This window comes from Mycoplasmopsis fermentans PG18 (assembly GCF_000209735.1).
Taxonomy (GTDB): domain Bacteria; phylum Bacillota_I; class Bacilli_A; order Mycoplasmatales; family Metamycoplasmataceae; genus Mycoplasmopsis; species Mycoplasmopsis fermentans.
Genome location: NC_021002.1, coordinates 125179 through 166745, shown reverse-complemented (window position 1 = coordinate 166745; position 41567 = coordinate 125179). Strand labels below are relative to the sequence as shown.

Below are 41567 nucleotides of genomic sequence, written 5' to 3'. Positions count from 1 at the left end.
AATAATGACTCTAGCAAACCATATTCATTATCTGTTATTCTACAATTTCTTCTAGCTCCTGATATTCAAAAAAATATAACATAAAACATACCTTGAATTCATGNATACTAATTCATCAAAAATTCTTTTTGATATTGTATTTTCATTTTGAATAGAGTAGATAAAAAAATCAATGCCTTATCAGCAAAATTTAAATACTTTTTACTCTTTCACATTTTTTCAAATAAAGATTTTGAACTAATCTTTTTGAACAAAGATTCAGTTTTAGTTTCAGAAATTTTAGAATTTGCCGTTTTCTCTGGTAATAATTTTTTATTAATTATTATTTGTTTTTTTTCTGATTCTAACTTGTCATAATTTAATCCATAGTTTTGAAAGAATGTTGAAAAAGTATCAAAATTTCCTGTATAAGACATAATTTCACCTCCTTTCTATATTTAGTTTGATAGAAAGAAGAAAAAAACAAGCTTTATGCTTGTTCTCTCATTTAAATTCATTCCCACAATTAGTTTACAGCACCAGGAATTTTTACCAAAAACCCATATCTAGAGACTCTTTCGGTAAAACTAAGTAAATGACAATGTGTGCCTTTACTCTTGCCTATAATAAGGTCTATTTCCCAATGGCCGAATTCTTTTCTTTCGTTTATGTTTGCTGGTCTAGATCAAAAAGGTCTTACATAACGTGCGCCAACCAATCTTCTAGCAGCGCTTTGTTTCTCTCTTTTTCCACCTTTTTTGTAGACTTTTCTTAATAAACCTTTTCAGTTCAAAATTCAATAACCACTTTTTATTCAATTGTAGACTGTTTTAAAAGAAGGAACATCAATATTAGGATAAAGATTTTTTATTTTTTCAATTGTTAATTTGACAGTTCACAATTTGCCATCATATTCTTTTTTAAATAAAGAAGAAAATTCTTTATATTTATTTAAATTGTTTAAAAATTTAAAATGATTTTTTCACTTTTCTCTTGTAATTGTTTTTTCAATTGCATCTAAAGCAAAATAACCCCAAAAAGTAGAATTATTTTTTATTTCATTATTAATAGTTGTTCTTGAATAACCTAATATTTTTGCTATTTTTGTTATACTATAATTAGTTGCTCAAAGTAAGTATTCAAGAACAGTGCGTTCATTTCATGATAATTTTTTTTGCATTTCTTCATGACAGTCGCCAAATACTCTTTGGGTGATTTTTTTTATAAAAAAACTTCACCCATTATAGATTTTATCTAAAATGTGTAAAGTTTCAGATTACAATGTAGCAGTGAGATCTCTAAAACCTAGGGGTCTCACTTTTGGAATTAACACCGAGATCTAACTAAAATGTTTTGGTTTCTTATTGAAAGATTTTTATATATAATTACATTTATGATAAAAATAGTTAATTTATCAAAAAAAGATAAAAAAAATCGATTGATTTTAAACAACTTAAATTTCAATATTCATGAAAATGAATTGCATGTTTTTTTGGGCAAAAATGGTGCTGGAAAAACAGTTACTTTAGGAATAATTTGTGGATTAGATTCAGAATTTTCTGGAAAAATTTTAAAAGATAATGTAGATATTTACAAATCAAATAAAACTAATAATTATTTGTTTGTTCCAACAGATATTAGATTTCCAAATCATTTAAAAGTTATTGATTTAATTAAATTTTATGTGAATGAAATTTTTGAATTAGAAACAAATGAATTATTTATAAATGAAACATTAAAAGAATTCCATTTAGATGAAAGAAAGGACTATCTTCCTAAAAAATTATCTTCTGGAGAAAAAAGAAAATTAATGCTATTAATATCTAAATTAGTAAAACCAAAATATTTATTCTTAGATGAACCAGAAGCTAATCTAGATCCTTATTCAAGAAATGAATTATTTAAACTTTTGAATATGTTAAAAAAAGAAGGAACTTCAATTTTCGCATCATCTCACTTAATATCTGAAGAATTGCAAGATATAGATAGAATAACAATTTTGCATAACAAAACTATCGTTCTAAGTGAAAAAGTAAAATCAGCAAAAAATTTAAAAATTATTTTTGATAATTTTAAGAGAGGTGGTTATGACTAAAAAAATACTATCTCTAACTTTTAAGTTTAATAAGAAAAACAAATGAGTATATATTGGTTTATCACTTTCTTTTATAATCAGTTTTATATTTTGTTCTTTGTTCTTATTTGATAATTATCTTTTTTATAATTATTTTTGAATGATTTTTCTATTGGATTTTATTATAGTTTGTGTGTCAACATTATTTATTCTGCATTTAACATTTGTATCAAACCAAAAATCGATATATGAAAACACATTAAATTGTAGATATTTTAATAAACCTAAAATTGTTTTAGCTTGGTCAATATATTCATTTATTTTATTATCCGCATTTTCATTATTAAAGTCTTTTGCAATAAGTTCATTGCATTTATATAGAGACACGAATATAAAAAGTTTTCTACTTTATTTTATAGGCTATTTTCTAAGTAATTTATTGATAATCATTTTTATTATTTTAGTTTTTGCAAGTTTTATATTTATAACAAAATCTTATAAAAAGTCTCTCGTCATTGCAACTTGTATATTACCTTTTTTTACTGTTGTGTCTTTATCATCAAAAACAATAGAAGCGCGAGCAAATAAAAAGGTAGAAATAAACAAGGATATAATAGTTTCTGGTGACAAGTATTACTTTTTATCAGATGATGAGATTAAAAGTAAATATAATTTGAACTTAATTTCATCTATATATTTTTTACCCAAAAATACTATAAATAAGTACTTTGATGAGAATTTCTTGACTTATAAAAATAATTCAGATACAAAAAATTATATATTCTCAACATTCAATTTGTCTATTCTAAAAAATAATAAAAAATTTGACAAAGATAAATTTAGAATTTATCATAACGATGGTGAGTTTTTTATAAAAATGAGTACAAATGAATTGGCTAATTATTTATATAGCAAATTAAAAAAATATTTTGAATCAGGTGGAGTTAATTTAGATAAATTACTTAAAAAAATAAAATCTAATATATGAATAAAAAACAACTTTACTGGAAATGAATACAATTTAGTAATGCATTTACTTGGCAAAGATGATTTTAATTTTCAATACTTGCAAAGAGACTGAAATGATAATTTATGAAATGCTGCAAAATTAAAGTCAAATTTAAACAGTATGTTCAAAATTAATTTCTTTGATTTTTTAAATCATTTATACAGATCAAATCAAACAAAATTTAACACCACAATTAACATGGCTGAATTTTATATTGTTAAAGATAATAATTTAATAAAATACTTAGATTCAAATAGTAAAATAACTGATTCAGATTTAAATTTTATTAGCGAAAAAATGGTGAATTTTGTTGGTGATAAAGTTATTATTGATTTTAATAAATATGCACAAAGTGAACTTGAAAATTCAATAACAACAACAATTACTAAATTCAATTTATATTTTCCTGAAATAGATTCAAAAGAAAAATGAAAAAATCTTGTTTATAGTTCTTCAAATCATTTGTTCATTATTAAACAAACAATTGATAAAATGAATGAACTTGTATCTAATTTAGGAAATTATCAAGCGTTTAAATTTGAAGAAAACGTAAATCCCAAAAACTTTTATGACAATACAAAAATAATAAAACTAAATAATTTGACATATGACCTGATAAACTTATTTTTAATAACATTTGTTATTTTAACACTCAGCATTTTGCCAATAATATTTACTTTTAAAAGGAGAAAACATGAATAGAAATTAAAAATTAATTTACTATCTATTTCAACAATAATGATGGGGGCATCATTTGTTGTCGCATCATCTTGTGGTTCTAAAGAACAAGAGCAAGAAAAAGTTTTAAGTGATAATGAATATGTTGAGAAACACTCTATAACAAGAGACACAAATATTAAGGAAACAAGATATATTAGTCAAAATGTAAACAAAGTTTTTGACAACCACATACAATTAGAAAATTTTGTTAAAAATAATATAAAATCTGTTGATTTGAAATTTTTAAAAAACTCAAAAAAATTTGATGATATAAATAAAAATAATCCACAATTTATGTCCAATTAAGAGCTTTCATATTTTGATTTTAGCAAGTCAACAAGTAACGAAAAAATGCCGATATTTTTAGGACGAAACGGGAAAGTTTTTACTTCATTAGAAAAAGCAAGAGATTCATATTTTAATATAAATCAAGTTTACAAATTAGGCAATATTTATGCAAACAGTAAAGAGGAACTTTACAATTTCATTTTAAATAAATCAGTAAATAATAAAGATTTTTTGATAGAAGTATTAAATGAAATAAAAAGCAAATTGAATTTTAATTCACCTAACGCAACTATTACAGAATTTTTCAAAAGTCCAAGCGGACAAATTACAAGTTTTAAAAAAGAAGACCTTAAAGATGCAGACAAAAAAAGCAGAATTGAAGATTACATTAAAAATGTTGCAAAGAAATATGTAATCTATTATGATGAAGAAAATAATCCTCACTTAAAAGCGGTTGAAGATTATATATTTGATAGAATATCAAACTCTGAATTTATTAAGAGTAAAATCACTAGAATTAATTCTAATAAAGGATATAACAAATATTATGTAGACAATTCCAAAGATGATGAATTTACTTTGTATGGGCCAAGAATTTTAGAGACTCCTTTTGAAAATATTGAAGAAATAACTGATACAACTAAATGAAGTTCAACAAATAATCATTCTAAAGAAGAAATATTTAATTGATTAAAAATACAAAAGATGAACAGTATTGTCACATCACTTTTCAAAATTGTGTATTTTAATGAAAACATAAAGAAAAATGTTGAAATTACACCATTTACACCTATAACAATAAATGTTGAAAAAGATCATTTAAACAATTTCAAAAAATGTACCAAAAACTTTTGTTTTGAAGGCACTAACCTATACGATTATTTATATAACAAATATGATCTTTTAGCAAAAGGAAAGAATCTAATTTTCTTTCTAGTTTTATATATTATATGTTGCGGGTTTAACAAAATTATAGAATATAAAGCAAATCAAAAAGTGGTTGATGAATATAAAACATATTTTAAAATGATCATAAATGACATTAGCAAAATTTTTGCATCATTATTACCAAAATATTTCATTCATGAAGGAATTAGTGAATCAGAAAACTCAGATAATCAAGTAAATATATCAAAAATTTGAGATATAACAAACGGGGAATTTGACTTAAATTCAGATTCAAATATATTGATTGCTAAATTATTGAAATATAAAATAGCATGCAATTTTTTGGATGTAATTGCAAGTGGCATATTTAATGCAGTATATAGATTTTCAAGTGAAGATTATGATCCAGAATCTCTCATTTTTCCTGAATATGCAATATATGATAATTATGAACATTATTTTGAAATTTATAGTTTAAAGCGATTTAAAAAACCAGTTTTTTCAAAAAATTATGACAAATTTACTAAACAATCATATGATACTAACAACAGCTTACAAGAATGATTTTTAGAAAAGTTAATGTCGACAGTAAAAAACAACTTTGATAATGTGAATGAATTAGTAAAAGATATTCTTCTAAATAATGAAGATTTATTAAACAAAGATAAAAGTTTTTGATTATTAAACTATTATAATAATGAAAAGCTTCAAAATGAAAATTTATTTACTTTTATATGTAGAAAATTTATCACTATTCATCAAAAATATGAACAAATGAAAAAAGATTTGTTGCCAGTAGAAAAAAAATCATTTGCTAAATATTTATTATATGCTTTCATAGAAATAGATAATATAGTTAAAAAAGGTAGTTGGTCAAGCAAAGTTAATCTTTTAGTAGAAACTACAAAATATATTCATTCAATAATAGATGCAAAAGCAGCAGCATTAGAAATAGCTTTAAATGTTGTCGGAGGTCCAGTTTCTGCTTTTGGTGGTTTATTGTCTAACTTTTATGTTAAATTTTACAAAGCATTATTTGGTGAATTTAGCCAATTTAACTATAAATACGTTGTCAATGCAGGAGATAAAGGTAATGTCGATTATATATGGAATGGTGGATTGCGTTATGTTGGTTTATTTCATTGAATAAATGTTGAGTCTGGAATACAACATGCTAAAATATTACCACCTGTAAAAATAATGGACGGTTATACTGAAAGTTTTTATTACTTCAATGGTAAAAAATATAACTTTGTTGATATAGATTTATTAAAAAGAGATGTTGTAAATTACTATTTAAAAGGAAACAACAAAATTATAAACAACTTATTAGAAAAAGATGAAGCTGAAAAGAACATAAAAATTATTTACTCATGAGACAAACAATTAGAACAAAAAATTTCATTTAATGATTATAATAACCCAAAATTTTTAAGAAAATATAATTCTTGAGCTAAAAATGATGGGTTTAATATAATTGAAGCAAATTTTGGTGAACATGAAGATTCTTGATTTTCGTCATTAGTTAATTATAAAAACGGCACACCATTTAGCTTAGCAAAAGAAACAGACGATATAAAAGACATTTTAAATTCAATTAAACAAGCGATCGACATTTTGAATCCTATTTATTATTCAAAAAAACCAATAGAAACAGAAGATGGTTACACCGACAAGCTATTTCCTATTGATCAATTTGATCCAACAAAAAAAGCTTTTGAAGACAAAAAAATACTAGCAAATATTTATAATGAAGATCCATTAAAAAATTGCTTTTTATATTCAGAAATAGGAAACTTTAATATTCAAAGCGATTTGTTAAAAAATAATAGAAACAAATTTATTCCATTTTTAAATTCATTGAATATAAGAACAAAAGAAGTTTCAAATATATCATTTTTTAATAATTCAAATTATCAAGATATGGAATTGTTGCAAACAAAAACACTTTATTATTTTGATTATAAAAACAATAAATACTTCTTTACAAATTTAGACAAAGCGAGAAATTATTTTATCAATGTTATTATTAACCCAAAAATGGAATTATATAATTTAACCAAAAGAACCAAAATTATATTTATGAATAAAGAGTTCTGTACATTGAATGAAGCAGTATCTTGATACAAAAAGAATAATAAAAGAGGCGAAAATGAAAATTAAAAAATTATTTTTATCTTTAATTCCAACAGTTGTTTTGATTCCATCATGCAATAATTCAGCCTCTATGAATTATTATATGCAAAACAATAATTTAAAAAACGCAAGCAAATATGAAATTAATTTAGAAGGACAAAAATACCAATATACTGATATTGAATCATTTATGTCTAATTTAATAAATAGTAATAAAATAAAAGTTGAAAACAAATTAGTAATAGGCAAAAAGAAAAACAATAGTTCAAATAAAATTCTAGATTCTACTATTTTTTATAATTTCGACCCAAATAAACTTAAAAAAGTTTATCAAAATAAATTCCAAAAAACGGTTTATTCAGTTGATGAAGTAATAGAATCGTTTAGAGAAGAAAGCTCATATATTAAAAAATATCTTTTTGCCAATAAAGAATTTGATTCAGAAGAAAAAGTAAAACAGTATATAAAAACTCAACTTAAAAACGGTTTTAATAAATATGTTTATTATTCTAATAATGGGAAAAAATATAATGCTATGAATTGGCAAGATTCATTAGAATTGCTAAAAGATAAATATAATAAAGATAACAATGTGTTTTATCCTATTTTTGATAACAACAATAATGTAATTTATAATAATTTACTTAATTATGAAACAATGAATTCTATTAGTAAAAAAATTCTTGAAAAGTTAATGAAGTTTAAAGTAGAAATAAAATTTGGTTTAGATCTCAATGATGAAAAGTCTTATGACTACAATGAAAAGGATTTAGGTTTTAAAGTAAATGTAAAAAATAATAAATGAAATGTTTATGATGGCAATAAATTGCGCAGAACATTCAATTTAAATGAATTTTACAAATTTTATAAAAATGGAATGAAAAATCATAACGGTTTTTGAGATGCAACTTCAAAAAATGTTGAAAATTATTATGACCACGAAAAAGGAAGATTTGAAGATTGAACTTGGATTGTAAAAGCCAACATATTAAATTTATTTGATACAGAAAATGTCGAATTAATTTTCAATGATATAGCGATGAATAAACCGTATGTAGGCACTATTTGATTAATTGATGCAAATTATACGATTCATAAAAAATTAAAAGTCAAAACATTTGTTGGATATGAAAAAGAGCACTATTATTCAAGACCAGTTAATTCATTTGGGCCAAGAATTAAGGCTTATTATGACCAAAAGAGCACATTTGAAGAATTAAACAACATTGACATTAACAATTTCTTTTCTACTTATCAAATTTCAAATAATAATTTTGATTCGTTATCAATTGAAGAAAAAGAGCAAATTGTTACAGTTTATAAAAAATATATAGAATATATTCTTAAAAATGATGAATGTTTAAATCAAATAAAAAATTATAATGTCATAACTTTTGATAGTTATATGAATAAAAATTTGATAATAAATGGTAATGACTATTCAAAAAAAATTGATTTAGACAAAATAGATTGAGATGATTATAAACCAATTAATTTGAATAAAATATGAGAAGAATTTGATTTTAGTTTTTCAAAAATAAATGATATTAAATTAAATAACAAATATATTTATGATAAATTTTATGCAATTACAGGAAATATTGGATTAATAAATGATGATAAAAGTCAAATTTTAACTGCCAACAACCGAAATTGTTCTTTATATGAAAAAAATAAAAATTCTAATATTTCAAATTTGATTTTTCAAAGAAAAACATGTATAGAATTTTTAAACAAAATAATTTCTTCTAAATCATTTCCAAGTGCTTCTGAACCCGAAGACAAACAAAAACTTTTAAAAGAAATTATTGAAGAACATAAGAATAAAAACAAATTAAATAATAGCTTTTTTGAAAATAATTTGCCCTTACTTATTAATGATAAAAACATTGAATTATTTTCTTTCTATTCAAATAATAATGTTGACATCTTATCAAAAAGATATTCAATACCTTCTAACATACTACTTGAGTTTCCAACTTTTTATTCTAAAGATGATTATGAAAATAACATAGCTCTTTATTTTGACGAAAATTGACACCCTGCATATATTTATCGTTTATCTTCATATACCTTAGAAAATAATGAAGAATTTCCAACAAAGGAAATACTTGATGGGAATTTGAGATATTTACTTAGTAATCAATTAGGGTATAAAGAAGATTTAGTTGCATATGATAATAAAGGTGTAGTAGAAATAATTAACAATGACATTTTCAATGTGTTTGTATTGAAATTTGAAGGCAATGAGTTTTCATTCCTGAGTTATAATGATGCAATTTCATTTTTAAAAGATTACATAATAACAAGATCAAAATTAATATAAATTTAAGATGGCAACATCTTATTTTTATATACAGTATATAACACTTTGTTTTTAAAATAACCAAAATAATATAAAATTAAAACACTATGGGATTTTTTGGATATTTAAAAGAAAAACTTTTTGGTTGAAAAAAGAAAAAAGAAGAAAAGAAAGCAGAAAAAGTTGTTGCTAAGCAAAAAGAATTAGAAGAAAAAGCACAATTAGAATTAATAACTTCAAAGAAGCTTGATAAATATGCTACAGGTCTCTCTAAATCTTCTTCTCTAGGTAAACAAATTTTCAACCTTCAAAATAAACATAAAGAAATAAATGAAGAATTCTTCGATGAACTCGAAGAGATTTTAATCATGAGTGATATTAATGCTAAATTAGTTTATGCAATTATCACACACATTAAAAACGAAGTTAGAGCTAGAGGTTTAAAAGATACTAAAGATATAGGTGAATTAGTTGCTGATCAAATGTTTGTTGTTTATACAAACAAAAGTATTGTTGATACAACTTTAAATTATCAAGACGGGAGATTAAATATCTTTATTTTTGTTGGAGTTAATGGTAGTGGTAAAACAACTTCAATTGCTAAAATAGCCTATAAATATATAAAAGAAGGAAAAAAAGTTTTAATTGCTGCAGGCGATACTTTTAGAGCTGGTGCAGTAGATCAATTAGGTGTGTGAGCAGAAAGAGTAGGCGCTCCTATTGTTAAACCTGTTAAAGAAGGAGTTGATCCTTCATCAGTAGTTTATGAAGCTCTTGAAAAAGCACAAAATGAAAAATATGACTTATTATTAATAGATACAGCTGGTAGATTACAAAATAAAGTCAACTTGATGAAAGAACTTGAAAAAATGTATGGCATTATTGCTAGATTTCAAGATAAAGCGCCACATGAATGCTTATTAGTTTTAGATGCAACAACTGGTCAAAATGGAGTTAGCCAAGCTAGAAGTTTTAAAGAAGTTGCGGCTCCAACTGGAATTATATTAACTAAAATGGATGGAACTTCTAAAGGTGGAATTGTACTTTTAATTAAAGACGAATTTGATTTGAATGTTAAATATATTGGACTTGGCGAAGGGCTAGATGATCTTCAAGAATTTGATTTAGATAACTTCATTTATGAAATGACAAAGGACTTAATTGTAAATGAATAAAGATATTAAAGATATAGAAAATAGAGAGCACTTATTAGAACTATTTGATAAATTTAATTCATTTTTAACTCAAACACAAAAACAAGCTTTTCAATTATATTTCATTGAAGATCTTTCTTATTCTGAAGTTGCCAACATTACAGCAACCACCCGTTCTGGAGCTTATGATAGTGTGAATAAAGCAATTAAAAAATTACTAGATATTGAAGCAAAAATGCAATAAATTAATACCATAAAACTGGTATTTTTTTATTATAAAATATGGAATTGTGTGAAATTTTACCAAAAAAAATATGGAATTGTGTGAAAAAACACATTTTTTATATATAATAAACATGAGGCAAATATGGCTTTATTAAAAAGAAAAATTGATAAATTTTTACAAGATTGAAAATTAAATAAAGAACGAAAACCTCTTATTATAAAAGGAGCTCGTCAAATTGGCAAAACGACATCTATTTTAGATTTTGCAAAAAATAATTATGAAAATGTTGTTTATATAAACTTTATAAGTGATTTAAGATATCAAGGTTGTTTTCAAAAAGGCTTTGATGTTGAGACAATTGTTAAAGAGCTTAGTTTTGTAAATCCAAATTTTCAATTTGTAAAGAATAAAACAATAATAATTTTAGATGAAATACAAGCATATCCGGATGCTTCAACATGTCTAAAATTTTTCGCGTTAGATAAAAAATTTGATGTTATATGTTCAGGATCTTTATTAGGTATTCAATATCAATACATTACCAGCAATAGTGCTGGATACAAAAATGAATATACAATGCAATCTTTAGATTTTGAAGAATTCTTATGAGCAAATGGATATAATGAAAAACAAATAAAGCAAATTTTTAACAATATGAAAGAACTTAAACCTTTCAGCGAAAATGAATTAAAAGTGTTATTTGAAAAATTTAATGACTATATTATTGTTGGAGGAATGCCAGAGATTGTTAAAAATTTCATAAAGCAAAAAAATTTTTCAAATATTTTAAATCAACAAAAAGAATTACTTGAAGTTTATAAGCAAGACATTGGTAAATATGCAGAAAGTTTGGATAGATACAAAATTTTAAAAGTTTATGAAAGTATTTCTCCATTTTTAGGTAAAGAAAACAAAAGATTTATGTTTTCAAAAGTTGAACATAATGCAAGGTTTAGAGATTATTTTTCAACAATGGAATGATTAAAAGATAGTGGCTTAATTAATATTTCATACTTATTAAATAATGTAGAATTTCCATTTTTAGCTAATTATGATTCAAACCAATTTAAAATTTATCACCATGACACTTCTTTATTAATAGCTTCTTTAGATAAAGAAACACAAGATGATTTAAGAATTAAAAAAAATTTAAATACTTATAAAGGCGCTATTTATGAAAACATAGTAGCTGAATCATTAAAAAAACAAGAATATGATCTTTTCTATTGAAAGAATCCAAAAAGCACTATTGAAATTAATTTTATAGTTAGAGATATTGATTATATAGTCCCTTTAGAAATTAAATCTAATAATAAAAAAGCAACAAGTCTTAAAAACTTTTTAGAATTATTCAAAAATAAAAATGTTAAATATGGAATTAAATTTGCTAACAGCAACATCGGATTTAAAAATAATATTTATACCTTTCCATACTTTTGTATTTTTATGCTAAGAGATTTTTTAAAAGATTTAGCTTTAAAAAGAAAATAAAAAAGCCATTTAAGGTTTCCAATTTAATTGAGGGTGAGAAATCGCTCTTTTTTATCTTTTTTCAATTATTAACATTTTATGAAAGTTTAGTTCATCGCCTTTATTTGCTCTATAAAGCGTTTCACTGATGCAATCAAAAACTAAACATTTTCTTTTTACGATATATTCTTTATTATCATTAAATAATGTAATTCTAGTTTTTTTATTGTAAAAAACAATACAATCTTCCTTATAATATCTATTCATTGATGTAGATGAATTTTCATTGTTAATTTTATTTAAATCTTTAAAATTTTTTACTTCAGTTTTTTTAGTATTAACTGATATTTCTAATAATCTTAATTCATCGTCTGAAGTATAAGCAGAGTGTACAAAGTCATTATTAAAATTAATAAAAGATCTATTTTTTAAATTTATTTTTTTAAAACAATTTTTTTCCAAAACATCTGTTTTATAGTTTTTTAAGCCAAAAAGACCATAAGATGAATTGTTTGTTGTTAAAACATACCAAGCTTTAGATGATTTTTCATTTTGTTCATTTTTTAAATAACTTATTTTCATTAATTCATTCTTTTTATTTAAGGTATGCAAAACTATTTGAGGTTCATATTTATCTAATTCAAAAATTTTACTGTTACCAAAATTTGTTAAGTGTTCATTGTAAGAAATTTTGTTATTAGCTTCAAAATTTTTCTCATCTTTAATGTCATAAAGAATTCTATCAATTGATAAACATTTTTTGCTTACTTCATCAATGTAAAAATGTAATTCTGGAACTTTTCTTCAATTTAAACTTTTAGCCAAAATTGTTCTAATGTATCCAGAAGCATTTTGTAAAGCTTCTAATCCTCTCTTTTCATTTTCGCTAAATGACATATAGATTTTTACATGTGATAAATCACCTGATAATTCGCAATCAACCAATGTAGGATTAATAATATTTGTATTTGTTAAATCATTTGTTATTATTTCTGCTAATAATGTTCTAATTTGTGATTCTCTTCTTAATGTGTTTATACTTTTAGGCATAATATCTCCTTTATTCGCTATGAGCTTTATCTATTAATGATCAATTTTTAATAAGTATTCTTGCTTTTTTAAGTTTACTTGTATTTTCCTTATTATGCTCTAAAACAGCTTCAAATAATAAATCGGTAATTAACATTTGAGCTATTTTTGAACTTGAAGGAACTAACATAGTTGAACTTTGAATTTTGTGATATCTTAATTTAACTGCAATTAATTTATCTTCTTCTTGGCTAGAAGTTAAAACAATAATTGGCGCTTTTTGTTTTTTAGCTTGCTCGATAACAAAGTGAGCTTCCATTGTTTGTAAATTATTTGAGTAAACAATTACAACATCATTTTCAGTAACATGAGCTAAGGATGGAAAGAAAATATGAAAGTCACTATGAGCTATAACAGGTTTACCAATTTTTAATAAATTAGAAACTAAATTCATTGATATTCTTTGACTTGAACCACAACCGTGAATATAAATGTTTTTTGATTTATTAATTATTTCAGCTGCTTTGTTAATATCTTTTAATAGATCTTCATCATAAACATTATCTATTGCATATCTATGACTGGCTGCAATAAATTTATAGTCATTATCTACTTCATTGTCATTTCAAATAGTAGGATAAGTTTTTTCAAATTCTGTTAATTTGTTATTTATTGAAGCAATAAAAGTGCGATAGTCTTTAAAACCATATTTACGAATAAATCTAGAAACTCCCGCATCACTTGATTCAGTATTTTTAGCTAACTTATTTTGTGAAAAGTTAAAATAATTACCTTCAAAATTATTAATAAAATCTCGAATTCTTTTTTCACTTTTAGTTAATTCAACTGTATCATCCATTAATGGACGGCTTATTATTCTTTTGTCATTATTTTTCATAATTGTAATTATATTAAATTTTTTTAAAACTTATATTAAGCGTGGTTATAATAAAAAATTTATTTTTTAATTATGCTTACATTTATTAGTTTTGATAGTATCTAAAACATTTTATTTTTTTGTTTTGTATTTTTATATTTTATATTAAAATAATAAAGCAATAAGCTTGGGTGTCAAGTATTTGCACTTGACAGCAAGTTAAGTTATTGATAAAAAGAAAAATAAGGAGAAAAACCACAATGGTTAAAATTAGATTAAAGAGATTAGGAAGCAAATTTAATGCTTGCTACAAAATTGTGGCTGCTGACTCACACGCTCCTAGAGATGGGAAATATATTGAAGCATTAGGCCAATATAATCCACACTCAAAGGAATTTGTTTTAAATGAAGAAGCAACACAAAGATGAATTGACAATGGTGCTCAATTAACTCAAACCGTTTTCAATTTATTTAGACAACACAAATTAAATGTTAAATTCATGAACAACGCACACAAAGAAGCTACAAAAGCACAAGAAGTTAAAAAACTTGCAGCTAAACCAGCTACAAAACCTGCTTCAAAATCAACTGCTCCTAAAAAAGTAGTTGCTGACAAAAAAGTTGCAACAAAAGCAGCAACAACTAAAACTACAAAAGCTGCTGCTAAACCTTCAGCTAAAACTGTTCGTAAAACTACAAAAAAATAGTTATATCTAGATTATGAAAATAAATTTTTTAACTCTTTTTTCAAATTACTACAAACCATTTGTAGAAGAATCAATTATTTCAAAAGCTATTGAAAAGAAATTGATTGAAATTAATGTAGTTGATTTTAGACTTTTCAGCAAAGATAAACATCACAAAGTTGATGATGAAATTTTTGGTGGAGGTCATGGAATGCTCCTGCAAATAGAACCTATTGATTTAGCACTTGATTCTCTTAAAGAAAGAGGAGGTTACAAAATTCTTGTAACTCCTCAAGGAAAGAAATTTGATCAACAAATTGCTAATGAATTAGCTAAGAAAAAAGAAATAACTTTTATTTCTGGTCGCTATGAAGGCTTTGATGAAAGAATAGTAGACCTTGTTGATGAAGAAATTTCAATTGGTGATTATGTTTTAACCGGAGGCGAATTACCTTCAATGGTAATGGCAGACAGTATCATAAGATTAGTTCCTGGCGTAATAAGAGAAGAAAGTTATGCTAATGATTCATTTCAAAATGAAGGTTTGTTAGATTATCCTCAATACACTAGACCAAGAGTGTACAAGAGCAAAGCTAAAAAAGAAGCTTTAATAGTGCCTGAAGTTTTAGTTAATGGAAATCATGCAGAAATTGAAAAATGGAAAAAAGAAGCTCAATTAAAAAAGACAAAGAAAAATCGTCCAGATATAATCGAAAGGATTAAAAATGAGAAATAAATTAATCGAATTAGTAGAATCAAACCAATTACGTACAGACTTCCCAGAATTCAGAGTTGGAGATAATGTTAAAGTTCACGTTCGTATTCGTGAAGGTGAAAAAGAACGTATCCAAATTTTTGAAGGTTTAGTTATTAGCAAAAAAGAATCAGGTACACGTGAAACATTTACAGTTAGAAAAATTTCTTTTGGTATAGGTGTTAATAGAACATTTCCATTACACTCACCTATGATCGCTTCAATTGAAGTTGTTCGTTCAAATAAAGTACGTCGTGCAAAACTTTACTACATGAAAAACAGAAGTGGTAAAAGTGCTCGTCTTAAGGAAATTAAACGTACAAAATAATTTAACTTTTATTAATAATCAAGTAGCTCAGAAGGCTACTTTTTTTGCTGTTTTATAAGCTTTTTAGTAAAAAAAGCAAAATAAAATTTGTGCCTTTAACACAAATAATATTGATGTTTATAACAATTCATTATTTATTTTTATATTTACTTGATAAAAAACTCAGCCATCAATTCTAACATGAATTAGGTCGCCATCTAAATTATGACTTAATGAAGCATTTCTTTTCTTAAAAACATTTAATTTATCTACAGTTTTACCATCAACTAAAAGTTCAATATATGAAACTCCAACCAATACTTCAATAGTTTTATCTTTATAGTTAACAACTTTATAATTAGTTCCAATACTAAAATTAATAAATCAAATTGTTATTATGAAAAAAACAGCTGATATGATAATGGCTATTATTGAACCAATTGAATTTTTAGTTGTAACAACTATATGAATTATTGGAAATAATGCTCCAGCTAATCCAATACTTATAAAAAGAAATATTAAACTAGCAATTATCATTCCTGTACGTTTCTTTTTAAATTTTTTTCCTTTTTCAGACATATGTCCTTTCTTTATTAAATAATGTTTTTTGTAATTATTTATGATACTTTTTATTATTAATGATCATAAATGAACGATAGATTTGTTCAGCTAACATAACTCTAAACAATTGATGTGGCCAAGTTAATTTTGAAGAATTAATTTTCATATTGCATTTAATTAATTCTTCATTAACTCCATCACTGCCGCCAATTATAAAGGTTAAATTAACATTGTTATTAACTATTTCGCTTAATTCAACTGAATCTAAACTTTTTCCTTTTAATGAAGCATAAATAACAAAACTATTATTATCAACATAAGAATTAATTAATTTTGTTTCCTTGTCTTTCTTGACTTCGATATTTTTTTCCTCACTCAATTCTTTTACTTCAACAACATTTAATTCAGCAAAATGACTTATGTTTTTAGCATATTGATTAAATAAAACTTTAAATTCTGGACTAAGTGAACCAACTGCAATTATTTTAATCTTATGCATTATTCTTTTTTCTTGTAGTTTCTAAATAAAACATAAGCATTTGAATATCAGCTGGATTAATGCCACTGATTCTACTTGCTTGGCCGATTGTTGTTGGTTTAACTTTGATTAATTTTTGTTTAGCTTCTGTAGCAATATTATTAATTTTGTTGTAGTCCAAGTCTTCTGGTATTTTGTAATTTTCTAGTCTTACAGCTTTATTAGCATCACTTTTTTGTTTTTCAATATAACCATGAAGTCTAACCATTGTTGTTAATTCTTCTAGGTATGGAAAATCAGGAATGATATCATAAGGATCAACTGCAGGACGAGCTAAAGTTTGTAATAATGAGATACCTGTTGTGATTCCATATTTTATAGCCACAGGATCTTTTGAAGAAAGATAAGTAGTATGAAGTCTTTGAATTTCTTGGTCAATTAATTCATATTTTTTAATAACCTTTTGATATTGATGTTTGTCAATTAAGCCTATTTTATAGCCATATTCGGCTAAACGAATATCAGCATTATCATTTCTTAAAAGTAATCTATATTCAGCTCTTGAAGTTAGCATTCTATAAGGTTCTTTAGTTCCTTTAGTAACCAAATCATCAATTAAAACTCCTATATAAGCATGGTTTCTTAAAATAACTATACCATCTTTTTTTTCTAAGTTTAAGGCTGCATTAATACCTGCAATTAAACCTTGAGCAGCAGCCTCTTCGTAACCACTAGTTCCATTAATTTGACCTGCAGTATAAAAATTTTTAATGATTTTAGTTTCTAAAGTAGGTTTTAATTGCAAAGGATCAATTGCATCATATTCAATAGCATAAGCATACTTTTGAATCTTACATTTTTGAAGACCAGGAATACTTCTAATCATTAGTTCTTGGACTTCAACTGGCATTGAAGTAGAGAGCCCATTAACATAAGTAATTGAACCATCAGCAGTTTCAGGTTCGAAGAAAATTTGATGTCTTTCTTTTGAAGGAAACTTAACAATTTTGTCTTCAACTGAAGGACAATAACGAGGGCCAATACCTTTGATTATTCCTCCATACATAGCACTTTTAGTTAAATTTTCTTCTATTATTTTGTGAGTTTCAGGAGTTGTATAAGTTAAGTAACAAGCAATTTGACGAGGTAATTTTACATTTGATCTAGATGAAAATGATAAGTTAGTATCACTTAATACTTCTTGTTCTACTTGCGAGTAGTCAATTGAATCTGAAAAGATTCTTGGAGGTGTTCCAGTTTTAAGTCTTTGAATTATAAAACCATGTTCTTTTAATGAAGCACTTAATTTAGGTGTAGTTTTTTCATTATCAGGTCCACTGATTTTAATAACATCTCCTCTAAGAATTCTACTGTCCATATATGTTCCAGTAGTTACAACACAGACCTCAGCTTCAACTATATCGCCATTAGCTAGTTTAATTCCTTTAAATTCTTTTTTACTATTTACTAATATTTCTTCAGCTATATCTTCAATAAGATCTAAGTTAGGTTCTTTTAACACGTATTCTAAAGCTATCTTCATGTATTTTTCTTTGTCAATTTGAGCTCTAAGTGCTCTAACTGCAGGACCTTTTGATTGATTAAGCATTTTCAATTGGATCATGCTTAAATCAGCCCAAAGTCCTTGCATTCCGCCTAAGGCATCTATTTCTCTAGTTATGATTCCTTTGGCTGGTCCACCAATTGAAGGATTACATGGCATCATACCTAAACGTTCCTTATTTAAAGATATCAAAACAGTTTTATGATTTTTGTGTGCTAAGGCAAAAGCAGCTTCTAAACCAGCGTGCCCTCCACCTATAACAACAGCATCATATTTATGTACATTATTACTTTTCTTATTCATAGTTCTTATATTTTAGTTTATTTTTTAAAAAAATATATTATAATAATAAAGCAATTTTAATGGCGGATGTGGTGAAGTGGTCTAACACAGCGGGTTGTGGTCCCGTCATTCGAGGGTTCGAATCCCTTCATCCGCCCCATTTTTTTTATTCCTTTTTTCATATTTTTTTCATAAATTTTAAATAATTAAAATGCTGCTTATTTTACTAATTTAGCTATAAAACAGAGTTATTAGTCAAAACACGGTCAAAAATATTTTATTAATTAAATTTAAAAATTTAAATAATTCAATATAATTAAATATCAAACTTAAGGAGAAAAATATGAAAATAGGAAATTATAAAGTTGCATTACAAGCAATCGAAAAATATAAGAATATTATTATTTTTCATCACATTAGACCAGATGGTGACTGCTTAGGATCACAAGCTGGTTTAGCAGAATTAATAAAAAAGAATTATCCAAAGAAAAAAGTTTTTACAGTTGGAGATAATGTTCATACTTTTGATTTTATGAGTTACCACTATGACCCAATTGAAACGGTTGATTTTAAAAATTCATTAGGTATTGTAGTTGATGCTTCAAGTAGTGATCGGATTCAAGATGGACATTTATTAGTAGAAAAAAAATGTACAGCTGCTTTAAGAATTGATCACCATCCAAATGGTTCAGATATCGAATATGATTATTTATGGATCGATGAACACTATGTAGCTGCGGCTGAAATGGTGGCTATGTTAGCTAAAAGTGCAAAATGAGAAATCACTAAAAAAGCTGCCGAACATATTTATTTAGGAATAAACACAGACTCAGGTAGATTCTTATATCCAGATACTTCTGCTAGAACATATAAATTAGTAGCTCACTTAATTGAAAAAGGTGGTTTAGATTCTCAATGAATCTTAAGAGAATTAAACAAAAGAAGTTCAAGAGATATTAAATATACAGGCGAAATTCTTTCAGGATTCAAACAATCGGGCAGAGTTCTATATTTTGAAGTAACAAAAGAAATTATGGATAAATATGGCATGAATGATTTAGAAGCCGCAATATTTGTTAATGAATTAGCAAACATTGATGACAATTCTTGTTGAGCATTCTTTATTCAGCTTGCTGATGGCACAGTTAGATGTAGACTTCGTTCAAATGGTCCATTAGTTAATAATGTTGCTAGATTGCACAATGGTGGCGGTCATGATAATGCTGCAGGTTGCTCAATTAATTCTTGAGATGAAGTACCAGTAGTATTAAAAGAATTAAATGACTGCATTAAAGAATGAGAGGCAAAATAATGGGACACATGAAAATTGGTAGCTTAAAAGAAGCAACAAAATTAATTAAAAAATATGACTCAATAGTTATTTTTCATCACATTAGACCAGATGGTGACTGCTTAGGATCACAAGCTGGTTTAGCAGAATTAATTAGAGCTAATTTTCCAGAAAAGAAAGTTTACACAGTTGGCGATAATGAAGGTATGTTTCCATTTTTAAATCTTAAATATGATAAATGTCCTTCAGATAATGTACTTAAAAAATCTTTAGGCATTATTCCGGATGCAAATGGTAAAGAAAGAATTCAATGTCGAGAAATTTTAGATAAAAACTTATTTGCTGAAACACTTAGAATTGATCATCATCCAAATGGTGATGACTTAGATAAATGTACCAGATGAGTTGAATCAGATAGAATTGCAGCAACTGAAATGGTAGCTGACTTAGCTTATACAAACAAATGAAAAGTAACAAAAAGGGCTGCTAATTGCATTTTCACAGGTATTGTTACTGATTCAGGAAGCTTTAGATATGGTGATACAAATGCCCGCACTCACCTTTTAGCTTCATATTTATATGAACAAGGTTTAGAGGCTGACAAAATATTCCTAGGTCTAGCAGCTACACCTTTAGACGATTTAAAAATTAATCAAACATTGTTAAATAATTTAAAAACAGTTGGTAAAGTTGCTTATACAACTATTGATTTAAAAACAACAAAAGCTTTAGGCAAAAAACCAAATCAAGTTGTTAGAGTAAATACAATTGGGAATATTATTGGTTATCCATTTTGGGTTCAATTCAATGAAGAAGAAAATGGCAATGTTAGAATTGAATTTAGATCAAGTGGTCCTTGTGTTAGAAATGTTGCAGTTAAATGAGGCGGCGGCGGCCACGAAAGAGCCTCAGGAGCTGTTATTAAAAGCTGAAAAGATTTAGATGCAGTTATTAAAGACTGTAATGCGGAAGTTGAACGTTGAGAAAGAGAAGGCAACGACAACCAAGAAAAATAATTTTAAGACTTGCACGAGTGCAAGTTTTTTTGTTGACTTAAAAATCTTGTGATATAATAAAACCATCAAGTGAATATTACAGAGTTGCAACTTGCAACTCTTTGTTATTTTTGTTGGAGGTTTCATGAATTGAAAAGAAATACTTGAAAAACAATTTGGAAGTCAAATTTTAGAAGCAAAAATTATTGAAGAAGATGACTTAAAATTGTTAGACATTAGTGTCAATTATCATGACTTAAATAAGGTTGAAGAAATATCAAAACAACTTAATGAATTTATAGATTCTAATTATCCATCTTTGGATATTGATTCATTATCAATACATTCTCCAGGTGTCGAATTAACCTATAAAACAGATGAATTAGGAAAACACATTGGAGAAATGTTAACTATAAAATTAAATAAAAGTATTGAAAAACAAGACAAATTTAATGGTAAATTATTAGAAGTTTTAGAAGGCAAAATTCAAATAAGTTGAAACAACAAAGGCCAATTTAGAAAAGTATTTATCGACAAAAATAACATAGTAAAAGTAGAAAAATATATAAAGTTTAATTAAGGAGAAAAAATGCCAAGAAAAAGTAAAACAGAAGCACAAGAAACTTTTAATGCAAGTAAAGCTTGATATCAAATTTTGATAGGTTATTTTGAAAAAGAAAAACTTCATATTGAAGAAGTTATCAAAATTTTTTCAGAAGAAACTACACGAATTATTAACAAAATCTTAGATCCAAATGCTGAAATAGTTTTTGAATTAGACAAAGAAAAACAAGAAGTTCACATTTTTAACAACAAAACATGTGTAACTAAAGATGAAGAATTATTGCTTGATCTTGAAAATCAAATAAGTTTTGTTGGATATAAAGAAGCAAAAGTAAGAATGCCTAAAGTTAAAGAAGATGATGAAATTAAATGAGAAATTGACTTAGGAGTATTAGACAAAAGCAAAAATCCTGAAGCTAAAAAATCATTAAAAATTATCAACTCATCAATTGCACAAGCTATTAAAACTCTTCAAAAGAAAATGGTTTTTGAACAATACTCAAGCAAAATTGGACAAACTGTTAAAGTTGTATTGAATTCAAAAAATTCAAATGGTTCATGAAATGTTCAAATAGTGAACAGTAATGTTAATGCATATTTACCAGCAGGATTAATTAGTACAAAAAGAAAAGCAAACCCAGGTCAATATTTTGATGTTGTTATTGAAAAAGTTTCAGAAGAAACAAAATTGAGTCAAATTGAAGTTTCATTAGACTCACCTAAAATTGTTTGAAATATTTTACAAAACAATATTCCAGAAATTGCTGAGGGTTTAATTGAAGTTGTTGATGTAGTTCGTCAACCAGGAGAAAGAGTTAAAGTTGCAGTTAAATTAGCAGAAGGCGCAAATCCTGATATTGATGTTAGAGGTTCAATTATTGGTGAAAATGGATCAAGAATTGATTTATTAAGTCAAAAATTAGATGGTGAAAAAATTGATGTTATTCTATATGATGAAGATATCAAAAAATATGTTGCTAACTCAATTAGTCCAATTCAAGCTGTTGATGTTATTTTAAAAGATGAAAGAGAAAACAAATATTTAGTTATTGTTGTTCCTGAACACTTAACACCTGCTATTGGTAAAAGAGGGGTTAATGCTTATTTAGCTTCAAGTTTAACAAAAGTTAAATTAGATATTATTTCAATAACTGATGCTAAAGCTCAAGGAATAATTTTTGATGAAACATTAGTTCCTACTATTAGTGCAACCATTAAAAAAGAAGGACCTAAAATTAGATATCAAAAATCTAACAATAATAGAAGATTTAATAAGAAACCTGCTAACAACATTTTTGCTCAATCATTTGATTCAATCGATGTTTCAAACTTTGATCAAGATATTGCTGCTTTCGAATTACATGAACAAGACAGATTGGATTCATTACAAGAAGATGACTCAAACTTCGAAGAATTAGTTAAGAAAATTGAAAGCGAATATGCAGTTGAAAATGAAGTAGAAAACATTAAAAATGTTGAAGTAACAAAACCAGTTGCTCAAGATAACAAAATTTCCGCATCTGACTATAAAAAAGCTAAAGAAGTCGCAAAAGACTTTGTTGTTGATGATGATTTAAAGAATTTTGGAATTGACGATTTTGATTTAAGTGACATTGATTTTGATGAAGAAGAAAACAAATAATTTAACAAAAATTAATTCCAATTTTACTCGGAAGTGCATCATCACAGGTCTTATAAAACCAGTTGAAGAATTGGTTAGATTTGATTTTGATAAAAAAAACAATATAATTACACTAGATATTAATAGAGTCAAAAAGGGACGAGGTTGTTACTTTATACCTACAAGAGAGAATTGAGAAAACTTAAAAAAGCATAAAGGACTTAATCGTGCTTTTAGAACTGCTGTTGATCGTGAAGTATATGACAAAATAGAAAAAGAATTGGAGGACGCAAAATGCCTAGAAAGAACAGAATAAGTAACGTTGATGAAGTCAAGAACCAACTTTCAGATATTAAAACTGAAGTTAAGAATGGTGTTTTCATTTTTACAAACAAAATGCCATTAGGAGAATTTGCACAAAAAATTGGTATGAATGCCAATGATTTGATCAAGTGATTTTTGATGAAAGGAAAGCTTTATCAAATTAACTACGTACTTGATGAAGAAGAAATTGCTGAAGTATGTATGGAAAGAGGACTTGACTTTAGAAAAGAACAAAACATTGATGCTGCAAATTTTTTGCATGCAGTTAAATTTGAAGATGATGAAAAATCATTAGTAAAAAGACCTCCAATTATTACAGTTATGGGTCATGTTGATCACGGAAAAACTACATTAATTGACTTTATTAGAAAAACTAAAGTTGCTGAAACTGAAAGTAGTGGTATTACTCAACATACTGGTGCTTACCAAGTAGTTTACAAAGGCAACAAAATTACATTTATTGACACTCCTGGACATGAAGCATTTACTGAAATGCGTTCACGTGGAGCTAAAATTACAGACATTATTATTTTAGTAGTAGCTGCTGATGATGGTGTTATGCCACAAACTAGAGAAGCTATTGACCACGCAAAAGCAGCTGATGTTCCTATCGTTGTTTTTGTAAATAAAATAGATAAACCAAATAAGGATCTTGAAAGAATTAAAAGAGAATTAGCTGAATGCAACGTTATTGTTGAAGAATATGGTGGTGACGTTCAAATGGTAACTGGTTCTGCTTTAAAAGGTCAAGGTATTGAAGATTTATTTGAAGCAATTAGTTTACTTGCTCAATTATTGGATTTAAAAGCCAACCGTTCAAGATATCCAGTTGGTACTGTTATTGAAAGTAAAATAGATAAAGGTGTTGGTGTTGTTTCAACTTTAATTGTTGAAAACGGTAGCTTATATAAAGGAGACTTTATTGTAGCTGGCTCAAGTTATGGGCGTGTGCGTTCATTAAAAGATGCTACTGGAAAACAAATGGAACATGCTCACCCTGGAACACCAGTTGTTGTTACTGGATTAAATAATTCACCACTTGCAGGTGATAGATTTATTGGTTTTCAAGATGAAAAATTTGCTAAAAAATTAGCTGAAGAAAAAGCTCAAATCGATAAGAACAGAGCTTTATATGACAAGAGCCAAACTTCAGAAATTGAAATTGGCAAAAAGGTATTTAATGTAATCATTAGATCAGATGTTCAAGGAACAGCTGAAGCTATCAAAGGCAAAATAGATGGCATGTGTAATGATGAAGCAATGATTAAAGTTATTGGCGCTCAAGCGGGACAAATAACAAATGCTGACTTATTATTAGCTCAAGCCTCAGATGCAAGGATTATAACTTTCAATGTTAAGCCATCTGCAGCTATTAAGCAAAGTGCAAAACATTCGGGAATTACAATTGTTAATTATTCTGTTATTTACAAAATTATTGAAGATATGGAAGCTCACCTTAAGGGTCAAAAAGCAGTTGTTTATGAAGAAAAGAAAATCGGATCAGCTCATATTATCAAAGTTTTCTTCTATTCAAAAGTTGGAGCAATTGCTGGATGTATGATGGATGAAGGCGTTGTAAAAGCTAATTGTAAAGTTAAAGTTTTTAGAGGCAGAAAAATGATTCATGATGGTGTAATTGAAACACTTAAACGTGAATTAAATGATTCAAAAGAAGTTGAGAAAGGTAAAGATTTTGGTACTCACATTAAGAAGTTTGATGATATCAAGGAAGATGATATTTTAGAATTCTTTGAAGATGTTCCAGTATCTTTATAAGACTATAAAAAAGGCAAATAGGTAAAATTATGGATTTAAAAAAATATATTCGAGATATTGAAAATTTTCCTAAAACAGGCATAATGTTTAAAGATATTTCACCATTATTGGCAAATGGTAAAGCATTAAATTATACAATCACAGAAATGGCAAAATTAGCTCAAGATGTTGATGTTATTGTTGGACCAGATGCGAGAGGATTTTTATTTGGCACGCCTACTGCAGCATTCTTGAAGAAACCATTTATTATGGTTAGAAAACCAGGAAAATTACCTGGTGATGTTATTTCAAAAAGTTACGATTTGGAATATGGAAATAATGTTTTACAAATTCAAAAAGGGTTTATTAAAAAAGGTCAAACAGTTGCAATTATTGATGATGTTTTAGCAACGGGTGGAACAACTAAAGCTATTATAAAACTATTAGAAGAACAAGGTGCAATTGTTAAAAAAGTTATTTTACTTCTTGAATTAGTAGATCTTAATGGTAGACAATTAATCACTAAAGATAATGATATTGAAATAGTTTCCTTAGTTAAATTTTAAAAATAATTTATGTTACATAAATTTAAAATGTATGTAAAAAAGACCACAATGGTCTTTCCTAGATTGTAATCTGTAAGTTTACACCTAGAAATTTGGAATATCGCATGTCGATATTCCTTTTTAATTATTAATATTGTTATTATTTTTTGTCCGTCAGGACAAATAAAAGTGAGGGCATTAGTCCTCCCTAAAATATTTGGCGACTTGTTGCTCTTTCTAAAATATTATTTTAATTTTCATATTTTTTTGAAAAACAAATTTCTATTTTTGTTACTTTCTTAGTTTCTCTTTTGTTTTCCATATAATACTTTGTCAATACCTGTTGAATTTCAAGGATTTTCTGCATTCAATTTTTCGTACATTTCCAAAGCAGATAAATATCCAAAAATTTCTCTTGGACGATTGTTTATTTCATTTTGTACTTTTAGAGTTTCTTCTTCATTAATATCATCAAAATTAGTTTTTTTCTTAAAAAATCTTCTAACTAAACCATTGAAATTTTCATTTGAGTCCATTTGAAAAGAAGCATATGGATCAGCTTTATATATAAAAATTTTTAGTTTATATCCAATGAAAAATAATGTTGAAAATTCTAATCCATTATCCTGAGTTATAGATTTAACATTTAATTTATGTTTTCAAATAAGATTCCATAAATACAAATTTAAATTTCATTGATTTTTATTAGGAATTTTTACCAAAAACCCATATCTAGAGACTCTTTCGGTAAAACTAAGTAAATGACAATGTGTGCCTTTACTCTTGCCTACAATAAGGTCTATTTCCCAATGACCAAATTCTTTTCTTTCATTTATGTTTGTCGGTCTAGATCAAAAAGGTCTTACATAACGTGCACCAACCAGTCTTCTAGCAGCGCTTTGTTTCTCTCTTTTTCCATCTTTTTTGTAGACTTTTCTTAATAAACCTTTTCAGTTCAAAATTCAATAACCACTTTTTATTCAATTGTAGACTGTTTTAAAAGAAGGAACATCAATATTAGGATAAAGATTTTTTATTTTTTCAATTGTTAATTTGACAGTCCACATTTTGCCATCATATTCTTTTTTAAATAAAGAAGAAAATTCTTTATATTTATTTAAATTGTTTAAAAATTTAAAATGATTTTTTCACTTTTCTCTTGTAATTGTTTTTTCAATTGCATATAAAGCAAAATAACCCCAAAAAGTAGAATTATTTTTTATTTCATTATTAATAGTTGTTCTTGAATAACCTAATATTTTTGTTATACTATAATTAGTTGTTCAAAGTAAGTATTCAAGAATAATGCGTTCATTTCATGATAATTTTTTTTGCATTTCTTCATGACAGTCGCCAAATACTCCTTGGGTGACTTTTTTTATAAAAAAACTTCACCCATTATAGATTTTATCTAAAATGTGTAAAGTTTCAGATTACAATGTAGCAAAGACCACAATGGTCTTTTTTAATTTTTATTATTTTTCAATTTCATCAATGCAAAATTCAAGTGTGTTATTAAGAATTCGAGAAGTAAAAGTTTTAACTTTGTAAGGCTCTCTTTTAAGTTGATCATGGTAGTAAGATTCAAATTCTTTTTTGTTCATGCCACTGAAGAAAAATGTAATTTTATTATTTGCGATTCTGCTTTCGATTATCTCCATTAATACTTGGAGTCTGAATCAGTAGTTATTTTTTTCTAAACCAATTTCGTCAATAATTAATGCATTAACTTTTTTGAGTTTGTTAATTATGTCAATAACTGCATTAGCATTTGTAGCATTGCTACCCATGTTTGAAATTAAGAATGAATATAAAGCACTGGTTGTTAAATAAACTGATGAAATACCTTCAGCTGCAAATTCGTTGGCTATTGCACTAGCAATGTAAGTTTTGCCAGTGTTGTTAGCTCCATAGACATAAATGCCTTTTAGTCCTTTTTGTTTCTTTTTAGCTATTGCAACTTTTAGATGATTAATATATTCAAACATTTCTTTTCTTTGAGCAGAAGAGAGGCGAATACGATCAAGTCTAGCTTCTGGATTAGGTTCGCAAATTTGAGTTAATCATAAATTGATGTGTCGTGTAACAACTGATTTGTATTCATTTTTTGCAGCAATCTTTTTAAAAACTAATTTTTCATTTTTTCTTGAAATAGAAAAAATCCATGGATAAATTTGAGAATTATCCAATGATTCTTTAATATTAATAAATGTAAATAAGTTTTCCAAAATTTCTTCATTTGTAATATTGTTAGCTTGAATTAATGCTTCTAGTTGCGGATGGCCATGCATTATTTCAAGTGCCTTGTTTTCAAATTCAGCCTTGGAATTAAAAAATAACTCATTTTTAATTTCTTCTTTTGCTGCCATAATAATTACTCCATTAAATATTGTTGTTGTCTTCTCTTTGAAGTGATTCTAAATAGGTAGCTTTATATAAATTAATTTTTGAAACTGCAATTCTGTTTTTAACTTTAAGTATGTCATCTAAATAATTTTCAATTGCTTCAAATGAGAAGATTTCTTTTTTAATTAAATCCTTAATAATTTTACCCACATAATTGGTATTTATGCAATTATTTATTTCATTTGAATAAAAGAATACTAAGTTTAAGCAAGGATCACCTAAGCCAGCTGCTCTACTTTCTTTAATTAAATCTAAAACACTTTGACGTGGTATTTTGTGACTAATTTGAGAATAGAAGTATCTTGAATCAGTTTTAAGTATTGCTTCATAAGGATTAGGATAATCAAAAGTATTAAGTGACAATTTGGTTTGAATTTCTTCAACTATTTCTTGAGTTTTAATCATACTTGAGTCAACCTCATGTGAAAAAGTAATAGTTAATTCTTCACTTGGTTCAGGAAAAACTTCTTCAAAAGAAGCTGAAGCATCCAAAAGATTTGAAGCTTTACTTAAATAAATATTTCTTTCACGTCCAACTAATCTTTCAAAGTTTTTGCTACCAATAATACTAATGAGTTTGTTTGCTAGAATTAAATTCTTTTTGAAACCTGTATTATCAAGTGGTTTTTCAATAACAAAAAGTGTTTTGCGATTAAACTCATCTATAAAAGTAGAAATTAAAGATACAGATTCTAATTTTATACGTGCTTGATTTAGTTTATTTACATCCATATTTAATAGATAAGTAAGGCTATCATAGTCATAAAAACCAGTTTCTGGAGATTGAGAAAATGATAGATCTCTAAGGTATTCATAAAGCAAAATTGCATCACTACCTAAAATAGGAGCGTAAAACTTGCGTAAGTTTTTTAAATCTTCTCCACTAACTGATGAAGAATGTTTGATTCTGAAGAATGCGTAAGGAATATTTTTTAGCATTTTTTACCTCCTATTTTTTTGGTCATTTTTGACCTTGTTTGCTCTTATTTTATGAGATAAAAAATAGAAGTTTTAAAAAATCTAAAATATTTTCATTATTAGTGAAGTTATGCCCATAGAAATCCACAATTGGTATAGACCCAAAAAGTTGATTTTTTATCGAAAAAGGGTTGTTTTTTTCATCTATTGCCTTAATTTTAGTTTTATCCACATTACGTTTTTTAAAATTTTTTAACCTATTTTTTTGGCTAGTTTCTAAGCACAAAACTGCAGAAAACAAAGAAATAAATTTAAAATTTTTTGGCAATAAATTTGGTATCTCAACAATGAAAAAATTTCCATCTTTTATTTCTTCAAAAATTAAAGGATAAATGATTTTTTCCAATTCTCCCAAATTATGTGCTTTTTGGTCAATTCAAAGTTTAATTTTTTCCTTACTTATACCATTTTTATCATTTAAAAAATCACCTAATTCTTGATTAATTTTGTGGTAAATTTTGCCATTTTTTTGATATTCACGATTAATAAACTCGTCACAATTAAAAGTTTTAAGACCTAATTTCTTAAAATTTTCTAAAAAAGTACTCTTTCCCACGGCAATTTGACCAATTAAAGCAATCATTTTAGGCTCCCTCCTTTATATATTCTTCTATAGCTAAGTTTGCACTTTTAATATAAGCTCTAGCTAAACCGTTGGCTCCCAACTTAATTCCACCAAAATAGCGAATTACAAAAACAACAACATTATTAATTTTGCGCATAATTAAAAGATCTCTAATTGGTCTGCCGGCTGTACCATTAGGTTCGCCATCATCGCTAAAGCCTGCATTGATCACTCCATTATTTAAAAAGCTATAACCATGACAAATATGAGTTGCTTTCTTGTATTCTTTTCTTAAATTAGCTTCTACTTCTTTTATTTGTTCCTTACTAGTCACATTAAAAGCTAAAGAATAAAACTTTGATTTTTTGATTTCATATAAAAGTGCTTTTTCCATATCTATTATTATATAGAAAGCTGAATAATAAAAAATAAAGTGGACTTACTAAGTCCACAAAAATTATTAGAATTCATCGATTTGATCGATTCTTGCTTGGTGTCTGCCACCTTCATATTCAGTTTTAATGTATTCGTTAAACATAGCTTGTGCTTCAGCAAAAGGTACATATCTACCACCCATAACTAAAACATTAGCATTATTATGTAATTTAGCAAGCCTTGCATCTTCAACTGTAACTACTCTAGCTGCGCGAATGTGTTTATGACGGTTTAAGGCATATGAAATACCTAAACCTGTACCACAAAAACCTAAACCAATTGTGTTTTTATGTTCATCAATATATTTAGCTAGGTTATGCCCTTGTTCAGCATATGAAATACTTTTTGAGCCATCCGCAGGTCCTAAGTCAACAACTTCATAACCTAAACTTTTTACATAATCGCGCATTTCATTTTTTAATTCGCAACCACCATGGTCGCTAGCAAGAGCAATAATATTTTTTTTAGCCATATTAGCCTCCTTAGTGTCTATTTTTAAATGATAAAGCAAAATTCTGGAAAAGTTTGGTAAAAATTTATCTTTTTTCCTAAATTTTTCCATTTTTTGTGTTTGCTAAAGAAAAAAAAGAAAGTTTAAAGTGCTATGAGAATAAAAAAACAAGAAGATATAAAAGACTGTGGTTTATATGTTTTGCAGTATTTTGTGGCAAAACATAATGATGACTACATTGATATTAATTATTTTAAAAATAAGGCAACTTACTCTTCAGAAGGAGTAAATATTTCAACACTTAAAAAATTAGCTTCTGAACACGATATCGATTTAAATAGTTATACAGGTGATTTTGAATCTCTTGAATCTTTGGACAATTCAAATATGCCTATAGCTTTATTATTAAATAGAAAAGGATATAGCCATTATGTAATTTTAGAAAAAATGAAGGACAATTATTTTATTGTTCAAGATCCAGCTTATGGTCGCAAGATGAAAGTTAAAAAGAAAGACTTGGCTAAGGAATTTGCCAATGTGATACTATTTTTTGATCCAAAAGAAGAAAAATCAAAAAATAAAAATAAAAACTATTCACTTGATAATAAAATAAGCACATTATTTTCATTTAAAAAATATACTTATCCTTTATTCATTTCAGCACTTTTAGGATTGTTTTTATCATTTGGATCAACATTTTTTATAAAAATAGTTTTTGATTTTATATTGCCTAATTATCTTAAAAATAATTTGATTATTATTTTTGTATTTTTCCTATGAATTAATATTCTGATGTTTATTAATCGGTTGTTTAAAAATCATGTTATTAAAAAAATAAAAAACGATTTAGAGTTTACTTTAACAAAAGCATTTTTTGACAAAATAAAAAGAGTGCCATCAAATTATTTATCTAAATTAACAAGCAATGATTACTTTAAAAGACTTACTTATATAAAAGAAATATGTGAATTTCAATCTAATTTTGTCTTTACTTTTTTAAGTGAAATATTTTCTTTTATAGGTTCAACAATCTTATTGATTTGAATTAATTATGTTCTATTTTTAATTATGTTTGGTATTGCTATTGTTGTTTTATTAGGTAATGTTATTTATCATTTTTGAATAGAAAAAAACTATCCAGATCTCTTGGAGAAAAATTTAAACAGCATGAAATCAGATATTGATTTTATATATTCCTGAAAAGAAATGGATAATGTAGATTATTCAAGATTTATTTCTAAAAACCAATTTAAAAACATGTTGGAATTTAAGAAAAAAGAATATTCATTTGCTTCTAAAGATGATATTAAAAACTTTTGAAATGATCTTTTTATTGGCAACTTTTCAACCATTATTGTTTTTGCTTCTAGCTTCTTTATTTTAAAAAATAAGTTATCAACTGGTTCACTAATGATGTTCTTAAATGGAATAAATTTCTTTGTTAATCCAATGCTAAATATGAGCTCATTATTACTTTCTCAAACAATGATCAAAAGAAATGTTAATTTAGTAAATTTTGTTTTAAATTTAGACGAAAAAAGCAATTTAGATACTGGTTTATTCATCGATAAAATTAAAAAAATTGAATTAGAAAATGTTAATTTTTATTACGAAAACGGAAAAAATATTTTAAATATTCCTTCATTTACGATTGACCAAAATATTCAATTAAATGGTAAAAATGGTAGTGGTAAAACCACTATGCTAAGTTTTATAAACGGCTGTTTTAAAGGTTATTTAGGAAAAATGAAGATTAATGATATTGATTTTGATTCAATAAATTTGATTAATTATCAAAGTAAAAATATATTGATAAATTCTTCCAGCCATTTACCAGATGTTTCTTTTCTCGAATATATTACAAGTAACAATGAAAATTATAAAAATGAATTGAATAATAATATTCAAAAATATGATCTATACAAAATATTTGAAGAAATGAATTTTAATTTAAATGGCAGCATAATTAGTAATGGAAGCAATTTGTCAAGTGGACAAAAACAACTTTTATTATTACTAAAATTATTTGTAAGAAAATATGACTTAATCATGCTTGATGAAGCCTTTGAAAATATTAATCCAAGTAATTGTGAATTATTGAAAAAGGCTATAAAGAAATATCAAGATGAAGCATTATTTATTGAAATAAGTCACAATAGGAACTATTTATTTAAAACAAAGGAGGTGTGCTTTGAAAAAATTAACAACTGTTTCTAAAACTGTGTGAATATTGTTAATATTGTTAGCTATTGCAACAGTAACTTTAATTGTTTTTATTTGTTTATATCATGTTGACAAAACAATAAGAGTTAAGTTACAAGTTAATGACAAAAAAGACTTAACTTTGTTAGCAAATGATAAGACTGCTTATTTATTAAAGAAAAATCAAAAAATAATAATTAATGTAAATGACCAAATTTTCAATTTAAAAATCCGCAACTTAAAAATTGAAAATCAAACGATTAAAGTAACCTTCTATAATTTGCCTAATAGTTTGAAACTTTTACCTAATACAACTTTAGATGCCACGATATTTGTGGATCGAGCCACTCTATTAAATTTAATATTAAATTCATAATTAATAATATAATTAGAATTATGGTTGAATTAAATGTTGTAAACAAGACTAAAAATAAATTTTTGTTTGAAAAAGAATACAAGCAAATATTAGAAAATTTAGCTAAAGAATTTGGGCTTAATCAAACTGTTTCAGTTGATGTAACTATTACAAATAATGATGAAATCCAAAAACTGAATAAAGAATATAGAAACAAAGATTATCCAACAGATATCTTGTCTTTTGGTTTAGAAGATTGAGAATTATTTGAAAATATGCCAATTTATCCCTTAGGTGAATTAGTAATAAGCCATGAAAAAGTTGAAGCACAAGCTCAAGAGTTTGTTCATTCAATTCGTAGAGAATATTGTTATTTATTTGCTCATGGATTAATTCACTTGATGGGATATGATCATGAAACAGAAGTCGAAAGAGCTGAAATGAATAAACTTGTTGATTTAATATTTGAACCATTAAAAATAAGTAGAGAGGAATAATCTATGGACGTTAAAAAATTAAAATCTTTATTGAAGTATTCATATTGTCCTTGATCTAAATTTAAGGTTGCTGCTATTGCAATTGATGCTGAGGGTAGAGAATGACCTGGGGTAAATGTTGAAAATGCTGCTTTTCCATCTGGCTTATGTGCAGAAAGATGTGCTCTTTTCGGATCAGTTGCTCATGGTGCAAAAGTTGGAACATTTAAAGAAATTCACATTATTTCTTCTGGAGATGATTTTATTTCTCCATGTGCAGGATGTCGTCAAGTAATGACAGAATTTATGCCCGATGATGGTTTAATTTACCAATACAATAAAAATGGCGACAAATGTAGAGTAAATAAAGTAATTGAAATGGTCCCATTTCCTATTAGAACAGAGCAAATTAAATAATGAAAGTATGTTTAGCTAGTATTATCGGCAGACCTAATGTAGGAAAATCATCATTAATAAATCAAATTGTTAAATATGATGTTGCAATTGTAACTAATGTTCCGCAAACAACAAGAGATCAAATTGTCGGCGTTTATAACGAAGATGATTTTCAATTAGTTTTTGTTGATACACCAGGTATCCACAAACCATTAAATTTATTAGGTGAAGCCTTAAATAAAAGTGCTTTTGAATCTACAAAAGATGTTGATTGTTTAATATTTCTTTCTCCTGTTAATGAAAAAGTTGGACAAGGAGATATTTTAATTTTAGATAAGATCAAAAATACCAAGAATAAAATTGCAGTCATTTCTAAAATTGATTTAGCCAAAAAACCAGAAGAAATACAAGAAAAAATTGAAGAATTAAGCAAATACAGTTTTGACAAAATATTGTCTGTTTCAAGAAATAATGAAAACTCAATTGAAGAATTAATTAAAGTTATTAAGCAATATGCCTATGAAGGTGAGCCATTTTATGATGAAGACTATATAACAGATAAATCAATGAGATTTTTAGCAAAAGAGATAATAAGAGAAAGTGCGATTAATCTTTTAAGAGAAGAGTTGCCACACTCAATTGCTGTAGAAGTTATTGATTTTATTGAAGAAGATGATATTAAAATAAATGCCATCATTTATGTCAAAAAAGCTTCTCAAAAAGGAATGGTAATTGGCAAAAATGGTCAAATGATAAAACAAATAGGAACCAACGCAAGAAAGAAAATGATGAGTCAATTTGATTCAAAAGTGGAATTAAATTTAAAAGTTAAAATAGCAAACAAATGAATTAATGATGGTAAAGCTCTTAAAAAATTTGGATATGAATAAATTGTTATAAAATTAACAAAAAAGGAGAAGTTATGAATCGTAAATATTTAGATAAATTATTTAAAGAAAAGAAAATTGATGCTTTAGTTTCTGAAGCGCCTCAAACAAGACTATGATATTCGAAAGTACAAACATCAGATGGATATATAGTAATTGAAAAAAATAAAGCTTATTTATTCGTTGATGGTAGATATATTGAATATGCAAGAAATAACGCAAAAAATGTAGAAGTTATTTTATTACAAGCTGGTACATTAAAAGAATTTTTTGACAAAAAAGCCTATAAAACAGTTGGTTTAGAAAAAGATTACTTAAATTACCAAGTATATGAAAATCTAAAAAATCTTATAAAACCTAAAAAAATCGAATGAGTTTTAGGACAAGAATTAAGAATTCTTAAATCAGCAGAAGAAAATGAAATTATGCAAAAAACTATTGATATTTCATTAGCTGCATATAAAGAATTAATGACATGAGTACAACCTGGAATGACAGAAAAAGAAGTAGCTGCATACTTAAATTATTTAATGAAAAAACATGGATCAGATAAAGAAAGTTTTGATGAAATAGTTGCTACAGGGCCTTCATCAGCTGAACCTCACCACCATCCAACAGATAGAAAATTAAAAGAAGGGGATCTTCTTAAAATCGACTTTGGTGCTCTTTACAAAGGATACAGTGCAGATATTACTAGAACATGTATTTTAGGTGGAGACAAAAAAGCGAATGATCCTAAACAATTAGAAATTTTACAAATAGTTATGGAAGCTGCAAAAGCTGGTCGTGATGCAGTAAGACCTGGAATTAAAGCAAGTGAAATTGATAAAATTTGTCGTGATTACATAACTAAAAAAGGATATGGTAAATACTTTGTTCACTCAACTGGTCATGGACTTGGAATTGATGTACATGAATTACCTAATGTTAGATCAACAAGTGACTATATTTTAGAACCTGGAATGATAATTACTGTTGAACCTGGTATTTATATTGAAGGTTTAGGCGGAGCAAGAAATGAAGATGATGTTCTTGTTACAGAAAAAGGTCGTTATGTATTCAGTAGACCTGAAGAAAAATCTTAGAATTTATTTTTAATAGCTTTAACATTTTGTTAAAGTTATTTTTTTATTGTGGAAATAATATAAAATTAGAAATATGAAATATGAATTAGGCCAAATAATAAAAGGAGTGGAAGCAATAAATTTTACTTATGAAGCATTAGGCTTAGTTAAAGCAGATGATTATTCTATTTTTGTTGAGAATTTATTGCCACAAGAAAAAGCAGATATACAAATTAAAAAATCGAACACAAAATTTGCTTTTGCTATAGTTGTAAAAAGATATAACGATAGTCCAAAAAGAATAAAAGTTTTAAATCAAAAATTAATGCTAAGTGGTTCAACTCCATTAGCAATTTTAAACTATGCAGATCAATTAGAATTTAAAGAAAATGTTGTTAAATATTTATTTCAAAGAAATATCCATTTTAATGAAACACAAAAAATTTTGCCGTGTGAAAAACAATGAAATTATAGAAACAAAATTACAGTTTTTGTTGAATCATCAAAAGGAAAAATCAAATTTGGTTTATATGAAAAAAATACACATAAATTAGTTGAGCAAGATTCTTATGATTTGGCGAATGAGTCTATAAATAAGCTTCTTATGTATTTAAACAAAAATATTAACAATTACAAATGTTTTATAGAAAACGGACAATTTTTAAAACAAATTGTTGTTAGATATTCAGAATCATATGATCAAATGATGTTAGCTTTTGTTCAAGACAAACCATTTGAATTATCTGAAGATTTATTAAAAGATTTAACCTCAAATTTTAAAAATTTAAAAGTTATATTAAAAGAAGAAAAAGTTAAAAAAACAACTTATACTTATTATTCAGAAGCTAAAAACATACAAGACAAAATTAGCAATTTAACTTTTAATATTGATTACAATAGTTTCTTTCAAGTTAACTCGTATCAAACCAATAATTTATATAACTTGCTAGTTAATAATTTGCACCTTGATAAAACTATGAATGTAGTTGATGCATATTCTGGAATCGGAACAATAAGTTTAAAAATTGCAGAAAAAGTTAAAAAAGTTTATGGACTTGAAATAGTAAAAGAAGCAGTTATAAATGCTAAGCAAAATGCAAAATTAAATAACATAAATAATACAGAATTTTATGAAGGCGATGTTTTAAAAACTATTGATAACATTAAAGAAAAAATAGACACAATAATAATAGATCCTCCAAGAGCAGGAGTATCGAAAGAAGTTTTAGAAAAAATATTAAAAATTGAACCAAAACAAATTGGTTACATAAGTTGTAATCCTCACACACTTTGCAGAGATATAGATTTATTAACATTATCAAAAAAATACAAATTAGAATTTTTAAAACCATGTGATATGTTTTGTCAAACACACCATGTAGAAACAGTTGCAATTTTAAAATTAAAATAAAAAAGAAAAGTTGTTTTAAGCGAGAGATATGGACTTAATTTTGACACACCAATAAATATGGAATTAGAATTTCTAGAATTTAATTATTTATTTAAGTCCCCTATTCAAATAGTAAATTATTATTCTATGAAAAAAATGATTAAAGTTGCAAAACTAAATTCAGAATTATTAAAACTTTTGGTATGCAATTAGATAGTGAAAGTATTAAATCTTGATTACAACCTATTAACAATTTCTTAGTTGTAGATTTTCCAAAAACATTTAATAAAGAAATCATTATTGATGAAATAATGGAAGACATTACTTATGATTTATATATTATTTATTCACAAATCTCTATGCTTGCAGCAACAAAAAACAAGACAATTTAATCAAAATAATCAAGCTTTATATATGATATAATTTTTATTATTTTAGTAAGGAGAAACTATGGGAGTTACAACTAAACCAAAGAGTTATTTAGATTTTGTGAATGAAAACTTACAATCATTTAAAGAAATAGTTTCAAACAGTTTTGATTCAGTTATTAAAAATAAAAAGAATATTTTGTCAAAATTAAAAATATTACTAATTGTTTCAATAGTACTATTAGTTTTAGGTGGAATTGGATTAATATTATCTTTCTTTTTCTTCATAAAAACTAATTCAAAAAATACAGCAATATTTGCTGGATTAATTATTTCTGCAATAGTAACAGGAATTGGTTCAATTGTATTATCAGTATTTTTAGGAAAAAGGAAAAAACTTTTTAAAGAACTCAAACACGTTCTTGATAAAGAAAAATTATTTGACAAAGCTTTTGAAAAATTATCATACAAAGCAATCGATCCAAATGACCCAGAACAAGCACAATTATTAGAAAAATTTAAACAAGGCTATGATAAAAATAGAGATTGTTTAGACTGAGTAGATCATATTCCTGGTGCATATTGAATTCCTTCAGATGCTAATGTAGACTCAACTGGAAAAATTTATTTTGTTATGGACAAAAATGAAAATCCATGAGTTATTCAAACTGTTCGTTATCATTGAGTAAGAGAAGAAAGAGACTTAAAAGGAAATATAACAATTAGACATATTTATGATTATGCAACATTATTTGAAGGAATCTTCTATTCTCTTCCTAAATCTAAAAACTTTACTTTAGCAATTGGGAATAGATGCGGATTAACTAATAATTTAAAACAAAATATCAAATATGAAAATCAAGAATTCGACAAATTATTCAAAGCTTATTGTTCAGATTCATTAAAAGGCCACAATATTTACCAACCTTATCCAATGGAGATTACACTTGAACATTGCAAACAAAATAAAAGTTATGTAAAATCGTTTGGTATGCTTTTAGATGATCAAAACATTAAATGTTGAGTACGTCCTCGAGGTTCAATTTTAGAAATTGATATGCCTTCAAACACAATTAATAAAGATAAAATTGTTAAAACTGTATGTAAAGATATTCTTGAAGATACATATTCAGTTTACTGATTATTCTCACTTCTAACAATACCTGGATATTTCAACTAATTTTTAATAAGATGAAGTAATATACTTCATTTTATTTTTTAGTAAAATTTATTTATAAAATTGGAAAGGAATTTATGGCTAAGATTTTTGTACCAAAGACTTTTGCGGAATTTAAAGATACAAATAAACAGTTTGTAAATGACAAAATACAATTAATTATAGACAATAAAAATAAAGAAATTAAGACAAGTTTTTTATATTTAATTACATCAATTGTTTTAATATTTCTAGGAATAATTTTTTGAATTTCAGGCTCACTTTGTTTATTGCTAATAAGTTCTTCTAAATTGTTTTACTGAACAGGATATTTACAAATAGCATTATTCTTAGCTTCAATTTTTGCAGGAACAATTTTATTAATTACATTTTTGAGAAAACAAAATTCGATTGTTACAAATATTGACAAAGGTCTAAATGAAGAAGATATTTACAAGCAAATTTTTAACCAAATTAACTATAAAATAGTTGAGTCGGAATATTTAGAAAATGTAAGTGAACAAGAAGAAAAGAATTTTTTATCAAGAGAATTAAAGAAAAAAAGTAATATAGAAGAAAGAAAAGAATTAACTAAAAAAATAAATGATATTTTAATTAATGAAATACCTTTTAACTGATTGAACAATTTTCCAGATGGTTCTTGAGTGTCTAAATCAGCATTTATTGAAGAAAAAACAGATTCAAAAGGAATAATAGATAATCAAAAAAATCATTGAAATATAACATCAGCTAAATTTTCATGGGTAAGTAATCCAATTGACAAAATGTCAAGTATAAGAGAAAAGGACAAAAGTCAATGAATAATATTTTTTGAAACTAAACTTAAAAAATTTAGCGAATCAAGTAACAAAAACTTTTCTTTCTCATTTGGAAAGAGAAGTGGAATAAACAAATTATTTAAAAACAATATCGGATTTGAAAATAAAAAATTTAATGATATTTTTAGTCCTTATTCAAATGACAAAATAAAATCCTTAAAATTTTATGGACCATATGCAATGGAAGTTTCAGTTAATCACTTTGAACAATATTTTGATAAAAACAAAGATTTTGGATTATTTTTAAAAAGAGATTTAATTAGAGGCTGAATAAAAAGGAATACAAAAATATTAGAATTAAATTTACCAAAATACATAATCAAAAAGCAAAATTTTATTAACAAAGTTGTAAACAATTTGTTAGATCAAATATATTTAGTTTATTGATTTATATCAATGGTTCAAATTTCCAATTATTCATAAAGGAGAAAAATGAAAGAAACATTTAATCAATTTTTATCTCGTTCATATGTTCCTTTGTCTAAACATTTAAATGAACAATTAAATAAAGAAGATTCAGAAAACAAAAAGCTTAGTAAATCTTTCTTATGAAAAATAATAATGGGGTTGTGTTTATTAATTATATTGACTTCAATTTCAATAGTTCTGATGTTGTCATTTTTTGAAAAGTCATATAAGATTGAAATTTTAAAATGGGCTACTGTTGCAATTTTGATTATAACAAATTTGTTTTGCGGAATAAGTTTTACATTTTCAAGAAAGGCAAAAGTTATTGAAAAAAGTCGAAATTTGGCAAAAATTAATCTTAATAATTCATTAAATTATTTATTTAAATTACTTAATTTTGAATACAAAAATGAAGAAAAAAATAACAATATTCCATGAATTAATTATTGCAAAAATCTAACTACAAATGGCGAAAATTCTAAAGTTAAAATTTTAAGAAAAGCACTATTAAACAGTGAAATTGGTCAAAATAATACTTGAAAAATTCAAGAAGTAACATTTGAATCAAATGATAAGAACGAAACATTTTTATTAATTGAAGGAAGTCATAAAAATATGACTGAAAATTCATATATTTCATGTGGAAGTAAAAATGAAATTTATGATTATTTAAAAAAGAAAAATAAAGTTAAATTTATTCATCAAAATGATCAAATTCATTTCAAAACTTCAAGTAAAGAAATATATGAACTAACTGACACAATTAAGACTTTTGAAGAATTTAAATTGAATGAAAAAGATTATGATTTTTAATTGATCCAAAAAATAAAGTGTCTTGCAGTTGAATAAAAATTGAAAATAACTTTTTAAATATTCAAAATAGTTCTGATCCAGTAAAAACAATATTAAATCATCTTTATTTGATTTATGTTTTAACTGAAATAGTAAAACAATTTGCAAAATAAGAAGGTATTGCCTTCTTATGCTACATTGTAATCTGAAACTTTACACATTTTAGATAAAATCTATAATGGGTGAAGTTTTTTTTATAAAAAAAGTCACCCAAAGAGTATTTGGCGATTGTCATGAAGAAATGCAAAAAAATTATCATGAAATGAACGCACTGTTCTTGAATACTTACTTTGAGCAACTAATTATAGTATAACAAAAATAGCAAAAATATTAGGTTATTCAAGAACAACTATTAATAATGAAATAAAAAATAATTCTACTTTTTGGGGTTATTTTGCTTTAGATGCAATTGAAAAAACAATTACAAGAGAAAAGTGAAAAAATCATTTTAAATTTT

41 protein-coding genes, 1 tRNA gene and 2 pseudogenes are annotated in these 41567 nt (G+C 25.8%); 31 read left to right on the top strand and 13 right to left on the bottom strand.

Annotated features, from left to right (window positions below; genetic code table 4):
- Positions 1–107 precede the first annotated feature (107 nt).
- Complete coding sequence (locus tag MBIO_RS00870) at positions 108–416, bottom strand: hypothetical protein (protein WP_258408917.1); 309 nt, start codon at positions 414–416, stop codon at positions 108–110.
- A 104-nt stretch (positions 417–520) separates the two neighbouring features.
- Positions 521–1159 (bottom strand): annotated as a pseudogene (locus MBIO_RS00865) (IS30-like element IS1630 family transposase); the annotation flags it as partial.
- Positions 1160–1372: 213 nt separating this feature from the next.
- Here MBIO_RS00865 and MBIO_RS00860 point away from each other — a divergent pair.
- From MBIO_RS00860 to MBIO_RS00830, 8 genes are all read left to right on the top strand, one after another.
- The gene (locus tag MBIO_RS00860; RefSeq protein ID WP_013526616.1) at positions 1373–2074 is read left to right on the top strand and encodes an ATP-binding cassette domain-containing protein; all 702 of its coding nucleotides are present in this window, start codon (positions 1373–1375) and stop codon (positions 2072–2074) included.
- 721 nt (positions 2075–2795) lie between these two features.
- Positions 2796–3764, top strand: a complete 969-nt coding sequence (locus MBIO_RS04940) for a hypothetical protein (protein ID WP_193763638.1) — start codon at positions 2796–2798, stop codon at positions 3762–3764.
- A 36-nt stretch (positions 3765–3800) separates the two neighbouring features.
- On the top strand, positions 3801–4088 hold the full coding sequence (locus MBIO_RS04965; protein ID WP_015510734.1) for a hypothetical protein: 288 nt from the start codon (positions 3801–3803) through the stop codon (positions 4086–4088).
- 45 nt (positions 4089–4133) lie between these two features.
- Positions 4134–7121 carry a hypothetical protein gene (locus MBIO_RS00850; RefSeq protein WP_015510733.1) on the top strand — a complete coding sequence of 996 codons (2988 nt, stop codon included), beginning with the start codon at positions 4134–4136 and terminating at the stop codon, positions 7119–7121.
- A complete protein-coding gene (locus tag MBIO_RS00845; RefSeq protein ID WP_013526620.1) occupies positions 7111–9420 on the top strand; it encodes a hypothetical protein in 2310 nt (769 codons plus the stop codon). The genes MBIO_RS00850 and MBIO_RS00845 overlap by 11 nt, the downstream gene beginning before the upstream one ends.
- 86 nt (positions 9421–9506) lie before the next feature.
- Positions 9507–10574: a signal recognition particle-docking protein FtsY gene (gene ftsY / locus MBIO_RS00840; RefSeq protein ID WP_015510731.1), complete on the top strand. Its 1068-nt coding sequence runs from the start codon at positions 9507–9509 to the stop codon at positions 10572–10574.
- On the top strand, positions 10567–10797 hold the full coding sequence (locus MBIO_RS00835; RefSeq protein ID WP_013354325.1) for a hypothetical protein: 231 nt from the start codon (positions 10567–10569) through the stop codon (positions 10795–10797). Before ftsY ends, MBIO_RS00835 begins: the two co-directional genes overlap by 8 nt.
- A gap of 123 nt (positions 10798–10920) precedes the next feature.
- On the top strand, positions 10921–12270 hold the full coding sequence (locus MBIO_RS00830) for an ATP-binding protein (RefSeq protein WP_041594179.1): 1350 nt from the start codon (positions 10921–10923) through the stop codon (positions 12268–12270).
- 51 nt (positions 12271–12321) lie between these two features.
- Here MBIO_RS00830 and rbfA read toward each other — a convergent pair whose 3' ends face one another.
- On the bottom strand, positions 12322–13299 hold the full coding sequence (rbfA, locus tag MBIO_RS00825; protein ID WP_041594178.1) for a 30S ribosome-binding factor RbfA: 978 nt from the start codon (positions 13297–13299) through the stop codon (positions 12322–12324).
- 10 nt (positions 13300–13309) lie between these two features.
- On the bottom strand, positions 13310–14176 hold the full coding sequence (locus MBIO_RS00820) for a MurR/RpiR family transcriptional regulator (RefSeq protein ID WP_013526624.1): 867 nt from the start codon (positions 14174–14176) through the stop codon (positions 13310–13312).
- A gap of 239 nt (positions 14177–14415) precedes the next feature.
- On the opposite strand from MBIO_RS00820, the pseudogene rpsP reads away from it, so the two are divergent.
- The 3 genes and pseudogenes from rpsP to rplS form a co-directional block, all read left to right on the top strand.
- Positions 14416–14703, top strand: a pseudogene (gene rpsP, locus MBIO_RS05255) (30S ribosomal protein S16); the annotation flags it as partial.
- Positions 14704–14875: 172 nt separating this feature from the next.
- Positions 14876–15577, top strand: a complete 702-nt coding sequence (gene trmD, locus MBIO_RS00810) for a tRNA (guanosine(37)-N1)-methyltransferase TrmD (protein WP_013354331.1) — start codon at positions 14876–14878, stop codon at positions 15575–15577.
- Positions 15567–15923, top strand: a complete 357-nt coding sequence (gene rplS / locus MBIO_RS00805; RefSeq protein ID WP_013354332.1) for a 50S ribosomal protein L19 — start codon at positions 15567–15569, stop codon at positions 15921–15923. Before trmD ends, rplS begins: the two co-directional genes overlap by 11 nt.
- 117 nt (positions 15924–16040) lie before the next feature.
- On the opposite strand, the gene MBIO_RS00800 is transcribed toward rplS, so the two are convergent.
- Genes MBIO_RS00800 through mnmG form a run of 3 tightly spaced genes read right to left on the bottom strand, consistent with a single transcriptional unit; the run spans position 16041 to position 18808 of the window.
- A complete protein-coding gene (locus tag MBIO_RS00800) occupies positions 16041–16481 on the bottom strand; it encodes a hypothetical protein (RefSeq protein ID WP_013526626.1) in 441 nt (146 codons plus the stop codon).
- A 34-nt stretch (positions 16482–16515) separates the two neighbouring features.
- A complete protein-coding gene (locus MBIO_RS00795) occupies positions 16516–16962 on the bottom strand; it encodes a 23S rRNA (pseudouridine(1915)-N(3))-methyltransferase RlmH (RefSeq protein ID WP_013354334.1) in 447 nt (148 codons plus the stop codon).
- The gene (gene mnmG, locus MBIO_RS00790) at positions 16955–18808 is read right to left on the bottom strand and encodes a tRNA uridine-5-carboxymethylaminomethyl(34) synthesis enzyme MnmG (protein ID WP_013526627.1); all 1854 of its coding nucleotides are present in this window, start codon (positions 18806–18808) and stop codon (positions 16955–16957) included. The genes MBIO_RS00795 and mnmG overlap by 8 nt, the downstream gene beginning before the upstream one ends.
- A gap of 62 nt (positions 18809–18870) precedes the next feature.
- On the opposite strand from mnmG, the gene MBIO_RS00785 reads away from it, so the two are divergent.
- The 8 genes from MBIO_RS00785 to MBIO_RS00750 all read left to right on the top strand — a co-directional run bounded on the left by MBIO_RS00785 (position 18871) and on the right by MBIO_RS00750 (position 25903).
- Positions 18871–18947 (top strand) — tRNA-His (locus tag MBIO_RS00785).
- Between the two features lie 183 nt (positions 18948–19130).
- Positions 19131–20099 carry a bifunctional oligoribonuclease/PAP phosphatase NrnA gene (locus tag MBIO_RS00780; protein ID WP_013354336.1) on the top strand — a complete coding sequence of 323 codons (969 nt, stop codon included), beginning with the start codon at positions 19131–19133 and terminating at the stop codon, positions 20097–20099.
- A gap of 8 nt (positions 20100–20107) precedes the next feature.
- Positions 20108–21094, top strand: a complete 987-nt coding sequence (locus MBIO_RS00775) for a bifunctional oligoribonuclease/PAP phosphatase NrnA (RefSeq protein WP_041594273.1) — start codon at positions 20108–20110, stop codon at positions 21092–21094.
- A 124-nt stretch (positions 21095–21218) separates the two neighbouring features.
- On the top strand, positions 21219–21653 hold the full coding sequence (locus MBIO_RS00770) for a ribosome assembly cofactor RimP (protein ID WP_013526629.1): 435 nt from the start codon (positions 21219–21221) through the stop codon (positions 21651–21653).
- Between the two features lie 9 nt (positions 21654–21662).
- On the top strand, positions 21663–23279 hold the full coding sequence (locus tag MBIO_RS00765) for a hypothetical protein (protein WP_015510720.1): 1617 nt from the start codon (positions 21663–21665) through the stop codon (positions 23277–23279).
- On the top strand, positions 23260–23574 hold the full coding sequence (locus MBIO_RS00760) for a YlxR family protein (RefSeq protein ID WP_013526631.1): 315 nt from the start codon (positions 23260–23262) through the stop codon (positions 23572–23574). The genes MBIO_RS00765 and MBIO_RS00760 overlap by 20 nt, the downstream gene beginning before the upstream one ends.
- Positions 23553–25358 (top strand): translation initiation factor IF-2, encoded by a 1806-nt coding sequence (gene infB, locus MBIO_RS00755; protein WP_013526632.1) that lies wholly within the window; start codon positions 23553–23555, stop codon positions 25356–25358. Before MBIO_RS00760 ends, infB begins: the two co-directional genes overlap by 22 nt.
- 29 nt (positions 25359–25387) lie before the next feature.
- On the top strand, positions 25388–25903 hold the full coding sequence (locus tag MBIO_RS00750; RefSeq protein ID WP_013526633.1) for an adenine phosphoribosyltransferase: 516 nt from the start codon (positions 25388–25390) through the stop codon (positions 25901–25903).
- Positions 25904–26181: 278 nt separating this feature from the next.
- On the opposite strand, the gene MBIO_RS00745 is transcribed toward MBIO_RS00750, so the two are convergent.
- From MBIO_RS00745 to MBIO_RS00720, 6 genes are all read right to left on the bottom strand, one after another.
- Positions 26182–27219: an IS30 family transposase gene (locus tag MBIO_RS00745; protein ID WP_013526635.1), complete on the bottom strand. Its 1038-nt coding sequence runs from the start codon at positions 27217–27219 to the stop codon at positions 26182–26184.
- 138 nt (positions 27220–27357) lie between these two features.
- On the bottom strand, positions 27358–28251 hold the full coding sequence (locus tag MBIO_RS00740; protein WP_013354342.1) for an ATP-binding protein: 894 nt from the start codon (positions 28249–28251) through the stop codon (positions 27358–27360).
- Positions 28252–28264: 13 nt separating this feature from the next.
- The gene (locus tag MBIO_RS00735; protein ID WP_013526636.1) at positions 28265–29227 is read right to left on the bottom strand and encodes a replication initiation and membrane attachment family protein; all 963 of its coding nucleotides are present in this window, start codon (positions 29225–29227) and stop codon (positions 28265–28267) included.
- Positions 29228–29276: 49 nt separating this feature from the next.
- Entirely contained in the window at positions 29277–29849 is a 573-nt protein-coding gene (gene coaE, locus MBIO_RS00730) for a dephospho-CoA kinase (protein ID WP_013526637.1), read from the bottom strand.
- A gap of 1 nt (position 29850) precedes the next feature.
- On the bottom strand, positions 29851–30225 hold the full coding sequence (locus tag MBIO_RS00725; protein ID WP_013354345.1) for a YigZ family protein: 375 nt from the start codon (positions 30223–30225) through the stop codon (positions 29851–29853).
- Positions 30226–30291: 66 nt separating this feature from the next.
- Positions 30292–30738, bottom strand: a complete 447-nt coding sequence (locus tag MBIO_RS00720; RefSeq protein WP_013526638.1) for an RpiB/LacA/LacB family sugar-phosphate isomerase — start codon at positions 30736–30738, stop codon at positions 30292–30294.
- Positions 30739–30870: 132 nt separating this feature from the next.
- Between MBIO_RS00720 and MBIO_RS00715 the strand changes: the two genes are divergently transcribed.
- From MBIO_RS00715 to MBIO_RS00660, 12 genes are all read left to right on the top strand, one after another.
- Positions 30871–32934 (top strand): Mbov_0121 family peptidase domain-containing ABC transporter, encoded by a 2064-nt coding sequence (locus MBIO_RS00715; protein ID WP_013526639.1) that lies wholly within the window; start codon positions 30871–30873, stop codon positions 32932–32934.
- Positions 32909–33295 carry an MAG1140 family protein gene (locus MBIO_RS00710; RefSeq protein WP_013526640.1) on the top strand — a complete coding sequence of 129 codons (387 nt, stop codon included), beginning with the start codon at positions 32909–32911 and terminating at the stop codon, positions 33293–33295. Before MBIO_RS00715 ends, MBIO_RS00710 begins: the two co-directional genes overlap by 26 nt.
- A 20-nt stretch (positions 33296–33315) precedes the next feature.
- Positions 33316–33771 (top strand): rRNA maturation RNase YbeY, encoded by a 456-nt coding sequence (gene ybeY, locus MBIO_RS00705; protein WP_041594177.1) that lies wholly within the window; start codon positions 33316–33318, stop codon positions 33769–33771.
- Positions 33772–33774: 3 nt separating this feature from the next.
- Positions 33775–34167, top strand: coding sequence for a cytidine deaminase (gene cdd, locus MBIO_RS00700; RefSeq protein ID WP_013354350.1), 393 nt, complete (start codon positions 33775–33777; stop codon positions 34165–34167).
- Positions 34167–35036 (top strand): GTPase Era, encoded by an 870-nt coding sequence (gene era / locus MBIO_RS00695; protein ID WP_013354351.1) that lies wholly within the window; start codon positions 34167–34169, stop codon positions 35034–35036. The genes cdd and era overlap by 1 nt, the downstream gene beginning before the upstream one ends.
- Before the next feature lie 32 nt (positions 35037–35068).
- Entirely contained in the window at positions 35069–36118 is a 1050-nt protein-coding gene (locus MBIO_RS00690) for an aminopeptidase P family protein (protein ID WP_013526641.1), read from the top strand.
- A gap of 73 nt (positions 36119–36191) precedes the next feature.
- Positions 36192–37508 (top strand): 23S rRNA (uracil(1939)-C(5))-methyltransferase RlmD, encoded by a 1317-nt coding sequence (gene rlmD / locus MBIO_RS00685; protein WP_013526642.1) that lies wholly within the window; start codon positions 36192–36194, stop codon positions 37506–37508.
- A 182-nt stretch (positions 37509–37690) separates the two neighbouring features.
- A complete protein-coding gene (locus tag MBIO_RS00680; RefSeq protein WP_013526644.1) occupies positions 37691–37879 on the top strand; it encodes a hypothetical protein in 189 nt (62 codons plus the stop codon).
- A 58-nt stretch (positions 37880–37937) separates the two neighbouring features.
- Positions 37938–39035: a DUF3137 domain-containing protein gene (locus MBIO_RS00675; protein ID WP_013526645.1), complete on the top strand. Its 1098-nt coding sequence runs from the start codon at positions 37938–37940 to the stop codon at positions 39033–39035.
- A 74-nt stretch (positions 39036–39109) separates the two neighbouring features.
- Complete coding sequence (locus tag MBIO_RS00670; protein ID WP_013526646.1) at positions 39110–40273, top strand: hypothetical protein; 1164 nt, start codon at positions 39110–39112, stop codon at positions 40271–40273.
- A 9-nt stretch (positions 40274–40282) separates the two neighbouring features.
- Entirely contained in the window at positions 40283–41071 is a 789-nt protein-coding gene (locus tag MBIO_RS00665; RefSeq protein WP_013526647.1) for a hypothetical protein, read from the top strand.
- A gap of 267 nt (positions 41072–41338) precedes the next feature.
- The coding region (locus MBIO_RS00660; RefSeq protein WP_041594176.1) for a helix-turn-helix domain-containing protein at positions 41339–41567 on the top strand (229 nt) is incomplete at its 3' end.